The organism is Pseudomonas sp. FW306-02-D09B (genome assembly GCF_058782685.1).
In genome coordinates, this window is sequence record NZ_JBYSXY010000011.1 from 1 (window position 1) to 56,599 (window position 56,599).

The 56,599-nt window shown below is 58.0% G+C and carries 53 protein-coding genes and 1 tRNA gene (1 of these 54 cut by a window edge); 31 read left to right on the plus strand and 23 right to left on the minus strand.

What is annotated here, in order from left to right; translation table 11 throughout:
- Together AC3WK5_RS18435 and mrdA are read left to right on the plus strand one after the other, a co-directional pair.
- A partial coding sequence (locus tag AC3WK5_RS18435; RefSeq protein ID WP_492574154.1) for a hypothetical protein occupies positions 1–197 on the plus strand: 197 nt, incomplete at its 5' end.
- A 50-nt stretch (positions 198–247) separates the two neighbouring features.
- Positions 248–2,140: a penicillin-binding protein 2 gene (gene mrdA / locus AC3WK5_RS18440; RefSeq protein WP_054596418.1), complete on the plus strand. Its 1,893-nt coding sequence runs from the start codon at positions 248–250 to the stop codon at positions 2,138–2,140.
- An 11-nt stretch (positions 2,141–2,151) separates the two neighbouring features.
- On the opposite strand, the gene AC3WK5_RS18445 is transcribed toward mrdA, so the two are convergent.
- The gene (locus AC3WK5_RS18445; RefSeq protein WP_103315421.1) at positions 2,152–3,108 is read right to left on the minus strand and encodes a LysR family transcriptional regulator; all 957 of its coding nucleotides are present in this window, start codon (positions 3,106–3,108) and stop codon (positions 2,152–2,154) included.
- A 174-nt stretch (positions 3,109–3,282) separates the two neighbouring features.
- On the opposite strand from AC3WK5_RS18445, the gene AC3WK5_RS18450 reads away from it, so the two are divergent.
- The 5 genes from AC3WK5_RS18450 (at position 3,283) to qhpG (ending at position 9,868) form a co-directional block, all read left to right on the plus strand.
- On the plus strand, positions 3,283–4,038 hold the full coding sequence (locus AC3WK5_RS18450) for a class II aldolase/adducin family protein (protein ID WP_103315420.1): 756 nt from the start codon (positions 3,283–3,285) through the stop codon (positions 4,036–4,038).
- A 239-nt stretch (positions 4,039–4,277) separates the two neighbouring features.
- Positions 4,278–6,182 (plus strand): sigma-54-dependent Fis family transcriptional regulator, encoded by a 1,905-nt coding sequence (locus AC3WK5_RS18455; protein WP_103322137.1) that lies wholly within the window; start codon positions 4,278–4,280, stop codon positions 6,180–6,182.
- A complete protein-coding gene (locus tag AC3WK5_RS18460) occupies positions 6,182–7,900 on the plus strand; it encodes an ABC transporter ATP-binding protein (protein WP_103315418.1) in 1,719 nt (572 codons plus the stop codon). Before AC3WK5_RS18455 ends, AC3WK5_RS18460 begins: the two co-directional genes overlap by 1 nt.
- Entirely contained in the window at positions 7,890–8,567 is a 678-nt protein-coding gene (qhpE, locus tag AC3WK5_RS18465; protein ID WP_103315417.1) for a subtilisin-like serine protease QhpE, read from the plus strand. The genes AC3WK5_RS18460 and qhpE overlap by 11 nt, the downstream gene beginning before the upstream one ends.
- Positions 8,564–9,868, plus strand: a complete 1,305-nt coding sequence (gene qhpG / locus AC3WK5_RS18470) for a flavin-dependent monooxygenase QhpG (protein WP_103315416.1) — start codon at positions 8,564–8,566, stop codon at positions 9,866–9,868. The genes qhpE and qhpG overlap by 4 nt, the downstream gene beginning before the upstream one ends.
- Positions 9,869–9,899: 31 nt before the next feature.
- Here qhpG and AC3WK5_RS18475 read toward each other — a convergent pair whose 3' ends face one another.
- Positions 9,900–10,754, minus strand: coding sequence for a c-type cytochrome (locus AC3WK5_RS18475; protein WP_103315415.1), 855 nt, complete (start codon positions 10,752–10,754; stop codon positions 9,900–9,902).
- Positions 10,755–11,312: 558 nt separating this feature from the next.
- On the opposite strand from AC3WK5_RS18475, the gene AC3WK5_RS18480 reads away from it, so the two are divergent.
- The 3 genes from AC3WK5_RS18480 (at position 11,313) to AC3WK5_RS18490 (ending at position 15,524) form a co-directional block, all read left to right on the plus strand.
- Positions 11,313–12,518: an acetyl-CoA C-acetyltransferase gene (locus AC3WK5_RS18480; protein WP_103315414.1), complete on the plus strand. Its 1,206-nt coding sequence runs from the start codon at positions 11,313–11,315 to the stop codon at positions 12,516–12,518.
- A 25-nt stretch (positions 12,519–12,543) separates the two neighbouring features.
- Positions 12,544–14,688: a 3-hydroxyacyl-CoA dehydrogenase NAD-binding domain-containing protein gene (locus tag AC3WK5_RS18485; protein ID WP_103315413.1), complete on the plus strand. Its 2,145-nt coding sequence runs from the start codon at positions 12,544–12,546 to the stop codon at positions 14,686–14,688.
- A 107-nt stretch (positions 14,689–14,795) separates the two neighbouring features.
- Entirely contained in the window at positions 14,796–15,524 is a 729-nt protein-coding gene (locus tag AC3WK5_RS18490; RefSeq protein WP_103315412.1) for an amidotransferase, read from the plus strand.
- Positions 15,525–15,632: 108 nt separating this feature from the next.
- On the opposite strand, the gene AC3WK5_RS18495 is transcribed toward AC3WK5_RS18490, so the two are convergent.
- From AC3WK5_RS18495 to AC3WK5_RS18505, 3 genes are all read right to left on the minus strand, one after another.
- Entirely contained in the window at positions 15,633–16,604 is a 972-nt protein-coding gene (locus AC3WK5_RS18495; RefSeq protein ID WP_103315411.1) for a magnesium and cobalt transport protein CorA, read from the minus strand.
- Between the two features lie 132 nt (positions 16,605–16,736).
- Positions 16,737–17,459 carry a 1-acylglycerol-3-phosphate O-acyltransferase gene (locus tag AC3WK5_RS18500; RefSeq protein WP_103315410.1) on the minus strand — a complete coding sequence of 241 codons (723 nt, stop codon included), beginning with the start codon at positions 17,457–17,459 and terminating at the stop codon, positions 16,737–16,739.
- A 214-nt stretch (positions 17,460–17,673) separates the two neighbouring features.
- Positions 17,674–18,363, minus strand: coding sequence for a crotonase/enoyl-CoA hydratase family protein (locus AC3WK5_RS18505; protein WP_054593306.1), 690 nt, complete (start codon positions 18,361–18,363; stop codon positions 17,674–17,676).
- Positions 18,364–18,671: 308 nt separating this feature from the next.
- On the opposite strand from AC3WK5_RS18505, the gene AC3WK5_RS18510 reads away from it, so the two are divergent.
- Both AC3WK5_RS18510 and AC3WK5_RS18515 read left to right on the plus strand, forming a co-directional pair.
- Positions 18,672–18,761, plus strand: a tRNA-Ser gene (locus AC3WK5_RS18510).
- Positions 18,762–19,052: 291 nt separating this feature from the next.
- Positions 19,053–19,736 carry a hypothetical protein gene (locus tag AC3WK5_RS18515; RefSeq protein ID WP_103315409.1) on the plus strand — a complete coding sequence of 228 codons (684 nt, stop codon included), beginning with the start codon at positions 19,053–19,055 and terminating at the stop codon, positions 19,734–19,736.
- 361 nt (positions 19,737–20,097) lie between these two features.
- Here the strand turns inward: AC3WK5_RS18515 and AC3WK5_RS18520 are convergent, their stop codons facing one another.
- Complete coding sequence (locus AC3WK5_RS18520) at positions 20,098–21,546, minus strand: aminotransferase-like domain-containing protein (RefSeq protein ID WP_103315407.1); 1,449 nt, start codon at positions 21,544–21,546, stop codon at positions 20,098–20,100.
- A 305-nt stretch (positions 21,547–21,851) separates the two neighbouring features.
- On the opposite strand from AC3WK5_RS18520, the gene AC3WK5_RS18525 reads away from it, so the two are divergent.
- From AC3WK5_RS18525 to AC3WK5_RS18560, 8 genes are all read left to right on the plus strand, one after another.
- Positions 21,852–22,856, plus strand: coding sequence for an SGNH/GDSL hydrolase family protein (locus AC3WK5_RS18525; protein WP_103315406.1), 1,005 nt, complete (start codon positions 21,852–21,854; stop codon positions 22,854–22,856).
- A gap of 178 nt (positions 22,857–23,034) precedes the next feature.
- Positions 23,035–25,227, plus strand: coding sequence for an iron-containing redox enzyme family protein (locus tag AC3WK5_RS18530; protein WP_103315405.1), 2,193 nt, complete (start codon positions 23,035–23,037; stop codon positions 25,225–25,227).
- A gap of 33 nt (positions 25,228–25,260) precedes the next feature.
- A complete protein-coding gene (locus AC3WK5_RS18535) occupies positions 25,261–25,647 on the plus strand; it encodes a hypothetical protein (RefSeq protein ID WP_256585138.1) in 387 nt (128 codons plus the stop codon).
- A 102-nt stretch (positions 25,648–25,749) separates the two neighbouring features.
- Entirely contained in the window at positions 25,750–26,373 is a 624-nt protein-coding gene (locus AC3WK5_RS18540) for a LysE family translocator (protein ID WP_103315404.1), read from the plus strand.
- Positions 26,374–26,471: 98 nt separating this feature from the next.
- The gene (locus AC3WK5_RS18545; RefSeq protein WP_103315403.1) at positions 26,472–28,313 is read left to right on the plus strand and encodes a carbamoyltransferase family protein; all 1,842 of its coding nucleotides are present in this window, start codon (positions 26,472–26,474) and stop codon (positions 28,311–28,313) included.
- A gap of 201 nt (positions 28,314–28,514) precedes the next feature.
- A complete protein-coding gene (locus AC3WK5_RS18550; RefSeq protein WP_103315402.1) occupies positions 28,515–29,834 on the plus strand; it encodes an aspartate aminotransferase family protein in 1,320 nt (439 codons plus the stop codon).
- Positions 29,835–29,929: 95 nt separating this feature from the next.
- Positions 29,930–30,532: a formyltransferase family protein gene (locus tag AC3WK5_RS18555; protein ID WP_103315401.1), complete on the plus strand. Its 603-nt coding sequence runs from the start codon at positions 29,930–29,932 to the stop codon at positions 30,530–30,532.
- 86 nt (positions 30,533–30,618) lie between these two features.
- Positions 30,619–31,248, plus strand: coding sequence for a LysE family translocator (locus AC3WK5_RS18560; RefSeq protein WP_054593296.1), 630 nt, complete (start codon positions 30,619–30,621; stop codon positions 31,246–31,248).
- Positions 31,249–31,469: 221 nt separating this feature from the next.
- Here the strand turns inward: AC3WK5_RS18560 and AC3WK5_RS18565 are convergent, their stop codons facing one another.
- The 4 genes from AC3WK5_RS18565 to phbB form a co-directional block, all read right to left on the minus strand.
- Complete coding sequence (locus AC3WK5_RS18565) at positions 31,470–31,736, minus strand: hypothetical protein (protein WP_103315400.1); 267 nt, start codon at positions 31,734–31,736, stop codon at positions 31,470–31,472.
- Between the two features lie 61 nt (positions 31,737–31,797).
- Positions 31,798–33,501 (minus strand): class I poly(R)-hydroxyalkanoic acid synthase, encoded by a 1,704-nt coding sequence (gene phaC / locus AC3WK5_RS18570; protein ID WP_103315399.1) that lies wholly within the window; start codon positions 33,499–33,501, stop codon positions 31,798–31,800.
- A gap of 167 nt (positions 33,502–33,668) precedes the next feature.
- Positions 33,669–34,847, minus strand: a complete 1,179-nt coding sequence (locus tag AC3WK5_RS18575; RefSeq protein WP_103315398.1) for an acetyl-CoA C-acetyltransferase — start codon at positions 34,845–34,847, stop codon at positions 33,669–33,671.
- Positions 34,848–34,911: 64 nt separating this feature from the next.
- Positions 34,912–35,658, minus strand: a complete 747-nt coding sequence (phbB, locus tag AC3WK5_RS18580; protein WP_103315397.1) for an acetoacetyl-CoA reductase — start codon at positions 35,656–35,658, stop codon at positions 34,912–34,914.
- 271 nt (positions 35,659–35,929) lie between these two features.
- Between phbB and AC3WK5_RS18585 the strand changes: the two genes are divergently transcribed.
- On the plus strand, positions 35,930–37,069 hold the full coding sequence (locus tag AC3WK5_RS18585) for an AraC family transcriptional regulator (protein WP_103315396.1): 1,140 nt from the start codon (positions 35,930–35,932) through the stop codon (positions 37,067–37,069).
- Between the two features lie 13 nt (positions 37,070–37,082).
- On the opposite strand, the gene AC3WK5_RS18590 is transcribed toward AC3WK5_RS18585, so the two are convergent.
- Positions 37,083–39,401, minus strand: coding sequence for a DUF3141 domain-containing protein (locus AC3WK5_RS18590; protein WP_103315395.1), 2,319 nt, complete (start codon positions 39,399–39,401; stop codon positions 37,083–37,085).
- 252 nt (positions 39,402–39,653) lie between these two features.
- Here AC3WK5_RS18590 and phaP point away from each other — a divergent pair, with 252 nt between their 5' ends.
- Complete coding sequence (gene phaP / locus AC3WK5_RS18595; protein ID WP_103315394.1) at positions 39,654–40,217, plus strand: TIGR01841 family phasin; 564 nt, start codon at positions 39,654–39,656, stop codon at positions 40,215–40,217.
- A 35-nt stretch (positions 40,218–40,252) separates the two neighbouring features.
- Here the strand turns inward: phaP and phaR are convergent, their stop codons facing one another.
- The gene (gene phaR, locus AC3WK5_RS18600; protein ID WP_103315393.1) at positions 40,253–40,786 is read right to left on the minus strand and encodes a polyhydroxyalkanoate synthesis repressor PhaR; all 534 of its coding nucleotides are present in this window, start codon (positions 40,784–40,786) and stop codon (positions 40,253–40,255) included.
- A gap of 539 nt (positions 40,787–41,325) precedes the next feature.
- Here phaR and AC3WK5_RS18605 point away from each other — a divergent pair.
- Positions 41,326–42,891 carry a methyl-accepting chemotaxis protein gene (locus tag AC3WK5_RS18605; protein ID WP_103315392.1) on the plus strand — a complete coding sequence of 522 codons (1,566 nt, stop codon included), beginning with the start codon at positions 41,326–41,328 and terminating at the stop codon, positions 42,889–42,891.
- 354 nt (positions 42,892–43,245) lie between these two features.
- On the opposite strand, the gene AC3WK5_RS18610 is transcribed toward AC3WK5_RS18605, so the two are convergent.
- Together AC3WK5_RS18610 and osmE are read right to left on the minus strand one after the other, a co-directional pair.
- Complete coding sequence (locus tag AC3WK5_RS18610; RefSeq protein WP_158248911.1) at positions 43,246–43,632, minus strand: hypothetical protein; 387 nt, start codon at positions 43,630–43,632, stop codon at positions 43,246–43,248.
- A 230-nt stretch (positions 43,633–43,862) separates the two neighbouring features.
- Complete coding sequence (gene osmE, locus AC3WK5_RS18615; RefSeq protein WP_103315390.1) at positions 43,863–44,228, minus strand: osmotically-inducible lipoprotein OsmE; 366 nt, start codon at positions 44,226–44,228, stop codon at positions 43,863–43,865.
- Between the two features lie 309 nt (positions 44,229–44,537).
- Here osmE and AC3WK5_RS18620 point away from each other — a divergent pair, with 309 nt between their 5' ends.
- Positions 44,538–44,873: a hypothetical protein gene (locus tag AC3WK5_RS18620; RefSeq protein ID WP_103315425.1), complete on the plus strand. Its 336-nt coding sequence runs from the start codon at positions 44,538–44,540 to the stop codon at positions 44,871–44,873.
- A 150-nt stretch (positions 44,874–45,023) separates the two neighbouring features.
- On the opposite strand, the gene AC3WK5_RS18625 is transcribed toward AC3WK5_RS18620, so the two are convergent.
- Together AC3WK5_RS18625 and AC3WK5_RS18630 are read right to left on the minus strand one after the other, a co-directional pair.
- Positions 45,024–45,602 (minus strand): DUF4337 domain-containing protein, encoded by a 579-nt coding sequence (locus tag AC3WK5_RS18625; RefSeq protein WP_054593280.1) that lies wholly within the window; start codon positions 45,600–45,602, stop codon positions 45,024–45,026.
- Between the two features lie 66 nt (positions 45,603–45,668).
- Positions 45,669–46,574 carry a LysR family transcriptional regulator gene (locus AC3WK5_RS18630; protein ID WP_103315389.1) on the minus strand — a complete coding sequence of 302 codons (906 nt, stop codon included), beginning with the start codon at positions 46,572–46,574 and terminating at the stop codon, positions 45,669–45,671.
- A gap of 94 nt (positions 46,575–46,668) precedes the next feature.
- Here AC3WK5_RS18630 and AC3WK5_RS18635 point away from each other — a divergent pair, with 94 nt between their 5' ends.
- Positions 46,669–47,658 (plus strand): SDR family oxidoreductase, encoded by a 990-nt coding sequence (locus AC3WK5_RS18635; protein WP_103315388.1) that lies wholly within the window; start codon positions 46,669–46,671, stop codon positions 47,656–47,658.
- Positions 47,659–47,691: 33 nt separating this feature from the next.
- On the opposite strand, the gene AC3WK5_RS18640 is transcribed toward AC3WK5_RS18635, so the two are convergent.
- Complete coding sequence (locus AC3WK5_RS18640; RefSeq protein ID WP_054593277.1) at positions 47,692–47,886, minus strand: hypothetical protein; 195 nt, start codon at positions 47,884–47,886, stop codon at positions 47,692–47,694.
- A gap of 116 nt (positions 47,887–48,002) precedes the next feature.
- Between AC3WK5_RS18640 and AC3WK5_RS18645 the strand changes: the two genes are divergently transcribed.
- The 3 genes from AC3WK5_RS18645 to AC3WK5_RS18655 all read left to right on the plus strand — a co-directional run bounded on the left by AC3WK5_RS18645 (position 48,003) and on the right by AC3WK5_RS18655 (position 49,414).
- Complete coding sequence (locus AC3WK5_RS18645; RefSeq protein ID WP_054593276.1) at positions 48,003–48,323, plus strand: YbjQ family protein; 321 nt, start codon at positions 48,003–48,005, stop codon at positions 48,321–48,323.
- A gap of 189 nt (positions 48,324–48,512) precedes the next feature.
- Positions 48,513–48,704, plus strand: coding sequence for a hypothetical protein (locus tag AC3WK5_RS18650; protein WP_054593275.1), 192 nt, complete (start codon positions 48,513–48,515; stop codon positions 48,702–48,704).
- Between the two features lie 365 nt (positions 48,705–49,069).
- Positions 49,070–49,414 (plus strand): hypothetical protein, encoded by a 345-nt coding sequence (locus AC3WK5_RS18655; protein ID WP_054593274.1) that lies wholly within the window; start codon positions 49,070–49,072, stop codon positions 49,412–49,414.
- A 131-nt stretch (positions 49,415–49,545) separates the two neighbouring features.
- Here AC3WK5_RS18655 and AC3WK5_RS18660 read toward each other — a convergent pair whose 3' ends face one another.
- The gene (locus tag AC3WK5_RS18660) at positions 49,546–49,872 is read right to left on the minus strand and encodes a helix-turn-helix domain-containing protein (RefSeq protein ID WP_019689429.1); all 327 of its coding nucleotides are present in this window, start codon (positions 49,870–49,872) and stop codon (positions 49,546–49,548) included.
- Positions 49,853–50,107: a type II toxin-antitoxin system RelE family toxin gene (locus AC3WK5_RS18665; protein ID WP_103315387.1), complete on the minus strand. Its 255-nt coding sequence runs from the start codon at positions 50,105–50,107 to the stop codon at positions 49,853–49,855. Before AC3WK5_RS18665 ends, AC3WK5_RS18660 begins: the two co-directional genes overlap by 20 nt.
- Positions 50,108–50,363: 256 nt before the next feature.
- Between AC3WK5_RS18665 and AC3WK5_RS18670 the strand changes: the two genes are divergently transcribed.
- Positions 50,364–51,056, plus strand: a complete 693-nt coding sequence (locus AC3WK5_RS18670) for an HAD-IA family hydrolase (RefSeq protein WP_103315386.1) — start codon at positions 50,364–50,366, stop codon at positions 51,054–51,056.
- An 81-nt stretch (positions 51,057–51,137) separates the two neighbouring features.
- Here AC3WK5_RS18670 and AC3WK5_RS18675 read toward each other — a convergent pair whose 3' ends face one another.
- Complete coding sequence (locus AC3WK5_RS18675) at positions 51,138–51,884, minus strand: 3-oxoacyl-ACP reductase family protein (protein ID WP_054593270.1); 747 nt, start codon at positions 51,882–51,884, stop codon at positions 51,138–51,140.
- A gap of 125 nt (positions 51,885–52,009) precedes the next feature.
- On the opposite strand from AC3WK5_RS18675, the gene AC3WK5_RS18680 reads away from it, so the two are divergent.
- Positions 52,010–52,933, plus strand: a complete 924-nt coding sequence (locus tag AC3WK5_RS18680) for a LysR family transcriptional regulator (RefSeq protein ID WP_103315385.1) — start codon at positions 52,010–52,012, stop codon at positions 52,931–52,933.
- Positions 52,934–53,073: 140 nt separating this feature from the next.
- Here the strand turns inward: AC3WK5_RS18680 and AC3WK5_RS18685 are convergent, their stop codons facing one another.
- Positions 53,074–53,808 (minus strand): phosphoadenylyl-sulfate reductase, encoded by a 735-nt coding sequence (locus AC3WK5_RS18685; protein WP_103315384.1) that lies wholly within the window; start codon positions 53,806–53,808, stop codon positions 53,074–53,076.
- A 174-nt stretch (positions 53,809–53,982) separates the two neighbouring features.
- On the opposite strand from AC3WK5_RS18685, the gene thrH reads away from it, so the two are divergent.
- Positions 53,983–54,600 (plus strand): bifunctional phosphoserine phosphatase/homoserine phosphotransferase ThrH, encoded by a 618-nt coding sequence (gene thrH, locus AC3WK5_RS18690; protein ID WP_054593267.1) that lies wholly within the window; start codon positions 53,983–53,985, stop codon positions 54,598–54,600.
- A 179-nt stretch (positions 54,601–54,779) separates the two neighbouring features.
- Here the strand turns inward: thrH and pabB are convergent, their stop codons facing one another.
- Complete coding sequence (gene pabB / locus AC3WK5_RS18695; RefSeq protein ID WP_103315383.1) at positions 54,780–56,123, minus strand: aminodeoxychorismate synthase component I; 1,344 nt, start codon at positions 56,121–56,123, stop codon at positions 54,780–54,782.
- A gap of 146 nt (positions 56,124–56,269) precedes the next feature.
- Positions 56,270–56,599 carry the 3' end of an alpha-L-glutamate ligase-like protein gene (locus AC3WK5_RS18700; RefSeq protein WP_103315382.1) on the minus strand. Its footprint extends 657 nt past the window's final position, so the window shows 330 of its 987 coding nt (coding positions 658–987); its start codon lies off the right edge, out of view; the stop codon is at positions 56,270–56,272.

Below are 56,599 nucleotides of genomic sequence, written 5' to 3' on the forward strand. Positions count from 1 at the left end.
AGGTCATCGTCAAGATTAAATTCCGAAACCCCAATTGCGAAAGCAGTTGGGGTTTTGTTTTGCCTGCGAGAAAGTGCTCATCGGCTGTACCAATGTCCGACCGTCGTTTTGGCCGTCAAGGACAGCCACTTGGGAAATTACCCCTAAAGTGGCCGCGCAGTTTTTGGTATGGTGCAGCTCGTTTTTTAATGGACTGATGTCACGCGCAGGGAATGGCGTTTAACCCGGTCAAAGAGTTGCTGTAGAAATGCCCGAACCGATTCCGATCAAGGACCACGAAAAAGAAACGCGCCTGGTCAACAAACGGCTGTTGGCCTGCGCGCTGTTCGTGGTTGCAATTACCTGCGCGCTGGTTGTGCGCATGTACGTCCTGCAAGTGGTCGAGTTTGACTATCACTCGACGATCTCTGAAAACAACCGGGTACATGTCCTGCCCATTACCCCGACTCGCGGCCTGATCTATGACCGCAACGGCGTACTGCTGGCCGATAATCGGCCAAGCTACAACCTGATCATCACCCGCGAACGCGCAACCGATGTGAAAGGCGAGCTGGACTCGGTGGTCAATCTGTTGCACTTGCCTGCTGAAGACCGCGCACTGTTTGATAAGGCGATGAAGCAGGCGCGCCATCCCTTTGTTCCGGTCACCTTGTTTTACGAACTGACCGAAGAGCAGATTGCGACACTGGCGGTGAACGAGTTCCGCCTCCCAGGAATCGACGTTGAGCCGCAGTTCGTGCGTAACTACCCGCTGGGTGCGCATTTCGCCCACTCGATCGGTTATGTCGGGCGTATCAACGAGAAAGAATCCAAGGCACTGGATACCGTCGAGTACCGCGGTACCCAGTCGATCGGCAAGACCGGCATCGAAAAATTCTACGAGTCCGAGCTGCATGGCCATGTCGGCTATGAAGAGGTCGAAACCAATGCCCAGGGCCGGGTGCTGCGAGTGCTCAAGCACACTGATCCGATCCCTGGAAAAAACATCGTGCTCAGCCTCGATGTAAAGCTTCAGGAAGCGGCAGAAGACGCGCTGGGCGACCGCCGTGGTTCAGTGGTTGCTCTCGATCCGGCCACCGGTGAAGTGCTGGCAATGGTCAGCAAACCGAGCTTTGACCCGAACCTGTTCGTCACCGGCATCAGCTTCAAGGAATACGCGGCGCTGCATGACTCCATTGACCGCCCACTGTTCAACCGGGTCTTGCGCGGGTTGTATGCGCCGGGTTCGACGATCAAGCCGGAAGTGGCGATTGCCGGGCTCGACACCGGCGTGGTCACGGCGTCCACCAGAGTCTTCGATCCGGGTTACTACCAACTGCCGGACTTCGACCATAAATACCGTAACTGGAATCACAGCGGCGATGGTTGGGTCGACATGGACGCAGCGATCATGCGCTCCAACGACACCTATTTTTACGACCTGGCACACAAACTCGGCATTGATCGCCTGCACGATTACATGGCGATGTTCGGCCTTGGCGAAAAAGTCTCGCTGGACATGTTCGAAGAGTCCCCCGGGCTGATGCCGTCCCAGGCATGGAAGCGCGCTACTCGCCGTCAGCCGTGGTTCCCCGGTGAAACGGTGATCCTGGGGATTGGCCAGGGTTATATGCAAGTGACACCGCTACAACTGGCTCAGGCGACGGCACTGATCGCCAACAAAGGCGTGTGGAACCGACCGCATTTGGCCAAGACGATCGATGGCGTGGCGCCGGTGGATGAGCATCCGATGCCGAACATCCTGCTGAAGAATCCGCACGACTGGGAGCAGGTCAACCACGGCATGCAGATGGTTATGCACGATCCGCGCGGTATCGCCCGTGCGGCGGCCGTGGGGGCGCAATACCGGATTGCAGGCAAGAGCGGCACTGCACAAGTGGTGGCAATCAAACAGGGCGAGCGTTACGACCGATTGAAGACCCGTGAGCGTAACCGCGACAACGCCTTGTTCGTCGGTTTCGCCCCGGCCGAACATCCGCAGATCGTGATCTCGGTGATGATCGAGAACGGCGAGGCCGGCGGTCGCGTTGCCGGCCCTGTGGTGCGGCAGATCATGGATGCGTGGCTGCTGGACAAGGACGGCCATCTGAAGCCGCAATACGCGAGCCCGAGCAAACCACCCAGCGATCCTCACGTTTGACGCGCTGAAAGCTACAGCGCCTGCTCATGCCTGTTGAGCAGGTGCTGGAAGCTTTCCAGGAACACTGTTTCGGCCTGAGTCATTTTCTGCTCACGATTCCAGAGCAGCCGAATATCCAGATCCACCACACCCTCCTCAGGCGGCAAACGCCATAGCAACCCCTGCTCGACATCTCGCTGCACCAGGTGAACGGGTAAACAGCCGATCCCAAACCCTGCGCAGATCAGCCGGTGAATCTCTTCAAAGCTGGTCGATGATGCGACGATCTTGCCGGTAAAGCCTTGCTGGTCGCGAAACAGCGTCAGCGGCGAAAGATTGCCGCCCAACTGGTCGCTGGTGAAGCTGACGAAGTGCTCGGTGGCAAGTTGTTCCAGTCTCAGATTCGTCTGCCCGAATAAACGGTGGCGTTGGCCGCAGAAGTACCCATATCGCTCGCGAAACAGCACCCGTTGCTCCAGCCGCGGTTGCGGCAGTCGGGATAAACCGATGCCGACCGTCGCAGTCTTTTGCAGCAGGGCACTGATGATGTTCGAACTGCCCATCACCTCGACTTCCAGTTCGACATTCGGATGGCTCTTATGGAAGTCCGCGAGGAACTCATCGTAGTGCGGGGACTGGATACCGCTGATGGTCAGGATCCGCACCTTGCCCACCACGTCATCGTGAGGACTCTCGATCACCGGCCCCAGGCGCGAAATATCACCATAGACATCGGCCGCGATACGCAGCACTTCTTCACCGGTTTCGGTGAGGTCGAAACGCCGGCCGCTACGGACAATCAGCACGCAGTCGAGTTGCTCTTCAAGACGCTTGAGCGCCTGGCTCACCGCCGATTGTGTGATGTGCAGGCGTGCAGCAGCGTGGCTCATGCTGCCTTCCTGGGCGATCACCAGATAGGTGCGCAACAGGTTCCAGTCGAGCCGGTCATTGAGAAAGCGTCGGCTGGATTGGGGGAGGGGTGAGGGCATAAGGAATCCTGCTATTAGTCAGGCTAATAGTTAGGTTAAGAATTTGAAATTTGACTAATCCTAGCCCGGCCGCGATAAAGCTCACAAGCACACCGTGCTGTTGATACCCGGCGTCTGCGCTTTGCCCGTCCAAGGGCAACCCGCTCGCCATCACACACAAAAAGAGGTGATTTGGTGAATAAGCCCGAGCACATGAACACCATTGAATGGCAGGCCCGCTGCGAGTTGGCGGCCCTGTATCGGTTGGTTGCGCACTTTCGCATGACCGACCTGATCGACACCCACATCACATTACGGATTCCAGGACCCGAACATCACTTCCTGATCAATCGCTACGGGGTGATCTTTGATCGCATGCGCGCCTCGGATCTGGTGCGCATCGACCAACAGGGCCGAATTGTCGATCCGGCGTATGCGGATCATCGGGTCAACACGGCGGGCTTCGTGATCCATTCGGCGATCCACATGGCGCGTTCCGATCTGAACTGCGTGATCCACACCCACACGGCGGCGGGCATGGCGGTGGCTGCGCAGAAGCGGGGCCTGCTACCGATCACTCAACACGCACTGAAGTTCTACGGCAAGCTGGCTTATCACACCTATGAAGGTATCGCTTTGTCGCTGGACGAGCGCGAGCGGTTGATTGCCGACCTGGGACCGCACAAGGCGATGATCCTGCGCAATCACGGACTGTTGGTGGGCGGCGCCAGTGTGGCTCACGCGTTCCAGGAAATTTACTTTCTGGAGCGTGCCTGCCAGGCGCAGGTACAGGCGTTGGCGGGCGGGTGTGAGCTGAACTTTCCGTCGCCGGAGGTTTGTGTTCACACGGCTGAACAGTTCGAACAGGACGATGCCGAACACATCATCGAGCTGGCCTGGTCGGCGGCATTGACCCTGATCGAATCGCAACGCGAGTCCTATTGCTCATGAACACCGGGGCAGGTGCTCTACGGCACTTGCCAGTCTCTTGACGTTAACGTAAAGATAAGCGCTGGCGCCGAATTCCCATGGCGCAGGTTTTGCGTGAGGGAAGGGCTGTCCGAGGTCTCGGGCAAACTTCCCTTTACTGCCACCTGAACCGGGTAGATATTTCCCCATGACGTGCGTGCTTCGTTGCATGTCTGGAAGTGAACCGGCCAGAGACTGGGCGGACCAATCCGGAGCGCTTGATGACTCTTATAAAAACAATAACGCCACAACCGCAACATGAAGCCCGGCTGGCCCGGGAGAAACTTCACCTTGAAGGCGAAGTCCCGAACGGGGTGTTGCGCGCTGAAATCGATGCCTCATGGCGGCGCAGCTTAAGCCATGGCGTGCACTTCAATGGCAAGCATGAGTTGGCGCTGGAATCGAGCGCGAGTCTTGAGGTGTTGCTGGCGAGCAATCGCTTGCTGATCGACGCCGCGATGCCGGCCATCGATTACCTGGCCGAGCGTCAGGGCAAGGAAGGGCTGATCATCCTCGCCAATTCCGAGGCGACCATTCTCGCGGTCGAAGGCCGCGCCGACCGCCTCAAGGGCAGCGGCCTGCAAGACATCACCCTGGGCGCCTGCTGGAGCGAAGCTGCTCGTGGCACCAACGCCCTCGGCACTGCGCTGGTGGAAGCCCGGCCGACGCTGATCGACTGCGGTGAACATTACCTCGATCGTCTCAGCGATTTTTCCTGCAGTTCGGTGCCGATTCACTGCCCTCAAGGCGACATCCTTGGCGTGCTCGATCTGACCCGCGAAGGCCCGTTGGGCCGGGCGCATGACAGCACCGCGTTGTTGGCAATGGCGGTCAGTCAGATTGAAAGCCGGGTGTTCAACGCAAGCTTTCCCGAGCAGATCGTGCTGGCCTTTCATAGCCGTCGACAGTACCTCGAATCGCCCTGGCAAGGGCTGTTGGCGGTGAGCCTCGGCGGGCAAATTCTGGCGGTCAGCGCCCAGGCCTGCCAGTTGCTCAATGCCGAGCGTTCAGCCTTGGTTGGTCACCGCTGCGAAGAGTTTCTCGGGGTTGATGGCCTGCAATTGCTGGCGCGTCTGCAGCAAGGCGGGATCGGCAGTCTGCAAACCGCCAAAGGCGAATTTTTCTACAAAACCCTGCGTGCGCCGCAACGCTCGATCAATGTCACCGGCACACCGCGCAGTGTCGTCAAAAATCCAAAACCTCAACCCGATCTCGAATCCCTGGCCGGTAGCAATGCGCGGTATGCGCGTGCGTTACGGATGGCCCGGCAAGGCCTGGCCAATGAGTTGCCGGTGTTGCTGCTGGGGGAAACCGGTACTGGCAAGGAAGTCATCGCCCGGGCGCTGCACATGGCCGGCAGTCGTTGCGACAAACCCTTTGTCGCGGTCAATTGTGCAGCGATTCCCGAAGGCCTGATCGAGTCGGAACTGTTCGGTTATCGTGAAGGCGCGTTCACCGGCTCGCGGCGCGGCGGGATGATCGGCCGTTTGCAACAGGCCCATGGTGGCACGTTGTTCCTCGATGAAATCGGCGACATGCCGCTGGCACTGCAAGCACGCCTGTTGCGGGTGTTGCAGGATCGCAAGGTCGCACCGCTGGGTGCCGGTGAAGAGCAAGACATCGACGTCGCGCTGATCTGCGCGACTCACCGCGACCTCAAGCGTCTGGTCGAGGAAAAACACTTTCGCGAAGACCTGTTCTACCGGGTCAATGGCATCAGCGTGATGCTGCCGGCGCTGCGTGAGCGCGATGATTTCAGTGAGTTGGTGACCCGTCTGCTCGGCAAACTGGACGCCCCGACGGTCAAGCTCAAGGGCGACCTGAGCAACTTGCTTGCCGGATACCACTGGCCAGGCAACATCCGTCAGCTGGAGATGGTGCTGCGTACCGCGCTGGCGATGCGCGAACCCGGTGAAACCGTGCTGAGCCTGGAGCATTTGCCCGACAGCATGCTCGACGAGTTGAATGCCTGCGAGCGTTCGACCTGCGGCAGTATCCGCGAGAACGAACTGGAGCTGATCCGCCAGTCCCTCGACAATCATCACGGCAACGTTTCGGCGACGGCCGATGCGCTGGGCATCAGTCGAGCGACGCTGTATCGCAAGCTCAAACAGTTGCGCAGCTGATGCGGCGCTTGATCGTCAGGCTGGTCGACAGTCACAACCCCCAGGCACTGGACGCCGCCTTACAGTGGCTGTACGGCTTCGTGCGCCCGCATCGGCTGGCGATTGCCGGGCTGCTCGGGTTGTCGGTGTGCGCCTCGTTGCTGGTGCTGGTGCAGCCCTGGCTGACCAAATTGCTGATTGACGATGGGCTATTGGCGCATAACTTTTCCATGCTGGTGCTGATCGCCGGTTTGATGATCGTCGCCGGATTGCTTGGCACCGCGTTGTCGGGGATCAATCGCTACCTGCACACACGGTTGTCAGGGCGCATTCTGTTTGCCCTGCGCGACGACCTCTATCGGCATTTGCAGACCTTGTCGCCAAGCTTCTACGGGCAACGGCGGATCGGCGACCTGATGTCGCGCCTCGACGGTGATGTCGCAGAGATCCAGCGCTTTGCCGTCGACTCGCTGTTCTCGGCGGTTTCCAGCGTCATCGGTCTGGTCTGCGCGGTGGCGATGTTGCTGACCCTGTCGTGGAAACTCTCGTTGCTGGCGCTGGTGTTGATCCCGCTGGATGTGCTCTGGCTGCGCTGGATGCGGCGCAAGGTCGAGCGTGATGTGCGGCAGTTGCGTGAGCGTTCGGCGGACATGTCCTCGTTCATGGTCGAAACCTTGCCAGTGATGAAATTCATCCAGTCCGCCGGCCAGCAACAGCGCGAAGCACGGCGCCTCGAAACATTGGGGCAGGGCTACATGAGCCAGTTACTGCGCCTGCAAGTCACTGAGTTTTTCACCCAGGCGGTGCCCGGCACACTGACTTCGTTGTCGCGGGCTTGTGCGTTTTTGATTGGCGGTTACTGGGTGGTGCAGGGTACGTGGCAGCTCGGCGCGTTGATCGCGTTTTCGACGTATCTGGGGATGGCGGTCGGGCCGGTGCAGAGCTTGCTCGGGTTGTACGTGGCGATTCAACGGATGACCGTCAGCCTCGGTCGGGTGATGGACCTGCGGGGTGAACAGCCGAGCGTCGTCACACCGGTCGCACCGCAGCCAATGCCGAGCTCTGGCGAACTGTGTTTTGAGGCGGTGCACTTCAGCCATCCCGGGCGGCCGACGACCTTACGCGGAATCGAAGCGCGTATTCCCTACGGTTTGAAAGTTGCCCTGAGCGGCGGCTCCGGGGTTGGCAAGTCGACGCTGATCGACCTGCTGCAGCGGCATCACGACCCGCAGTCTGGTCGGGTGCTGCTGGACGGGATCGACCTGCGCGAGCTTGCATTGTTCGAGTTGCGTCGACGGATCGCCGTGGTCAGCCAGGACATCGTGCTGTTTCGCGGAAGCCTGGCGGATAACCTCGCCTATGCGGTGCCGGACGCCAGTCGTGAGGCGGTGGCCGAAGTGGCTCGGCTGGCGCAGCTCGACAGCCTGATCGCGTCCCTGCCCGAAGGCCTCGACAGTCCGTTGGGCGAGCGCGGTCAGCAGTTGTCCGGCGGGCAGAAACAGCGGATTGCCATCGCCCGTGCGCTGTTGCAGGATCCGCTGATTCTGGTGCTCGATGAAGCCACCTCGGCGGTCGATGAGGCCACTGAGCGGGACGTTATCGAGGCCATCGATCGACTGTTTGCCGGACGTACACGAATCCTGATCAGCCATCGCCCCTCAACCCTGGCCGATGCGGATCTGCGCTTTGAGTTGTTCGACGGCGTGCTAACGCAGGTTAAGGTGCTGCATGAAGCTTGAGCTAAGGATTGGCGTGGTCGACAGCGGACATTCCGTGGCACAACGCGGACAAGTGAGCGTCGGGCGACGGTTTTACCTGGTCGAAGACGGACTCGCCGAAGACGAACTGCGTGACGATCCGCTCGGCCACGGCAGCGCAGTCGTCGAGGCGATCAGCCGGCGTGCAGCCTCGGCACGGTTTTGCGTCGCGCAAGTGTTCGACCAGCGTGGGGTCACCAGCGCCTTGCAGATTGCCACGGCGATCGATTGGCTGGTGACGCAGGACGTGCGAGTGATCAACCTCAGCCTGGGCTTGCGTCAGGACCGCAATCTGTTGCGTGAAGCCTGTTCGGCGGCATTGGCCCGTGGTGTTTTGCTGTGTGCGTCGAGCCCGGCGCAAGGCGAGGGCGTGTACCCGGCGAGTTACCCACAGGTGTTGCGGGTGACCGGCGATGCCCGTTGCGGCGAGCACGAATGGTCGTGGCTCAACAGCCAGCAGGCCGACTTTGCCGCCTGTGTTCAGGGCATGTACCCAGGGCAATCCGGTGCCAGTCTCGGTTGCGCGGCGTTGACCGGGCATATCGCCAACTTCCTTGCCGGGCACCTCGACGCGAGCAATGCGCAGGTCCTTGAATGGCTACGAGACAACGCCCGTTATCGCGGACCTGAGCGGCGAGTCTGGGAATGAGCGCCATCCTGATTCTCGGCGCCGGGCCTGCGGGCGCGGCGGTGGCGTTGGGTCTGCGCCGGCTGGGTTATGCGGTGACGCTGGTCAGTGACTGGCGTCGTTTTGCGGCGCTTGAAGGTGTTTCGCAGCGGGTGCTCGAAGCCCTGCGCGGTGCAGGATTGAATCAGGCGTTGGCGGGGGCCGCGTTGCCGTCGCAGCGACAGGTGTCGTGGAACGGCCAGCAGCATGCGCAAAACATCGAGTTTCTGCTGGATCGGCCGAGCTTTGATCGCGGCCTGCGTGAGGATTTGCGCCTGGCCGGCGTCGAGTTGATCGAAGGCCGGGTGTTGGCGGTTCACTCCCAGGCGTCGGGCCATCGGGTTGAGGTCGAAGGTCATGCTGAGCTCAACAGCGAGTTTCTGGTGGAGGCTCGCGGTCGTCAGGCGCCAGCGCTTGGCAAAGGGCAACGTGGACCGGAGACAGTCAGCCTGCTCAATCGTTGGCAGGGCGCGTCGGGCAGCACCGCCAGCGCGGTGGAAAGTTTGCCGGACGGTTGGGCCTGGATGGCACGGCGGGCCGACGGTCAATGTTATTGGCAGTTGACCGTGGATGTGGCCAGCGCCGAATTGCCGGGCAAAGCGCAGTTGCTCGACTACTGTCGCCAGCGCCGGCAGGACTCGCCGTTGGCCATCGATTTTTTCGGATCGCAGCCTGAAATCGACCTGCAACTGCACGCCCGCAGCAGCACGGCGATTCTCAATCCGCAGGTGTGCGGCGATAACTGGGTTCGGGTTGGCGATGCGGCCATGGCGGTTGATCCACTGTCAGGCAACGGCATCTTTCAATCCCTGTCCTCAGCCTTGCAGGCGCCGGTGGTGATCAACACCTTGCTGGCTAAACCTGAGCGGGCTGCCTTGGCCCAGCGCTTCCATCAACAACGGGTCGAGCAACTGTTCTTGCGCTTTGCGCGCATTGGTCGGGACTTTTATGCCGACGAACTGCGCTGGTCGGAGCAACCGTTCTGGCGTGCACGTCGACAGTGGCCAGACACGGAGCTGGCTCATGCACCCGCAGATTTTGCGTCTCTGAGCATTGAGCGGGCGCCGGTGCTACACGATGGATTTGTCGATGAGGCCGAGGTGGTGATCACGGCGGATCAGCCGTTGGGGATCTGGCATGTGCAAGGGGTTGAGTTGGCACCTTTGCTGCGGCGATTGCAAACCGAGCCGGCTGACCAGGCGCTGGAAGGTTTGACGGTGGAGCAGGGGCGGGTGGTGCGCGGGTGGCTATTGTCCCAAGGCTTCAAACCCCAACCGAATTGATCGTTCCCACGCGTGGGAACCGATCGTAGGCTCAGGGCTGCTGTTTACGCCCCGCCATATGCTTCAAATACCCCACCAGCAACGTCAGCTCCTCATCCGACAATACCTGTGTCGAGAACCCCGGCATTTTTGCCTGTGGCCATTGGCGCAAGCTTTGCGGGTCGCGGATATAGCGCTTGAGGAATTCAGCGCCAAAGTATTCGGTAGGGCTGAAGGGAATGTTCAGGTCCGGACCAAACTGCGCATCGCCCGCGCCGTTCAGGCGGTGGCACGCCAGGCAGTTTTTCTGGAACAACGCATAGCCCAGATTCACCGGGTCATTGGCGGCGAGCGCCGGGTCTGGAAGCAGGGCAGGGAAGCGTACGCCGACCGCCGCCAGGCGTTTGATACTGGCGACCTGGAATGGCCATTGCTCAGGGCTGATATGGCCAGCCTGAGGGTTGGTCCACACCAGATAAAACGGTCCGGCACTGGGTTTGCCTTCCGCCAGCGCTGGCCAAGGGTTGGCCGGGTCTTCAATGGCCAGCCACGCCTGCGCACCCACCGTGTTGAGCAACGGTGCGGCAGCCAGTTCGGCAGCAAAACCGTCCAGGGCCACGGCTTGCAAGTGGTCGTCAGCCTTGATGCCAGTCAACAATGCCGCCAGCGGCACCGCGCGATAACTCATGTTCCTTTTGTAGGAAACATCGTCGGTGATCTGAATCGTCTGAACCTGAGGATGCTTGAGCAGCTCCTCGGTTTTCCAGGTTCGGCTGCCGGTACCCAGGTCGAGCACCAGCTGTGCGGCATACGAGGGCGTGCTGAGCAGCAAGGCCCCAAGCAAAAGTAGAGCTTTCAAGTGATCGCCATCCTGTCGAAGGTATGCCGTAAAGGTTGGCACACACATGCAGGCCCGGAAAGCGAGCGAGTCAGTTTTTTAGTGAGGCGTCGTCAACAACCACGCTTGATTATCCGATCACCTTGGTAAGGTTCGGCAAAATCAGTAGCAGCGTAGTGGCGAACAAAATGAGCCCGGCTTGACGCACTTTCGAATGTTTGAACATGGCTGTTTGCCTTTTTTTGTTATTTCCTGAGCGTCGAATGCTTGCCTGCATTTCTCCATGACGGCAAAGCGCTGTAATTCCTTTCTCACGAGCGCCTCGGCAAAACCCGACGACAACTTCGTAAGGTTTACCTTAGGGGCCCCGCAGGCTGTGCTTTAGATCCATTTAGTATCAACTAAGAGCAAACTGCTTCTAAAAAGCTATGAGGCATACTGCCAGCTGCTTTACCGGCCTTTTGCTAGACCGTTCCGTGACCTGCATCGATTAATCCGATAGCTGACTACCGTTCGTCTGAGCGTGACCGTCAAGGCCGTTGAGCGCTTCGGTCATTGAATCCGCCGCTGCTGAGCCTAAGGTGAGAACTCGCTAATTATTCACCTGCCCAGCGGTACGAGGACGTCATGACCCAAGCTTTGATTTTCGACGCGTTACGTACGCCCCGTGGCCGTGGCAAGGCTGACGGCGCCTTGCACAGCGTCAAACCGGTGAACCTGCTGGCAGGCTTGCTCGGTGCGCTGCAACAGCGGACGCAACTCGACACCCGCGAGGTTGATGACATCGTGATTGGCTGTGTCACGCCGATTGGCGATCAGGGCGCCGATATCGCCAAAACCGCGGCGCTGGTGGCCGACTGGGACGTTAGCGTCGCGGGTGTGCAAATCAACCGCTTCTGCGCATCCGGGCTGGAAGCGGTGAATCTTGGGGCGATGAAAGTCCGTTCCGGCTTTGAGGACCTGGTGGTGGTCGGCGGCGTCGAGTCCATGTCGCGGGTGCCGATGGGCAGCGACGGTGGTGCCTGGGCGCTGGATCCGCAGACCAACCTGCACAGCCATTTCACCCCGCAAGGCGTGGGCGCCGACCTGATCGCCACGATTGAGGGCTTCAGCCGTCAAGACGTCGATACTTACGCGCTGCACTCTCAACAGAAGGCTGCGCGGGCGCGGGCGGACGGCTCGTTCAAAAAGTCCCTGGTGCCGGTGCAGGATCAGAACGGGATCGTCCTGCTGGATCATGATGAGTTCATTCGCGCCGAGTCGACGCTGGAGGGTTTGGGCAAGCTCAAGCCGAGCTTCGAGATGCTCGGGCAAATGGGCTTCGACGCTACCGCGTTGCGGGTCTACAGCCATGTGGAGCGAATCAGTCACGTTCACACGCCCGGCAACAGCTCGGGGATCGTCGACGGCGCGGCGCTGATGTTGATCGGCTCTGAGGCCAAAGGTCGGGCACTGGGCTTGCAGCCACGGGCGCGAATCGTCGCCACGGCGGTCACCAGCACCGATCCGACCATCATGCTCACCGGTCCGGCGCCGGCCACTCGCAAGGCCTTGGCCAGGGCCGGGCTGCGGGTCGAGGACATCGATCTGTTCGAGGTCAACGAAGCGTTCGCCTCGGTGGTGCTCAAGTTCATCAAGGACATGGCCATCGATCCGGCCAAGGTCAACGTCAACGGCGGCTCTATCGCCATGGGTCACCCGCTGGGCGCCACCGGTTGCGCGATCCTCGGCACCTTGCTCGATGAACTGGAAGTGCGGCAGTTGCGCTACGGCCTGGCGACCCTCTGTGTCGGTGGCGGCATGGGCATTGCCACCATCATCGAACGCCTCTGAGCCCCGACTTCAAGGAAGCACCTTTATGACTGATGCCATTCGTTACGAAAAAGGTCAGGACCAGATTGTCGTCCTGACCATCGACATGCCGGGCCAGAGCGCCAATACCATGAACGCGGTGTACCGCGAGGCGATGGCTGATTGCGTTGCGCGGCTGGTGGCCGACAAGGACTCGATTGCCGGAGTGATCATCACCTCCGCGAAAAAAACTTTCTTTGCCGGTGGCGATCTCAACGAGCTGATCAAGGTCAGCAAGTCTCAAGCCAAAGCCTTCTACGACATGGTGTTGCTGCTCAAGGCTCAGCTTAGGACTCTGGAGACGCTCGGCAAACCGGTGGTCGCGGCAATCAATGGCGCGGCGCTGGGTGGCGGTTGGGAAATCTGTCTGGCCTGCCATCACCGCGTTGCACTGGACAATTCGTCGGTGCAGATCGGTTTGCCGGAAGTCACGTTGGGGCTGTTGCCGGGCGGCGGTGGGGTGGTGCGCATGGTGCGCCTGCTGGGGCTGGAGAAGGCGCTGCCGTATCTGCTCGAAGGCAAGAAAGTCCGGTCGCAACAAGCCCAGCAAGCGGGTTTGGTTGATGAGCTGGCGGCGGATCGAGATGAACTGCTGGCCAAGGCACGCGCCTGGATTGCTGCCAACCCGACGGTCAAGCAGCCTTGGGATATGAGCGGTTACCAGATTCCCGGCGGCACACCGTCGAACCCGAAAGTCGCGCAGATGCTGGCCATCGCGCCGTCGATTTTGCGCAGCAAAACCCAGGGTTGCCTGCCGGCGCCGGAGAAGATCCTCTGCGCCGCGGTTGAGGGCGCTCAGGTCGATTTCGACACGGCGCAGTTGATCGAAACCCGCTACTTCACCGAGCTGACTACCGGCCAGGTAGCGAAGAACATGATCGGCACCTTCTGGTTCCAGCTCAACGAGATCAACGCTGGCGGCTCGCGTCCTGCGGGTTTTGCGCCGCACGTGACGAAAAAACTCGGAGTGCTCGGCGCGGGCATGATGGGCGCCGGGATTGCCTACGTCAGTGCCGTGGCCGGTATCGACGTGGTGCTCAAGGACATCAACCTGGCGGCAGCCGAGAAGGGCAAGGCTCATTCGGCGGCACTGCTGGACAAAAAAGTCGCCCGTGGCCAGCTAAGCGCAGGGCAGCGTGACGCCACCCTGGCGCGGATCAAGACCACCGAGCAGGACGCCGATCTGGCGGGCTGTGACCTGATCATCGAAGCGGTGTTCGAAGACCGCGAGCTGAAAGCCAGGGTCTCGTCGGCCACACAAAAAGTCGTCGGTGCCGATGCGGTCATTGCTTCCAACACCTCGACCTTGCCAATCAGTGGTCTGGCGACCGCCGTGCCGGATCAGTCGAAATTCATCGGCCTGCACTTTTTCAGCCCGGTCGACAAAATGCCGCTGGTGGAAATCATCAAAGGTGCCAATACCAGCGATGAAACCCTGGCCCGTGGTTTCGATTTCGTCCTGCAAATCAAGAAGACCCCGATTGTGGTCAACGACAGCCGTGGCTTCTTCACCTCGCGAGTCTTCGGCACGTTTACCAATGAAGGTATCGCCATGCTCGGTGAGGGTATCTCGGCGCCGATGATCGAGACCGAGGCGCGCAAGGCTGGAATGCCGATAGGTCCGCTGGCGATCTCCGACGAAGTTTCCCTGAGCCTGATGAGCCATATCCGTCAGCAGGCCGCCAAGGACCTGCAAGCCGAAGGCAAACCGCTGCCAGCGCACCCGGCGTTTGCCGTCATCGATCTGCTGCTCAACGAATGCCAGCGTCCCGGCAAGGCCGCAGGTGGTGGTTTCTACGAATACCCGGCCGGTGGACAGAAACATTTGTGGCCAGAGCTGAAAACGCGTTTCGAGAAAGCTGACGGACAGATATCGCCACAGGATGTACGTGATCGCTTGCTGTTTGTGCAAGCCATCGAAACCGTGCGCTGTGTGGAGGAGGGCGTGCTGCTGTCGACGGCCGATGCCAACATCGGTTCGATTTTCGGCATTGGTTTCGCCGCCTGGACGGGCGGGGCGTTGCAGTTCATCAACCAATACGGCGTGAAGGATTTTGTCGCCCGTGCCCAATACCTGGCCGAGCAGTACGGCGAGCGCTTCACACCGCCGGCTTTGTTGCTGGAAAAAGCCGCGAAGGGCGCGTTGTTCTGAGGGTGTCGCTCTGACGGATTGGCGGTGCGCACCGGGCTTGCCTGACCCCGCGTTTCAAGGCAGGCTCTGGGTGTGCACTATCGCCTCTATCGTGTCAGGTATTTTTTATGTCGTTACGCATCTGCATTCTGGAAACCGACATCCTGCGTCCAGAGTTGGTCGATCAATATCAGGGTTACGGGCAGATGTTCCAGCGTCTGTTTTCGCAGCAACCCATCGCTGCCGAATTCACTGTCTACAACGTCATGCAGGGCGAATACCCAAGCGATGACCTGAGTTTCGATGCCTACCTGGTGACCGGCAGCAAGGCTGACTCGTTCGGCACCGACCCGTGGATTCAAACCCTCAAGACTTATCTGTTATCGCGCTATGAGCGCGGCGACAAGCTGCTGGGCGTGTGCTTTGGCCATCAATTGCTGGCGCTGCTGCTGGGTGGCAAAAGCGAGCGCGCGACCCAGGGTTGGGGGGTCGGCACCCACAAGTACAAACTGGCCGCCAAAGCGCCGTGGATGAGCCCGGTGAAGGAAGAGCTGACCCTGCTGATCAGTCACCAGGATCAGGTCACCGCGCTACCGGAAAACGCTACGGTGATCGCGTCCAGTGACTTTTGCCCGTACGCCGCGTATCACATCAATGACCAGGTGCTGTGCTTCCAGGGCCACCCGGAGTTCATTCACGATTACTCGCGGGCGTTGCTGGAAATTCGCCAGCAACACCTTGGCGAACAGGTCTATCAAAAAGGCATTGAAAGCCTGGCAAATGAGCACCACGGCACCACCGTTGCCGAATGGATGATGCGGTTTGTAGCCCACAAACCCGAAACCAAATCGGTTTAAATCCTGAAAGCATCGCGGGCAAGCCACGCTCCCACAGGTACACCTAAACCCTGTGGGAGCGTGGCTTGCCCGCGATCGAGCGCGAAGCGCTCGCCATGCATCCAGCCGTTATAACCACCCCGACCGCTTGAAGCTCGCCCACAACGTGAAACATCCCACGGTCATAAACCCCATCACCACAAAATAGCCGTAGTGCCAGCTCAGCTCCGGCATGTTTTGAAAGTTCATCCCGTAGATCCCGGCCACCGCCGTCGGGAACGCCAGAATCGCTGCCCAGGCCGCAAACTTGCGCTGCACCACGCTTTGTCGGGCCGCTTCCAGCAATACACCGATCTCGATGGTCTGGCTGGCGATGTCGCGTAACGTCGTCAGGTCCTCCATCTGTCGCGTGACGTGGATCTGCACATCACGAAAGTACGGGCGCATGTTCTTGTCGATAAACGGGAAGTTCAGCTTCTGCAGCTCTTCGCTGATCTCCACCATCGGCGCCGCATAACGGCGCAGGCGCAACACGTCGCGTCGCAAACCATGAAGGTTCTGAATGTCCTTTTCGTTGAGCGTGCTGCACAGCACGTTGCGCTCCAGCTCATCGATCTCGCTATGGATCGCTTCGCCCACTGGCTGATAGTTTGCGATGACGAAATCGAGCAGGGCGTAGAGCACGAAATCTTCGCCGTGCTCAAGCAACAGCGGACGCGCCTCACAGCGTTGGCGCACATGCGCATAGGACGCCGAGTGACCGTTACGGCAGGTGATGATGTAACCCTTGCCGGCAAAGATGTGGGTTTCGATGAACTCCAGTTTGCCCTCATGGCGCACCGGCGAGTACGTGACGATAAACAGCGCATCGCCAAAGGTTTCCAGCTTCGATCGGCTGTGTTTATCAAGGGCGTCTTCAATCGCCAGTTCGTGCAGGCCGAACTGGCGTTGCAGGTTGGCCAGCTCCTGGGCGTTCGGCTCTTCGAGGCCGATCCATACAAAGTGGCCTGGTTTTGCAGCCCAGGCGGCGCCCTCATCAAGGGTGATATCGGTGACTCTCTTACCGGCACTGTAGACCGCAGCCGCAACGACTCTACCCATAATTCTTATTCACTTCTTCTTGGCAAATGGCAATGACAGGCAATGACCAGATTATCCTGCTCTTAAGCTTGAGAGTCAGCAAAATCAGCGAAGTTCGCCGGCAAAAAGAAGCCCGCACGAGGCGGGCTTCATTCAGGCTGCTTGCAGCTGTCGATCCATCGATTCAATGCACTCGCGCATCTGTTCACGGCACTGGGCGATCAGCATCGGCATGTCGTCCATGCTCAAGCCGGCAGTAGGAATCGCCGGCAACGAGCGGATCAGGATCTTGCCACTGCGCCAGCGGTTCAGGCGCATATGATTGATGTAGCTGCTGACGCACACCGGCACGATTGGCACCCCGGCAGCGATGGCCATCTGGAACGCGCCTTTCTTGAATGGCAGCAATTCTTCACCCAGGTTGCGCGTGCCTTCCGGGAACACCCAGATCGAGGTGTCCTTGTGCTGCAAGGTGTTGGTGGTGGTGAGCATCGACTGCCGAGCCTTGTGCGCATTGCCACGGTCGATCAGCACATTGCCGGCCAACCAGAACAGCTGCCCGAACAACGGCACCCACTTCAGGCTTTTCTTGCCGATGCACACGGTGCGGTGCGGCACCACATTACCCAGCACGAACAGATCGTAGTTGGACTGATGGTTGGCGATCACCACGCAGCTTTGGGTCTTGTTCGTCAGCCCAGCGACGTCGGCCTTCACCCGCAATCGCAAAATGCACATCGCCGGCCAGGCATAAAGGCGCGCGCACAAACGACTGTTATCCGGATTGAACGGTCGGCACAGGCCAAGCACCACACCGAGCACACCCGCTACAGCAAAATGCAGACCCATCAATAACATGCGAAACAGATACAGCATCTACAGGCCCGCCGGGACAAAAGGTGGCGCAGTGTACGGATGTGCACTGTTTTCGGCAATTGCTGCTATAGAGGTAGGAGATAGGCGATGTTTAAGCGCATGTTTCAGACTGATAGCGTCAGATGCGGAGTAGAGCGGCTGAGGGACTGTAAACAGATCAGCCAAGAAAAAGCCCGACTCGGCGGTCGGGCTTTTCGTTGCTGCGCTTTCGGGATTAAACCAAGTGTTCCTGATCCTGGATGATCGCGTTGTCCAGTGTCTCCAGCAGGGCCTTGCGTACTTTGAGCTTGGTGTTCTTGTGCGCGGTCATGTTGATCTTCTTCAACTGACGCGCCATGGCCAGTGCGGCACCTTGCAGTTCTTCGGCAGAAACGACCTTGTCGAGGAAGCCAGCGTCCACAGCGCCCTGCGGATCGAACATTTCAGCGTTGATCACCGAGCGGTGGAACGCCGACTTGCGCAGACGATCACGGGCCAGCTCAATGCCGGCGTGGTGCATGGTCATGCCGATCTGTACTTCGTTCAGGCCAATGCTGAACGGGCCGTCGACGCCAATCCGGTAATCGGCCGACAACAGAATGAAAGCGCCCTTGGCTACCGCATGCCCTGGGCACGCGACGATCACCGGGAAGGGGTGCGACAACAAACGACGGGCGAGGGTCGAACCGGCAGTCACCAGACTCACGGCTTCTTTAGGGCCGGCCGTCATCACCTTCAAGTCATAACCGCCCGACAGAATGCCTGGCTGACCGGTGATGATCACCACCGCGCGATCCGTCACCGCCTGATCCAGCGCAGCATTAAACGCGGCAATCACGTCCGGCGAGATGGCATTTACCTTGCCATTGCTCAAGGTCAGGGTCGCGATACCGTCTTCGAGGTGGTAGGAAATCAACTCACTCATGACGCTATTCCTTGTATTGAAGTGGGGCAGACGTTACCCACCGTCGTAGGCCAGGTAAAGCGCCATGACTGACCGGCCAGTCAGCCAATTCACGCCCGCCCAGCGTAGCCGGCCATACGTACCGCGCATTGCCCTCTATATAGAAACATTCACCCGGCCGAAGATTGGCAGGTTTGCCATGCCTCCAAACCCGCCCGAACTCGTAAATCGCTTAACCGCATGAAAATTCTGAAAAAAATATTTGCCATCGGAAAAGCTTTCGACTACATTAGCGCGCCTCGACAGACAGAACATGTTTGAAGAGATACGGTGAAGTGTCCGAGTGGCTTAAGGAGCACGCCTGGAAAGTGTGTATACAAGAAATTGTATCGAGAGTTCGAATCTCTCCTTCACCGCCACATTAAGTAAACACAAACCCCTGATTTTCCTAGAGAAAGTCGGGGGTTTGTGGTTTTTGGCGTCTGAAAAAAGGCGATATGGGACCGCTATGGGACTGGCGCTCTATTTCGGTGCGTAAAAAGCAGGCTCTGACGAGAAGGCTTTGGAGTTTCCAATAAACGAGGGTGAAATTCCCGTGCTTCAGCGGTTCCCTTTGGTTATGGTTCTGCGCAATAGTGGCGTTTTGTTATTGCTTTCAGGAAGAGCTACTTACCTGGAAGCTCATCGGCAGTTCAACGCAGGGAAGCGCAGTGAAGACAGTTGTCACGACGGTTCTATTTTTGGGGTTGTGCGGCTGCGGTTCCGACTTTCGTAGCTCTGCGCCGACACTCTGGACAGATGGCATCATGCTGGAGCAGAAGAAGGTCACCGTAGATGATCAACATGCCAAAGTGATCATGCAGGCATCAGGCGATACGGCCAACCCAGTAGATTTTGAAGTGGTCCGAGGTAACGACCCGGATACACGTCCCGATCATCTGGGGACAGTAGTCAAACCGTTTCGCAATAAAGTCGGCGGCTGGTTCAGTCGTCTCAGCAGCGCGGTCTCCAAGCATTTCCCCCAGCTGGAAATACAGGCCGATCCCGGCCAGATTTTGCAGGTGGGCGGGTCATCGACGATTAGTAGTCAGATTCCGGCACCGGGTTATCGGACGCTTTACAACGAAGACTATGTATTCAACTCGTCGAAGAACAAGTTTGAGAAAAAGGTAACCGCCAATCCGACCGTCTCGTCGTATTACGCCTGTGGGCCGATCACAAGTACCTTTATTCCCGAGAAGCAAAAGGTCTATCTGGCGGAGTTTGTCTTCGTAGATAGGGGGGAAGGGTGTGAACTGCAGGTCTATGACATCACACAACCCGAACTACGTGTCCCGGTCGTTGCCATCAAGGGCGCGCAGCCCTCGTCCCGCAGGTCGTACCACTCCCCATAGGCTCTGTAGGAAACTTGCTTGATCGCCGCTCGGCGAGTTTTCGTAACGACCCTAATGAGCTTGAGAGGCACCTTGGTAGAAGGTGTGTTTCTGTTCCCCCGCCCTCTCGCTCAGTCTATTGAGCGTACTGACAAGCCAGCGTTCGAGATCATCCAAACCCAATCTGGATACCAGCGGGCACAAAGGACCAGACTCTCCAAAAACGTCGACTCCATGCCGCAGATGTTCGATCTCTTCGATGATCGTCACCCCTGCATTACCGCCAAAAAAACTCGGTGCCCAACGACCCGATCTCTGCGCTGCGGAAGCCGTTCTGTCGGAGATTCCGCCCCGTCTTCGATGCTATGCGGTCCGTTTAACGCTAAGCGTTGGGTGCCGGAGGCCCGAAACCTGAATCCAGGTGTATCAGTTGGCTGATGGTCTGGCCGACCTTGCTCACGGCCATTTCGATTTTTCGATTAGGTGCGTTGGCGAAGTTGAGCCGAATGCAGTTGCGGTATTTGCCAGCCGCCGAAAAGATGTTGCCGTTGGCGACTTGTACGTCTTGGGCTTCAAGCAGGCGGTTGAGGGAATAGGTGTCGAAATCTTCCGGCAGTTCGACCCACAAGGTAAAGCCGCCCTGCGGCTGGCTGACGCGGGTGCCTGCCGGGAAGTAACGACTGACCCATTCGGTCATCAGGTCGCCGTTGCGTTTGTATTGTTTGCGCATGCGTCGTAGATGCAGCAGGTAGTTACCCTTGGCGATGAATTCGGCGACGGCTAGTTGTGGCTGGGTCGCGGTGGTGCCGGAGCCGATGTATTTCATGTACAGCACTTGTTGCAGGTAGCGCCCCGGTGCAATCCAGCCGACGCGCAGGCCAGGCGCCAGTGTTTTGGAAAATGAACTGCAGAGCAGTACGCGGTTGTCTTCATCAAAGGACTTCAGCGTGCGCGGCCGTGGATAACGATGGGACAGGTCGCCATAGATGTCGTCTTCAATGATCGGCACATCGAAGCGTTGGGCCAGGCGGATCAGGGTGCGCTTGCGGTCGTCGGGCATGATGTAGCCCAGCGGATTGTTGCAGTTGGCGGTCACCTGGATGGCTTTGATCGGCCACTGTTCGAGGGCCATTTCCAGGGCTTCCAGGTTGATTCCGGTCACTGGATCGGTGGGAATCTCCAAGGCCTTCAAACCGGTGGCGTTGAGGATTTGCATCATCCCGTGGTAGCTCGGGGAGGCGATGGCAACGATGTCGCCCGGCACGCAAATCGCACGGATGGCGATTGACAGGGCTTCCTGGCAACCGCTGGTGACGATGATCTCGGCCGGGATCAGGCGGCAGCCGGAGTCGATGGCCAGCCGGGCGATTTGTTCGCGCAGGACCGGCACCCCTTGGAGGTGGTTGTATTGCAGGCTTTGGCTGTCGCTGCGCCGGTTGATGCGCGCCATGGCAGTGAGCAGCGGCTTGAGGGTAGGGGCGGTGACATCCGGCATGCCGCAACCCAACTGCACGACGCTGGCGCTTTGTTCGAAGCGCATCAGCTCCTGCACCATGTCCCACTGGGAAATGTCCACCGGCCGCAAGGTCGGGCGGCCCATCTGCGGCAGTTCCGGCATGCGTCGGTCAGTCGGCACGAAGTAACCGGACTTGGGGCGCGGTATCGCCAGCCCCGAAGATTCAAGTACGCGATAGGCCTGTTGCACGGTGGTCAGGCTGACGCCGTGTTCCTGGCTTAGCGTACGCACAGAGGGCAGGCGCTCGCCTGGCCCATAAAGGCCCTGCTCGATGCGGCTGCTGATGAATTCGGCGAGGTTCAGATAGAGAGTCATGGATTTGACTGTAGCGTGTCATCTGTAGCTTAAGAAGCTACAGATTGGACTTATTTTGAAATATTTTTCGCCAAAAAAAGCCAACTGTATTGAAAAAAATAGCCGGTGCTGTATCTGCAATACACACAGACACCTTGGGATGATAGTTCTTCTGGGGTGCAGGAATGTCCAGTAGAGACGCTAGTCGCAACATTCCAAGGCGGCGCCCCGTGTTTTGGGAAAAATCCTACAAATTCAGACGTCTGGCAGCGGCTTAGAACGCTTCCGGCACATGATCAGCGATTACTGATGAGGATGAAGGCGGTATGACGGCAAGGATGACACTCACTCCGCAGATGGCTGAATACGAGCAAAAGTTTACTGACGGCGGCGAAGTTCGCTGGTTACCGTATTTGATGTATTTCCATCCGGCCAACCACCGCTCGCCGGTGGTCAACACTGACAGTGTGGGCTTTCGCTACTCTGAATCTCTGGGCGTCGAGTATTCGGCGGCTGATTGCGACAAAAGCGGCAGTGTTCGCCTGTTGGCCGGCAGTTCTACAGTATTCGGTATCGGTGCCAGTTCCGACAGTTGCACCTTGTCTTCGCGCCTGTCGGCGAACGATCCGCGCGGTCAACGCTGGCTGAACTTCGGCGGTCGCAGTTTCAACTCAACCCAAGAACTGATGCTCTTCACGCTCAACCGCCACCTGCTGCCAAAGGTGGATGAGATCGTGCTGTTTTCCGGGTTCAACAACCTCGGCTTGGCACGCCAGCCAAAGGAGTACCGCGGCGAGCACGGGGCCTTTTTCAACTGCCATCAGTTCTTCAGTGCATTCGCGCCCGAGCAGCCAACGCACAGCTCGTGGAGCCTCACCAACCTGTTCGGCAAGACCCAGGAGCCAGAGCCACCGGCTCCGCCGTCGATGGGAGAGCAGATCGACTACGCGGCCAACCTGACGCTGCAACAATTGGATATCTGGCGCGCCCTGGCCAAGGATATGGGTGCGAAGCTGACCTTCATTTTGCAACCGCTGGCCGGCTGGATTCGGGCAAAAGGTTGCAGTGAAGAGGAGCAACTGTTTGCCGAACTGGATCAGGCCGGAAATTTCACTGAGATGTATGGCGATATTTTGCAGACCCGTGTACGTGAAGCCTATGCCGCACAGTTGCGCGAAGGGGCGCACAAAATGGGTGTGGGCTTTGTCGATATCACGCCGTTACTGGCCGAAGCGCTGGGCCCGGATGACTGGCAGTTCGTCGACCGGATTCACTTCACCGACAAAGGCAATGACCTCGTTTCAAAGCTCATTCTTGATGCCACTCACTAAAGGGAAACTGTGATGAAATCGATCAAAAAATTTATCCAACGCCTCTTCGGTAAAAAGAAGAAAAAGCCGGACTCCTCCATTTATCCGATGTTCTGACGTTCGCTTATTAACGTCACTTGCACTGAACAGGATGTTGGCAATGGATGGCTCGGTTTCAAATCACGCAAGGGCGGGGGATGTGTGGCGCCAGCTGTATCGCTCGGCGATCAGTCCCGAAAGCTTTTTGGATGATGTGCATCTCAAAAGCCTGATGCAGGCGCGCGCGCCAGCTACCGGTGAAGCCAGTCCTGGCTTGTCGGAACTGGCGCAACAGATCGACTGCTGGCGGGTCGAACAGGGCACGGCCTATAGCGCCGTGGCCGCTGCCGCTGCGCAACACGGGAATGCCAAGACATTTGCCCAGGCGCTGGCTATTTACTCGGCGCCGATGGCGTCGATTCTGGGTTGCTGGCTGCAAGGCATGAGTGCGCCCGGGGTCTTCGAAGATAATGCACAGCTGAAAATCATGCAGCTGTTTGCTCATGACGTCGGCGTGGGCCGCCCCCGGGCCTCACGCGCCGATCACTTCAAGGCGCTACTTGGTCAGCTGGAACTGAAGTCCTATGCGGTAGCGCCTTTCGAACTTTCGATGTTACCCGACTTAAGCGATGAGGCCTTTGAGTTACCCGCGCTGTTGCTGGCCCTCAGCCGTCGCAGCGATGAGTTTGGCGATGTGCTTTGCGGCATTGATTGGGCGCTGCGTACGGTTGGCCTTTGCCCTGGCTGGGCCGTCTTGGGGCAGCTTGAAAGCCTGCCGTTGGACATCCGGCGGCTGGATTTGAACGAGCCGTTCGGGGGGCTGGACGAGACCTCGCCGCTGGCGATCGCGCAGTGGATCAGCAATCAGGTCGCCGCTCAGGGAGAAGCCCGGCATGCCGAGCTGATCCGGGGTGCCACCTGGTTGTTCTCGGCGCTGTGGCGCTGGAATGCCCAGCTCTACAACGCGGCACTGGTAGCCTCGTCACCGCAGTATGCGATGGCGCAACTGATCCAGCGGCTGGCTCGGGTTGGTGCGGTTTATCACCAGAATTACCTGGTGGAAGGACGTAGCCTTTCCGAGTGGCTCAAGGATGCGCAAACCGATCCGCTACCGCTGTTGGACGTCCTGTCGCGCAGCCGCTTGATCGTGCCCGGCAATGCACAGAAAAGTATTTTGGTCACCAGCCTGGTTGCGCCGACCGGGCGTATGTTCCGAATCTTCAGCGACGACGACCTGAGTGTGATTCGTAAATGGATCGACTGGCTGCCCCAAGCAGTACATAGCGAACCCTTACCTCGACAGTCGATCATCAACCCTACCGATGCAAGCGTTATCCGCTCCCTGGCCGAGACCCGCCATACGTCTCTCGGTCACTGGCCGAAAAGCCTGCGCGAGGCCTACTTTGTCTTGCAGGGGCGCGCGCTCGGGCCAACCACCCAAGCCTTTGCCCACGCCTACGTGACGCGTTGGCTGGAGCGCTCAAGCCGTTCGCTGGAGACTTCCGGGCGTCCGCTACCTGAGTACTGGGGCGTGAACGTGTTGCGCTCTTGGTTGCTGGACAAACATGACCAGAACGGCGAGCAGTTCGATGAAAGCGATCCAGAACAACTGCCGACCCGTGAAGAAATTGTCGAGTCGACCCTACAGTTGGCGCCCCTGACGTTAATCGACGGCGCTTGGTTGCAGGGTTTCACTGACTTTGACCTGGCGTCCTCGCCTATTGGCTATGCGCTGTTTCAAACCTATTGGGATGAACTGGGCAACGGCGTTTACGCGTTGAATCATCCAAAGATTTATCGCGACGGTTTGCGTCAGATGGGGCACGAGTTGGCGCCGACCGGCAGTCTTGAGTTTGCCCAAGACCCGCGTCTGGACGAGGACTCGTTCCGCTTGCCGGTGTATTGGCTGTGCCTGGGCAAATTGCCGGTGACGTTTATGCCGGAGACGCTCGGCATGAACCTGGCGATGGAATTATCTGGCGTGGGCGGCAGTTACCGTTTGGCGCGGCGTTTCCTGCGTCATTACGGTTTCAGCACGGCCTTTGTGGACTTGCACAACACCATCGACAACGTCTCCACCGGGCACTCGGCCTGGGCCGCCGATGCGATTGACGCCTACATGCGCAAGATTGCCGCAGGCGGTGCGCAGTCGTTGGCCGAGCATTGGCAGCGGGTGCGGGTGGGCTATGAATCCCTGGCACCGATGCCGGGCAAGTGGACTTCGGTGTTGCGCCGGTTGGGGGTCGGGTCCGCCGGGAGGGTGTTGCCGCGTGCCGGACGCCAGGCCTCTTCGCAACAGCTCTTCCACCATTTGCCGATCACCCGCAAGACATTGGTGGAAGTGGCCGGCTAATAAACGGCTAATAAAAACTACAAGGAGCTACACATGTCTCTGGTCAATGTGCACAACGAGTGGGATCCCCTCGAAGAGATGATTGTTGGCGTCGCCACTGGCGCACGGGTGCCACTGCCTGATAAAGGCTTGTTCGCCCTCGACTATAGCGAGCACCACACCGATCAAGAGGGCATTCTGCCGATCGGCCAGACCCTCATCGAAGCACCGATGGCCTTGTGTAGCCGGTATTTCGAACCCTTCGCCTATCGCAAGCATGTGCAGGACTATTTCGCCAGCGGCGCCAACTGGATCTCGGCACCCAAGCCGCAATTGGCCGATTCCACTTATCGAGTCAACCCGTCACTGGCGGTGATCAATGATCAGCAGGTTCCGTTTATCCGCGCGTTGGAAAACAGGGTGTCGACGTGGCGCCATTGAAGATGCGCCATGCTCGTAGTTTGAGTGGTGGTTTCCATTGTGTGTCGCTCGACATCCGTCGGCGCGGGACGCTGGAAGATTACCGTTGATAAGGGTGTGACGATGCAAACCCTGGATTACTACTCGATCATTTTGTTTGTCATTGCCACCTGCGTCACGCCGGGGCCTAACAACGTCATGTTGATGTCGTCGGGAGCGAACTTTGGCATCGGGCGCACGATGCGCCACGTGGCGGGGATCAACATCGGTTTTCCACTGATGCTGATTGCCGTCGGGGTGGGGGCCGGGGCGATTTTTCAACAATACCCCAGGCTTCACGATGTATTGCAGGTGGTGGGTGCGCTGTACCTGTTGTACCTGGCCTACCAGATCGCCAGCGCGCCGACCGTGGACCTTGACGACAAGTCTGGAAAGCCCTTGGGCTTCACCCATGCGGCATTGTTTCAGTGGATCAACCCCAAGGCCTGGGTGATGGCGGTGGGTGCGGTGCTGACGTATACCTCGCCGGTCGATGCCTACGGTTTTCAGATTTTGCTGATCGCGCTGCTGTTTTTTTTGTTCGGCTCGCCGTGTTCGATGGTTTGGGTGTTTTTTGGGCAATACCTGCGGCGCTTCTTGACTCACCCGCAGCGTTTGAAGGCGTTCAATATCACCATGAGCCTGGTGCTGGTGGCGTCATTGATACCGGTATTGAAAAGCTTGCCGTTCGGCGAGTGGTGGTCTTGAAGGTATTTATAAAAGCAAGAGTTACCGAGAAGCCAGTAGATGCGTCTGGCGAAAGGGATTCCATGTATTGGCATGATGCTAAGAGGATGCACGTTTAAATGGCTATTTATGTATTAGGGATCTCTGCCTTCTATCACGACAGTGCTGCCGCCTTGGTGAAAGATGGCGTCCCGGTTGCAGCTGCCCAGGAAGAGCGTTTCACCCGCGTGCGGCACGACGCGGCATTTCCGGCCCAGGCGATTCAGTATTGCCTGGATGTCGAGGGTATTACCCTGGATGACCTGGAGGCCGTGGTCTATTACGAAGACCCCCAGGAGAAGTTCTCACGGGTCATTTCCTCCTTTGCCAGTGGCGGCATCGGTGGCGCACGAACGTTCATCAACGCGATGCCGGAATGGATTCGTTGGAAGTGGAACGTACTCAAGTTCGTCGATGAAAAACTCGAAGAGCTGGAGCGGGGCAAAGCCCCGCGCACCCAGGCGTCCCAGCACCATCGCTCCCACGCCGCTGCGGCGTTCTACCCGTCGCCGTTCGAGAACGCCGCGGTACTGTGCATTGACGGAATCGGCGAATGGCACTCGACCACTATCTGGCAGGGCGAGGGCTCCAGGCTTGAGCTGAAGAACTCGATTTCGTACCCGCATTCGGTGGGCCTGTTCTATTCGGCGATGACCTATTACTGCGGCTTCAAGGTCGATTCCGGCGAATACAAACTGATGGGCCTGGCGCCTTACGGTCAGCCGATCTACGCCGACAAGATTCGCGATGAGCTGATTAATATCCGTCCTGACGGCTCCTTCACCCTGAACATGAAGTACTTCGAATACCTGCGTGGCGAGCGCATGGTGGGCGAGGCCTTTGAAGAGCTGTTCGGTGGGCCGATCCGTAAACCGGAAAGCCCGATTTCCCAGCGTGAGTGCGACCTCGCGGCTTCGGTCCAAAAAGTCACGGAAGAGGTGGTGCTGGGGTTGGCGACCGCTGCGGTCAAGCAGACCGGTAAACGTAATCTGTGCCTGGCCGGAGGCGTGGCGTTAAATTGCGTGGCCAACGGCGTGCTCAGCCGTTCCGGGCGTTTCGACTCGATCTGGATCCAGCCGGCGGCCGGCGATGCCGGTTGCGCGCTGGGTGCGGCGATGGACTATTCGGTCAAGCGTACCGGGCGTCCACACCTGACCGGGAGAAAAGCTGACGCCATGAGCGGTAGCCTGCTGGGACCAGGATTTGGCGACGAAGAGATCGAAGCGTTCCTGCGCGAAAACAACTACCCCTACACCCGCTACGACGATGCCCAGCTGTATGACCAGGTCGCCAGCCGTCTGGCTGACGGTGCGGTAGTCGGCTGGTTCCAGGGGCGTATGGAATTTGGTCCGCGGGCCTTGGGCGCACGTTCGATTCTCGGCGATGCACGCAACCCCGAGATGCAGCGCACCATGAACCTGAAGATCAAGTACCGCGAATCGTTCCGGCCATTTGCGCCAGCGGTCCTGGCTGAAGACGCCAAGACCTATTTCGATATCTGTGAAAGTAGCCCGTACATGTTGATGGTCGCGCCGGTGACCGACTCCATCAAATCCGCGCATTCGCTGAAAGAAGGTGGTCCCGCGCGTGGGTTGGGCAGCATCAACGATATTCGCTCGCAGTTGCCGGCCGTGACTCACGTCGACTTATCGGCTCGGGTGCAAACCGTGACCGAAGAAAATAACGCACCGTTCACTTATCTGCTGCGCAGTTTCAAAGCGCGTACCGGTTGCTCGGTGTTGGTTAACACTTCGTTCAACGTGCGTGGCGAACCCATCGTGTGCAAGCCGCAAGAAGCTTATGCCTGCTTCATGCGTACGGAAATGGACGTGCTGGTGCTCGGCCGTTTCGTGCTTGAGCGTCCTGGTCAGCCAGCGTTCGTTGAAGAAGTCGACTGGCGCAGCGAAATCCCGCTGGATTGATGTTCACCTTTAACAATAAGGAGATTTTTTCGTGCTCAGGTTCCTCGCGTTTCTTATGTTCATCGTTGTACTGCTGCCCATTGGATTGACCCGCTCGGTCTTTCATTCCTCGCGTTTTGGCCGGAATTTTCACCAGGCCCCGACGGCATGGGATCATCCGGCAAAGGGAAAATAGCCCCAACAGCCCAAGGACTCACGCCCATGTCAAAGGTCATTTACAAAAACCTGAATATCTCACCGATCCTCGCCGTCAAGGGGACCGGTGTCTGGCTCGAAGATGTTTCAGGCAAGCGTTACCTTGATACCTGTGGTGGTGTAGCGGTGTCGAGCCTTGGGCATGCGCATCCGCGTATCGTGGCGGCTTTCGAGCGAGAAGCGAAAAAGCTCGCTTGGGCCCATGCCGGCAGTTTCACCACGGCAGCCGCCGAAGAGCTGGCTGAACAGTTGGTGGACGCTTCCGGTGGCTTGGCGCGGGCGCAGTTTCTGTCGGGCGGTTCGGAGGTCATGGAGTTGGCGATGAAAATCGCCTACCAATATCAATGTGAGCGTGGCTTGCCCTCCAAGTCGACGTTCATTTCGCGGCGCCAGAGCTATCACGGCAGCACCTTGGGCACCCTGAGTATTTCCGGGAATGCCCAACGCCAGTCGGTGTTCGGGCCACTGTTGCCGCCCGCTGAATTTGTTTCGCCGTGTTATGCCTATCGTGAACTGCGTGTAGGCGAGAGCGAAGAGCAGTACGCCACGCGTCTGGCCCAGGAGCTGGACGACAAAATCAACGCGCTGGGCAGCGAAAATGTCGCCGCGTTCTTCGCTGAAACCGTTGTTGGCTCGACCAACGGGGCGGTTCCTCCCGTCCCCGGCTACTTTCGCAAAATCAAGGAGGTCTGCGAGCGTCACGACGTTCTGCTGATCCTCGATGAAGTGATGGCGGGCATGGGCCGCACCGGCCAGATGTACGCCTATGCCGATGACGGGATCGTGCCGGACATGGTGGCCGTGGGCAAAGGGCTTGCGGCCGGTTACATGCCCATTTCAGCGTTGCTGGTTAGCGACCGGGTGCATTCAGTCATGGCCCAGGGTTCCGGGGTGCTGGGCAACGGCCAAACCCATGTCAACCATCCGCTGGCGTGCGCGATTGCTTTGGAAGTACAGAAGGTCATCGCTGAAGAAAACCTGTTGGCAACGGTTCGCACCCGTGGCGAACAATTGCGCAGTTGGCTCAGAGAAAGCCTGGCTGACGTTGATACCGTTGGCGATGTGCGGGGCCGTGGTTTGTTTGTCGGCCTCGAATTCGTCGAAACCCGCACGGGTAAAGAGCCGTTTCGTGGTGGCGGGGCGTATGCAGCCGCCCTCAAGCAGGAAGCCTTGAAGCGCGGTTTGCTGATCTATCCCGGCAGTGGAACCGTCGATGGCACTCACGGCAATCATGTGCTGTTTGCGCCGCCCTTTATTTCCAGCGAGGCCGAAGTCGCCGAGATGGTCGAACGTTTCAGTGCAGTTGTAAGGGCCGTCGGTCAATGACGGTTCGCTCTTTTTGCGCAGGCGCGAGCACGTTCGCGACAGTTGCTCAGCGCTTGCCGGTTTCACCGTTACTACTCGTTGATGGGGAATAGAAGATGCAGATGATTGAGCCATGCAAGGACAAAGTCCTCCTTTCGGTGTGCACCATGGACTGGTGCGATCACGGAGTCGAGTTCGCCAAAACCGTGTTTTCCAACCTTGAAGTGTTCTGCTGGGATCCCGGCGATCCTTATCCCTATCACCTGGATGACTGGGAAGGCGATTGGATAATTTCCTATCGCGGCGACTTTATCTTCCCGGAAAGTATTTATAAGAACGCCCGCAAGGGCGCGATCAACCTGCACCCAGCCCCGCCTAAATACCGTGGGCTGGGCAGCCAGCACTATGCGATTTACTACAACGATGAAACCTACGGTTCGACTTGCCATCACCTGGCGCCTTCGGTCGATAGCGGGGAGATCATCCATGTCGCGCGCTTTAACGTTGCTCCCGCCGAGACGGCGTCTTCGCTCCGTTTGCATGTGGGCGCGTATTGCTTGCAGCAGTTTATTCATCTGCTCACCGATTACATCCTGCAAGGGCGGTCGTTGCCGGTTTCACCGGAGCGCTGGGGCGAGCGGCTGTACAAGCAATCCGAACTGAAACCCTGGATGGAAAAAATTCGCGCCCAGGAGCCCGATCATCGTTGCTTCAAATAAGTGCTTTTTTGGGGGAAGCTTCAGGCCGATAGCGGCCTGAAGGGTGTGCATTGCGCGCGTTGGTGCGACTGATAAGAGACCGTCATATGTTTGATCTTTCGAGCTTCGGAGCCGCGCTGGCGGTCTATGTCATCGGCACCGCCAGCCCCGGTCCGGGTAACCTGGCGATTGCCAATACCTCCCTGAACTTTGGGCGTACGCCTGGGCTGGCGTTGGCGGCGGGGGTCATTTCCGGTTCGCTGTGCTGGGGGGCAATGACTGCGGCTGGGGTATCGGCGTTGCTGCTTTCCTACACGCAGATTCTGGTCTGGCTGAAAGTCCTTGGCGCCTGCTATTTGTTCTTTCTGGCCTACAAGTCGATTCGCGGTGCACTGGCACACAATGCCACCACGGTTGCTCGAGCTCGCACCAAACAGACCAGGAACATTGGGTATTATTTACAAGGACTGGGTATTCACCTCACCAACCCAAAAGCCGCCTTGACCTGGTTCACCGTGACCACGGTCGGGCTTAGCGCGAATGCACCCGCCTGGGCCAGTTTTGTCCTGGTGGCCGGTTGTGCCGTACTCGGGTTCCTGATCTTCAGTACTTACGCGTTGGCGTTTTCAGCCCATTCGGCTGAACCGTTTTTCACTCGAACGCGAAAATCGTTCGGGATGATCTGCGCAGCCTTCTATTCGATCGTCGCGATTGGGTTTATCAGCTCGTTGTTTTAATGCTGATGCAAAAACCAGATGTCACGCCGCATTCTTCACGCCTTCCTGACCCCCGACGCCAAAGGCGATGGTGTCCATCTGAATTTGGACTGCACCCCAAAGGTTAGACATAACCGATGGGGTGTTCCATGGGAAAGCACACGGGGCAGGCGAAGCGTTCAGCGGTGCAGGATTACTGCTCTGGTATCAGGTGGATCAGCGTTGGCGATCCGCGAGAATGCTTAACCTGGCATTGTCCAGGATTGCAGCGTGTAACCCTCCTGGCTCAACTCGGTGCGCACCTCCTCCAGCAGGCGTTCCAGCTGCGTCGGGTCGGAATAGGCACTGCTTGGAATCAGTTTGCGACAAATACGCGTGTTGGCCTGGTCGATGACACTCAGGCTCAGTTCGCCAGTACCGTCTTGCGGAGCCCAGGCGACACACTGAAAAGGTTTGAATGCGTGGCTGGCAATCAAAAGTGCTTCGTTGATACGGAACGGGGTGCTCACGGGTCGTCTCTCCTTAGTACCCAAATAAATGATGTGTCGCGCTCTGGCCCACCGCAGTCTTTCATTGCTTTACATAACTGCCTGGCGCCGGCTCCAGAGGCGGGTATTTGTCATTCCCGGTGTGCGCAACCGCTGGTTGGCGCTCGCCGGAGTGTCCCGCCAGCCAGTTGAACCAATCATTCCACCAGCTACCGGGTTGCTGCTCGGCATTCTTGAACCAGGTCTCCGGGTTTTTCGTGACCCGATTGTTGGTCCAGTAATGGCGCTTCTGCTTGGCGGGTGGATTGATGACACCGGCGATATGCCCGGAAGCGCCCAGTACAAAGCGCTTGGTTCCGGACAGCAGGTTGGTACTGGCGTAGGCGCTTTTCCAGGGCACGATGTGATCGTCATGGGTGGAGAGGATGTAAGCGGGAGCGTCGATTGCACGCAAATCCAGCTTGGCCCCACAGCACTCAAGCTCACCTGATTTCAAATCGTTCTGCAGATAGGTGTGGCGCAGGTACCAGCAGTACATCGGGCCCGGAAGGTTGGTGCTGTCGTTATTCCAGAACAGCAAATCAAGTGGAATCGGCTTCTGACCCTTGAGGTATTTGTCGACGTTGTAGTTCCACCACAAGTCGTTGGGGCGCAGCAGGGAGAAGGTATTGCCCATGTCTTCGCCACGAAACAGGCCGATGGGGCCATTTATGCCGCCGATGGTGCGCTCTCGATAGGCCACCAGTTCTTCGTCGACGAAAATGTCGATGGGACCGGTATCCAGGTAGTCAAGGAACGTGGTCAACAGGCTCACGCTGGCGATCTCTCGATCACCGCGTGCAGCCAGTACGGCCAGCGCAGTGCTCAACAGGGTGCCGCCGATGCAGAAACCCACGCAATTGAGTCGCTGCTCGCCACTGATCTCACGGGTCACTTGCAGGGCGTCGATGACCCCGTGCTCAATCAGGTCATCCCAGGTGGTGCCCGCGTGTTCCTCATCAAAGTTGCGCCAGGACATCAGGAATACGGGATGTCCCTTTTCCAGCAGATGGCGGACCATCGAGTTGTCCGGGCGCAGATCAAGAATGTAGTACTTGTTGATCGACGGCGGTACGACGAATACCGGATGTCGGTACTGGGTCTCGCTTTGCGGGTAGTACTGAATGAGCTGGAAGAGGTGATTTTCGAAGACGATTTCTCCCGGAGTGTTGGCCAGATCGACGCCAACCGTGAAGGCACCGCTATCACACTGGCGCATTTTGCCTTCGTTCATGTCGCTGGCCAGATGCTGCAGACCGGTGATCAGGCTGGCACCTTTTGTCTCAACCGCACGCTGGAGCGCATCAGGGTTACTAACCAGAAAATTGCTTGGCGCACTGGCGGCAATGGCTTGCTCCACCAGATAGCGCAGGCGTTGGCGCGGTTTCTTATCGTCGATCAGCAGCTTGTCGAGCAGTTTCAGGAGAAAGCTGGAGTTGAGCAGGTAAAACGCAGCGAGGGAGCCGAACAGTGGCTCGCTCCAGTTGCCGCTGGCGAAACGTCGATCATCGAAGCTGAAGGATTGGCCGGTCAGCAGTTTTTGGCCGAGTTGGCCCCATTGAACCTGGTAGTCCGCTTGAAGGCTGTCCAGGGTTTCGCGAGGCAACTCGAACCAGGCGCCGTACTCATGTCCGGAAAACCAGGGATTAGTGCTGACCCATAGGCGCAATTGCTGCACTGCCAAGGATGCGATGAACGGAACCTGGCCTGACCAATAGGTCTTGAATGTATGCGCGTTGTTGTCCATTAAAGTTCCTTGCCCATACCGATGAGCCGGGCAGAAAAAAGCCGCGCTTTGCCGGACTCCGGCGCAGCGACGGCAGGAATGCAGGCAGTTTTGTTTGACGCCAGCCTGATGCGCGGAACAAGGTCCCAGGTCCCAGTTCCGCGCATTGGCTACTCAAATGCCGTTGGTTAGCGCTCGATAGCCAGGCCGACGCCTTGTCCGCCACCGATGCACAAAGTGGCCAGACCCTTCTTGCCGTCGCGACGGATCAGTTCGTGCACCAGCGACACCAGAATCCGTGCTCCCGACGCGCCGATCGGATGGCCAAGGGCGATCGCGCCGCCGTTGACGTTGACCTTGCTGGTGTCCCAACCCAACTCTTTGCCAACCGCCAGCGCCTGGGCGGCGAAGGCTTCATTGGCTTCGATCAGGTCCAGGTCCTCGACGTTCCAGCCAGCCTTTTGCAGGGTCAGACGCGTAGCCGGGACCGGGCCGATGCCCATGATCGACGGGTCCACACCGGCGCTGGCATAGGCTTTGATCCGTGCCAGTACCGGAAGGCCCAGCGCTTGTGCTTTAGCGGCGCTGGCCAGCAACAGTACGGCGGCGCCATCGTTGAGGGTCGAAGCATTGCCGGCGGTCACGCTGCCGTCTTTCTGGAATGCCGGTTTGAGTTTGGCCAAGGCTTGCGCAGTACTGTCGATACGCGGCTGTTCGTCGGTGTCGAAGACCAGTGGTTCGCCCTTACGCTGAGGAATCAGGATCGGGGTGATTTCGCTCTGGAATCGCCCGCCCTCAATGGCAGCGGCGGCCTTCTGTTGCGAGGCGGCGGCGAAGGCATCCTGCGCTTCACGAGAGATCTCGTACTTTTGCGCCAGATTCTCAGCGGTGATACCCATGTGGTAGTCGTTGAAGGCATCCCACAGGCCATCCTGGATCATGCTGTCTTGCAGTTGCGCATGACCCATGCGCAGACCCGTGCGTGCCTTGGGCAGAACGTAGGGAGCCAGACTCATGTTTTCCTGACCTCCAGCGATCACCAGTTCTGCGTCGCCGCAACGGATTGCCTGGACGGCGAGATGGACCGCCTTGAGACCCGAGCCGCAGACCTTGTTCAAGGTCAGGGCAGGCGTGGTGTGTGGCAAGCCTGCCTTGATCGCCGTCTGGCGGGCCGGGTTTTGCCCAGCGCCGGCAGTGAGTACCTGGCCGAGGATCACTTCATCAATTTGAGCAGCATCGATACCCGTCTGCTCCAGCAAGCGGCGAATCACTGCGGCACCCAGTTCGGTCGCGGGAATTGCAGACAAAGCACCCTGGAAACTGCCGATGGCGGTACGAGTAGCGGCAACGATTACGACTTCGTTCATGCGTGACCTCATTGAAAAGACAAAATTCGTCGAACACACCAGGGCATTCATGCCCTGGTTGGGCTTACTGCATGTTCATGCCGCCGTTTACCGAGAAGTCGGCACCGGTGCTGTAGGCGGACTCATCGGAGGCCAGCCAGGCCACGATTGAGGCGATTTCTTCGGGTTGGCCAAGGCGACCAACCGGAATGCCGGCAATCATGCCGTCCAGAATGTCCTTGCGGATTGCCGCAGTCATGTCGGTCTGGATGTAGCCTGGGGAGACGGTGTTGACGGTCACGCCCTTGCCGGAAACTTCCCGGGCCAGTGCCATGGTGAAACCATGGATGCCAGCCTTGGCGGCCGAATAGTTGGTCTGACCGAACTGTCCACGCTGGCCGTTGATCGACGAGATGTTGATGATCCGCCCCCAACCCTTGGAGAGCATGCCTTCGATGACTTGCTTGGAGGTGTTGAACAAACTGTTCAGGTTGGTCCCGATCACCGCGTTCCAGTCTTGCGGGGTGAGCTTGCGGAAGGACGCGTCACGAGTGATGCCCGCATTGTTGACCAGTACGTCGATCGGCCCGAAGTGTTCGCGCACCATCTCAAAGGCCTTGCGGGTCGATTCCCAATCGGTGATGTCGGTTTCGACGCATTCGAATTGATAGCCTGCTGCAAGCTGTGTTGCCATCCAGTCATCCTTGCGGCTGGAGTTGGCGCTGCAGCCGACAATGACTTTGAAGCCTTCCTTGTACAGACGTTGGCTGATGGCTGTACCAATGCCGCCCATACCACCTGTTACTACCGCAATACGACTACGCAACTCCATATTTCAACTTCCTTTTTTTTGCGCTGCAGGAGCGAAGATTGTTCGATATCAACGGTTCGTGCGGAAGTGTTGGTAGGTGACGTATTCGTGTCCATCGGTGCCACACAGGCGTTTTAGACGGCTTGCAAAAAATGAGGAGTACCTATACTGGGATCAATACTTGAAACGGAGCGGATAATTAATATTCGTGAAACATGGCTGAAATATGTTCAGCGTAGGTCAATATCGGCTCCGGACAGGATGTTCGGTTCCACAGGTTATTGAGGGCGCTATGTATAGAATGAGTTCAGGTTATGCAGGCATGCTGGCGAATACGCTTTTGGCTCAGGGGCTGGACGTTACCGGTCTGTGCCAGGAGGCGGGACTGGACGTCGAGTTCGTGAATAAACCTGGAGCATACTGCGAGCGAAGCGTTATCTATCGTCTTTGGGATCTGGCTGCTCAGGCCTCGGATGATCCGAACATCGGTTTGAAAGCCTACGGGAGTTTCCACCCCGGCGTTTTTCAGATCGTGGGCTACACGATGATGTCCAGTTCGAATCTGAAGAGGGCGCTCGAACGCCTGGTTCGTTTCAGCCCGTTGATAAGTACCGGATTCAGCCTTTTCTTTGTTCAGGAGCAGCAACATTTCCGTCTGGCCAGCCTCGATCATCAGCAACGTGGCTCGGTCAAACCCCGGCAATATACGGATGCAGGCCTGGCTTCGCTGCTGGGTTTCTGCCGCTGGCTGGCGGGTGGCAAGTCGCCGCAGCCGTTGAGTGTAGAGTTCGCTTATCCCGAGCCTGAAGATACGTCGGAGCATCAGCGGCTTTTTGGCTGCCCGCTGCGTTTCGGGGCGGCTTATGACAGCATCCTGTTCGATGGCGAGGAGCTTCTGAGTCCTTTGAGTATGGCCAACGAGGCGCTCGCCGTACTCCATGACAGTTTTGCCGAGGCTCAACTGGACCAGTTGTCTGGCTGCTCTATTGTTGGCAGGATTCGCGCGCTGATTATCGAGCGCTTGAGCCAGGGGCAGGGCCAAGGGCAATGTGATATGGAATCGATTGCGGCGGCACTGAACGTCAGCAAACGAACGCTTCAGCGAGGTCTTGAGAAGGATGGCACGCAATTCAAGGATGTCCTGAACGATGTGCGCCGGCAGTTGGCCGACTTCTATTTGCGCCATTCTCGTTTCAACATGAAGCATGTGACGTATCTGCTTGGCTTTCATGATCACAGCAGCTTCCATAAGGCATGCACCCGTTGGTTCGGCATGCCCCCCGGTCAGTATCGAACCGATGAGTCGTTGTTTGCGCTCGAGGAAGTCGCGGCCGTGCCGGTGCCGGTCCGAGCCATGAACTCCGTCGGTCTGCGCAGAGACCATAAGATTGCAGGCTTCGCCAGCGCCTACGCCGAACGGATACACCGCTAATCCCTGTGGCGGGTCATTGAGGCTTTGGACCTTTTGTTGCTTTGCGCTTTGGGGCTTTAACGACGATGGTGGGAGCGGGTAGGGGGACTTCGAGCAGCGTGTGCAGTTCACGCCAGAATTTTCCTTCGGTTCCAGCAGTCGAGAGCAGTTCAGGCATTAATTGCCCAACAGCTGTCAGCACCTGTTGGCGTTCCTTGGCTTCGGGTAGCAACAAGGGCAGGCTGCGCAAGCTTTCTTGCGGGTGGGCAAAAACCAGCAGGTTCTGCAATCGGATGGCTTCGCGCAGGGCTGTGGGCTCAGTGCTGTAGTCCTGGACCAGCAAGTGCACCTGCTGGATCAGTTTCTCTATGCTTTCCTTGCCTGCCTTGTCGCTGTCGCGGCCCAGCAAAAACAGAATCCGCACCAACGCTTCCAGGGGGCCGCCATGGGGCAGCGCATCCTGCAGGCGTTCGATCAGGGCCTGGTCCTGCTGGTCGGCGTGTGCCTGGAGATTTCGCACCGGACTGTTGCTGGTGAGGGCACCCAGTGCGCCGTAGATACCGTAAAAACACAGCTCCTGAGTGGCGTCACGCACATCGCGATAAGCATTCAGGGCGTCTTGTATCTGGTTGGAGAACAGCTCCTGCCACGCCAGCAACGGGTTGTCCTGGCGTGCGGGACGACGATCGCTGCTCACTTGGGAGGCGGCCCCGGCTAACCACCACAGCGCCGGATTCAGGCTGCTCCATAGTAATTGCTGCTGATGGAAGGGGTGCGTCCTGCGTATCAGTTCGGCAATGGGCTCGTTGACGACTTGACGCAGCCACGGGCGTATGAACCCGTCGTAAAACTCGCTGTTGATTTTAGAAGCATGCTCCACCAGAGAGAATTCGCGATCGTCATCACGGGCTGGCTCGACGTCATCATGGATATCAGCGATTCGCCTTGATTCGAAACTCACGCTGTATTGCACGTCACCGCTGCCTGAGGGGGCCGGCAGATCGTCGATCAGCATTTCGTATAGCCCTGCCGGCAGCGCATTGATGGCTTCGACTGCACCAAGCAATTCACGGTGTTCACGCCGCGCCACCTTGCCGGAAACAAAGATGCCCAGATGGCCGATGCTGGCGTGTCGCAGGTAGACGATGGTACGCCCTGCATCATGCAAGGCGAGATCGCTGGGATAGACATCGGCGATCCAGTTCAACGCTTGCTGGGGAGGGGTGATGTTGTCTCCGTAGGAGCAGAACACCACCACCGGTACTTCGATCCGTTTCAGGTCGATACCGGAGCTCTTGCGGCCAAGGCCGCCGGACAACTGGTTGCCGATGAAAAGGTCATCGACAATCATCTCGATCTCTTCGCCGTTGAGCAGGGTCGGGCTGCCCCACCAGCGTTCGAAGTCGAGAAAGCGCGCAGCCTCACTGTCGATCTGGCTGAACAACTGGTAGTACTTGCCCCAATAGGTGTTGGCCGGGTCCAGGTTTTCGAAATTGCTGACCAGCCAGGTGCCGTCGAAACGGTTATTGCCCAAGTCGCTGCCCAGGCGAGCCATCCAGCCACCACCCAGCAGGCCACCGGTGTAACGCATCGGATTGCGTCCATTGACACCGGCCCAGTACGACAAGGGGGCACCATTGATAATGATCAATCCCGGCAGTTCCGGCCGTGTTGCCGCCAATCCCATTAAGGCCCAGCCGGCCTGGCAGTTGCCGATAATGATCGGCTTGCTGTTGGCCGGGTGAAGGGTGCTGACGACCTCGATGAACCGGGCCTGGGCTTCGACGATATCGGCCAGGGTTTGCCCAGGCTGTGGTGAGTGGCTGAAAGAGATGAAATAAGTGGGGTGGCCGGCTCTGAGGCTTTCGCCTAATACCGAATCCTGTTTGAAACCGCCGATTCCCGAACCATGGCCGCCGCGCGGGTCAATGATGATCACCGGCTGGCCATTGCCGTCGATTTTTTGCTCGGGACCCAGGAGGATTCGCAGCAGTGAATAGTTGACCGGGCGCGGGAGGTCGGCGCCTGCGATCAGGGTTTCATGATCGAACTTGAGCAGCAGCGGATACCCGGCGCGTTCATGGGCCAGCGTATTGTCGCCGCGCTGGCGCAGGGTGTCCCAGAACAGCAGGCAGCGTTGGCCAAGGTCGGTGACATATTCCTGCCATTCAGCAGGCGTAGGTTGTCTGAGTTGACCCTGCTTCAGCGGCGCGAGGGTTTTTTCCTGGCGCTGGCGCAAAGCATCAAGGATGTTCAGCGTATTGAGGCGCTGCAGATGACTCAGGTGTTCGAACAGGCCGCGTTGAGAGAAGGGTTTTTTATATTGCGATGCAATAATGTCTTCCTGGCCCATGGTGATCTCCTGAGGTTATGCATGCGAAGCAGCGGTCTGCGGCTCATTGATGAATGAGGCCCAGGCTGTCCGCTTGATGTCAGGAGTCTATAGCGAATACCAGCCGTGGTGGAAAAACTTTTGTGCGCTGCACAAAAAAACCATTGCCAAAAAAAATTGTGCGCTGCAATATTAAATCTAGCGCGATGACCGGCAGGATCGCTATCGCGTCCTCAGGCCTATGCCGGCCTTTCAGAATCAGGAGATTCAAGCATGTCTTTTTTCAACTCGGAAAAATTGCAAGACGCTCAGAAAGCCAACCTAGACCTCCTGCAGCAAATCAGCGGCAAAATCTTCTCCAGTGTTGAACAGCTCAGCCAATTGCAGTTCAAGACACTGCAGGCCTCCACCGAGGAGCAGTTCGAAGTCTTTCGCAAGCTGCTGGCAGTCCGTGATCCACAAGGGTTCGCTGAGCTCCAGGCTTCTTTCACCCAGCCAAATGTACAAGCCGAACGCCTGGCTGAGTTCAATCGCCAGGTGCAAGCGTTGATTGTCGGCACTCACTCGGAAATCACCAAGCTGGCCTCGCGTCAGGTCGAGGCGGGCACCCAGCAGGTGCAAGAGTTCGTTGACGTGATCAGCAAGAATGCACCGGCTGGCTCCGAGCCTGTTGTGGCCGCATTCAAGTCGTCGCTGGCGAATGCCGGTACCGTTTTTGAAAGCGCACAGAAAGCCGTAAAACAGGCTGCTGACGTTGCCCAGAGCGGTTTTGAGGCAGCGACCGCAGCAGCCGGCAAAGCCGCTCCAGGTGCCAAGGCTACAAGTGGCAACAAGTAAGTCACATTAGAGCGGTTGAACGGATGGCGATGGGTTTACTCCCCATCGCCATTTTTTTTCGTCCTGCCACCGGCACCCGGCTTGCCTGGTGGCATGCCGCCGAACAGGCCGAAGAGGTTCTGAGTGTTCAGGTAGAGGGCTTTCGACTGGTCTACATACTGGCGCATCAAATCCTGCATGACCGGTGCTTGCTGGTGCATGAACTCACTCCAGGCTTCAGAGGACTGAGCTCCGGTCTGGGACTGGATGTCGATGACCGTCTGGATGCTTTTATCCAGGTAGCTGCCGAGGACACTCTGGTAGGGACCGTAGAACTGGATAATCCCCATGAGCATCTCACTGGAGAATATCGGCTCACCGCCACTTTCGGCTTCCAGAATGACCTGCAGCAAAATACTTCGGGTCAGATCCTCGCCGGTCTTGGCGTCGACCACCTCGAACGGGATTTTATCGACGACCAACTGGCGTATATCCGCAAGGGTCAAATGACTGCTGGTGTGCGTGTCATATAGACGGCGATTCGGGTACTTCTTGATCAGACGGGTGGTGTTCCGACTGTTATCTGTCATGCGGGGCTACTCATGGCGAGCCTGATTTACGGGCATCTTATCCTACTCTGACCACTGCCACTCCAATGCGTCGCCCCACGCGGCACGCACTGGGTGTTCAGAGTAAGGACTTGTTTCATCTTTTGAGTGCGATCCACGCTACGGGTCTTTTGCTTGTGCTTTTTTTTTGCAGGCGTTAACCGAAGAGGCCTACCGCTCGATCGTCTTGCTCCAACGCGCATTCCATTCCGGCCGCCGTTGGTTGACCTGATGCCAATCGATAGAGATGGCCTTCGCAAATATTCGGTGGGCAGGCCTGATATCTCATTCCGCATGTATGGAAATGATGCGAGCTTTCAGGTCGTCCATGAAAGTCTCCAGCCTGTTTGAAACGCTATTTATCCAGGGTATTCAATGATATAGCGGCACGCTTTTGGATCCAATTTAATGGAGTTTGAGTAATGCAACTCATTGTTATTAAAAGAGTTTTTGAAAAATACGGCTAACCTTTTCCTGGTGCCTGCCGATGGCACTTTTACAGGACACAGGGAGCAGTAGGAATGAGAAACAACCAACCCGTTACACAACGTGAAATCGCGCTTGCACCTCAACAAAAACTGATCTCGACAACCGATGCCCGAGGCGTCATCACTTACTGCAATGACGCCTTCGTCGAGATCAGTGGTTTCGACCGGGCCGATCTGATTGGCGCCCCTCAAAACATCGTTCGCCATCCTGATGTGCCACCCGCCGTTTTTGCCCATATGTGGGGCGCTCTCAAGCAAGGCAATCCCTGGATGGGGATCGTCAAGAACCGCTCCAGGAATGGCGATCACTACTGGGTCAACGCTTACGTCACACCGATTTTTGAAGGCAGCCAAGTGGTTGGTTTTGAGTCGGTCCGGGTCAAACCTACCGCCGAACAGATCCGCCGCGCCGAAGCCCTCTACAAGCGCATCAGTCAGGGAAAGCCGGCCATTCCCACTCGAGACAAGTGGCAACCTGTCCTCCAGGATTGCCTGCCGTATCTGGTTATGGGGCTGGTGGGCACTTTGGGGGGGATGTTCCTCGATTCCACGCTGGCTTTTGTCGTCGCGGCAGGCGTCTCGGTTCCATTCGGCCTGATGACGTCCCGCTGGCAAAAGCAAAGCACTTTGCGTCTGTTGCGGATGGCTGAACCGTCCACGTCCGATCAACTCATCGCTCAGATGTACAGCGATGAGCGCGGGCCTCAAGCACGTTTGGAAACGGCTTTTGTTAGTCAGACTGCACGGCTGAAAACCTGCCTGACGCGCCTTCAAGACACTGCTGAGCAACTCAGTGGGCTTGCCGGAAGGTCCAACGTTCTGGCGTCCGATAGCTCACAAGGTCTTGATCGCCAGCGTGTCGAAACCGAGCAAGTGTCCGCGGCGGTCAATCAAATGGCGGCGACTACGCAGGAAGTCGCGAGCCATGTCCAGCGCACCGCTGACGCCACCCAGGAGGCTAACCAGCTGACCGGGCGCGGACGCGATGTGGCCAGAGACACCCGAGAAGCCATCGAGCGTCTTTCCGCGGTGGTCGGTGAAACCGGGCAAACGGTGGCGCAGTTGGCCAAGGACAGCAATGAAATCGGCACAGTCGTCGACGTGATCAAGGGCATTGCCGATCAAACGAACCTGCTGGCCCTGAATGCCGCGATCGAAGCGGCACGTGCTGGCGATATGGGTCGAGGCTTCGCCGTGGTGGCTGACGAGGTTCGTCAGCTGGCGCAGCGCACGTCTGAGTCGACGACACAGATCCACGGCCTGATCACCAAGCTCCAGGCGTCCTCCAATAACGCTGTGCAGACCATGGAAAGTGGTCATCGTCAGGCCGAAGAGGGCGTGGCGTGGGTACTTGAAGCAGACAAGGCGTTGGTGGGTATCAGCGAAGCAGTAGCCAATATCACCGACATGACCACTCAGATTGCGGCCGCTACCGAAGAGCAAACCGCCGTTGCCGAGGAAATCAGCCGCAATATCAGCACCATTGCGCACCTGGCAGATCAGACTTCAGAGCAAGCCCATCACTCGGCAGAGCTCAGCAACGAGCTGACTAAAACGGCGGCCACTCAGTACTCACTGGTCGAGCGGTTCAATCGATAACCTGATTCTCTGCGTATATGGCAACAGTGCCACGCTGATCCTGAAGCAGGTGGGGTTGGCGTGGTACAAGACGCGCAGGGCAGATGCGTTTGGATAGTACAGTTAACAAAAGCAGCCCATTGACCAATGTTGGTCAGTTAATAGATTCAGGGCACGATGCATGACCCGTAGCAGCAGGCTTCGCCAGCTGCTACGGGGGTGATACGGCTTAACTGATGGGGTAGAAAATGAATCAAAACACGGCCGGCAGGATGACCCGTGAAACTTTTTGGTATCCGGTTGCCGTTGCGACTGGCCTGATCGGCACGGTGGCTGCGGTCACTGCGGTGTTGATCAGGCTGCCGTCGGCCATTGTCATCTCTCCTCTTGGTCGAGTCCCGAGATGGGGTGCGAGCATCCCGCTTCCAGATGTCGATAGGTGTCGATATCTGTCAGGCAGAGCATTTTCCTGCCATCCCTGAGCTCAATCCAGAACGTCACGTCTGCATCAGCCCGGGTCATGGCGGTGTCTGTCACGGACCAGGTGGGGGCAATAGCCATCGCAGCGGCCAAGCCCATACCGGCACAGCGTTGTGTCAGTGCGATCGGAGTTTGGTTTATGACGTTAATGTGTTTGATATCGGTAACCGGGACACTGATACCTGGCCACGGATAGAGCGCTGTCTCGATACTGACCACACCGGAGTCGTACGCCCCCACTCCATGAAGAAAATCACCAGCTAGAACATTGATTTTAGCCATGTGGAAATCCTCCCGACATCTGTTGCATCAGGGGCTATTGATGTTTTGTGATGACCGCTGCGGCGGCCCATTTGATGTAGGGCATCGCAACCCGGTTCGCCACCAAACGTCAACAGATCCAGAATATTCCACGCCCCAAAAAGGGGCGCGTCAACGACTCTGCGACGAAATACTGTTGAACTGATGTCGGAGAGGGAGATAGAAGACCGTGAGGGCAGGGCTGTCATAGGCTAATAACCGCCACCACCCATCCCGCCGCCCGTACTGCCAGATGGCTCTCTGGCCTTTTGCTGCATATGACTCCATTCCGCACACGTCATAAAGCTCTTGTGGTCGACTTTGCCTCGACCATCAAAACTGACATTGAACGTGTGCTTTTGGCCGGCTTGCGTGAGCATGTAGTCAAAACAGGTGCCGGGCTCGACGGTGCGATCACTGATTGATAAAGGCTTGCCGCCGATTTGCTGGACTTGATCCTTGCTCATGCCCATTTCTACTTTTGCGACCAGCGGTTGCTCTCGATAGACCGATGTCTCGGAGCTGCATCCAGCCACCGCGGACAGCACGACGACCAGTGCGAATAGACGGGTGTTCATGACTGGGCTCCCGAAAGTGAGTGTTGTGAAGAAACTCTTGGGTGCATCAATAAAAGTAAAGTCGAGTTCGGTGGTGTACGCCAAATATCCTCAAGGCTGAGGCATTGGCGTGCAAGGGAAGGGCAGATAACAGGAAACCCACGCGTGGCGGGGTTTGCGAAAAGAAGCAGAGCGATTTTCAGAAACGCTTGAAGACGTTCCTTTTCGATAGGTTTGTTCTCAATAATGCAACAGTGCGTTCCCTTAATTACGCTGGATGTCTACCCGGCCTCGCGTTACATTTGCCACATTTTATTGCAGAGAATAATTATGCGAATTTTGATAGGTGCGCTTGCTGTTGCAGCGTTGGCGGGGTGCTCTTTGCCGGCCTCCTTGGTTCCGGGAGAACCAAATGTCAGCGAGATCACTGCCAAGGTTCCCAAGGATTACGCCCAGTGCGTTCTGCCGGCCTGGCAGCGCGAGATTCCTAAAACCACCCAGACCTCGATTTCAAACGGCTACCGGATTACTGCGCCGAGCGTTGTGACGGCCGATGAGACGCTGGATATCGTGAAGTACAAGAATGGGAGCCGCGTATCGCTGTATCAAGGCCCGCCGTGGGCCAAATCCCGCGCTCTGATGAAGTCGGTGCACGACTGTTTGTAATTCCTGCCTGATGAATTGACGTTGGAATGATGCCGGATGCGCGCACCACTGCTTTGGCTGTCTGTTCTGGTCACGATTGTTTATTGATTGCCTGCTTGCCAAAAAGCCGGGTCGAAGGGGGATGACCTGATGTCGTCCCCCTCAATAAACTCATAGATGCAACCACGCCAGCGAACCCAGCACGACGCTAATGCCAGCGGCACTGTACGCGACCCGTTTCAGCCACTCCTTACGCGTCAACAAAGTGATCGCTGCCAGCGAAATGGCAATCTGAATCGCCGTCATTGCCTGTGCCCAACGGTGATGCTGGTGCAATACCAATTCTGATTTTTCATCCCACTCGCGAGCTTCTGCTTCGAGGGCTTCCGCTTTCTTGCGCACTTCTTCTTTTTCGGTTTTGTAGCGTTGCGCTTCGGCGGTGTAGTGCGCAGCATCGAGGCCGGGGATGTGTATCGCCAGTTCAGAGAGGTTTTGTCGGCTGGATTTCGCCTGGTAGTAATTCCACTCGTTGGAGGCTTCGGTTTTCTTGATGGCGGCGTTGTTCTTGTCCATGGCCGCTTCGCTTTCCGTGGAGCCCGCCTGATAGCTGAGCATGGCGCCGATGGTTGCCATGATCGCCGTCATCACCGCTATCTTGCTGGCGAAACTGTCCCCACGGGCCTGGGCGTGTTCGGTCGCGTGTTCCAGATGCTTTTCGTGGGGGCTGGGGACTTCGAAGTCTTCAGTCATGGCTGTGAGTCTGCAGGAGTGAATAGGTATCAAATTGTAACTGGAGTGGATGCCTAAGGCGCTATCTCAATCATCCTGCCCATCCGGACTTGCATACTGCTGCAACCCTTCAACCAGCGCGTCGAAGGTCGCGCGGCATCGCGGGCTATTGCGCAAGTCTTCATGCATGGTGACCCAGGTGTCCAGTCCCAGCGAAAACGTCGTCGACAGCACGCGTTGCAATGCTGCATCACGCTTGGCCAGCGGAACCTGGCAGAAGCCGATGCCGGCCCCCGCGCGTATCAATGCCAGCTGCGCCAGATCGCTGTCGCTGCTCAGTGAGAAGAGCTGGCGGTCAATGCCTTTGATGGACTTGGTGATATTGCGGATAAAGGCGTTCGGCTGGTCGTAGCCGATGATCGAATGGCCGGCCAGTTCGTTGAGGTCGCGCGGCATGCCATGTTGGTTCAAGTACTCGGCACGCGCATGTAGCCCAAGTTCGATTTTACCGATCCGACGCGCCACCAGCTGCTCTTGACGGGGGCGCATCATGCGCACGGCGATGTCGGCTTCGAGCTGCAAGAGATCGACCACACGATTAGTCAGTACGAGTTCTACTTTCAACGCCGGGTGTTGTTGGCGAAGCCGGGTGATGATGGGCGGCAATACTTCGACGCCAATCACGTCGCTGGCTGAAATACGGACAATCCCGTGTACAGCCGCGCCTTGACTTGAGGCGGCTCGCTCAATCGAGGCCGCTGTACTTTCCATGGTTTGTGCGTGGGCGCGCAGGGTCAGTGCCACTTCGGTGGGCATCAGCCCTGTTTGTGATCGTGTAAACAAAACGACATCCAGCGCTTTTTCGAGCGCGGCGATGTGCCGGCCGACCGTTGGCTGTGTGATGCCGAGCAAGCGCGCCGCGCCCGACAGCGATCCTTCATTGAGTACGCCCAGGAAGGATCGATAGAGCTCCCAACCAATATTCGATGCCATGCATAAATGTATAGCGTCACGCTGATCTTCTGCAATTTATCTATAGCGTCCATTCGCTCAGGATCAAGCCCTCTATAACCTTGAGGTGTCAGGCATGAACGGCAATAAAGTGCTGGTACTGGGAGCGACAGGAGGGATTGGCGGGGAAGTGGCGCGTCAATTGAAAGACGCCGGTTGGGAGGTGTGCGCGCTAACACGTCATCTCGAAAAAGCTGTCGATCAACAAGCGGACATCACGTGGTTACGCGGTGATGCGCTGAATCGGCAGGAGGTTATCGAGGCCGCGAAAGGCTGCTCGGTGATTGTGCATGCGGTCAATCCGCCGGGCTATCGTCGATGGCCGGAGCTGGTGTTGCCGATGCTCGACAACACCATCGCTGCGGCCGTGATCGAGGGTGCAACCATTGTGCTGCCCGGCACGGTTTATAACTTTGGCCCTGATGCTTTTCCGGTATTGCATGAAAGCTCACCGCAGCAGCCGCTTACCCGAAAAGGCGCTATTCGGGTGGAGATGGAGCAGCGCTTGCGCAAGGCTGCTGACAATGGTGCTCGTGCGTTGATCGTTCGCGCCGGAGATTTTTTCGGGCCGCGAGCCGCTAGCAACTGGTTTTCCCTCGGCTTGATCAAGCCGGGGATACCCGTCAAAGCAGTGAGTTATCCAGGTGAGCAGGGCGTTGCTCACCAGTGGGCCTATCTGCCTGACGTTGCGCGGACCATGGTCGAGTTGCTGGAGCGCCGCACCACTCTCCAAGCCTTCGAAAGATTTCATATGGCTGGTCATCTGGATACCGACGGTACTCGAATGAGCCGTGCTATCCAGCGTGTTGTTTATCGGCACGCAGGCATGGAGCCGCGTGTGACAGCGTTCCCGTGGTGGTTGCTGACACTGGCTTCGCCTTTTGTCGTGACCTTCCGTGAAATGCTGGAAATGCGTTATTTGTGGCGCACGCCAGTGCAAATGGACAATGCGCGATTGATCGAGGTGCTGGGTCGCGAGCCGCATACGCCGTTGGATGAGGCTGTCGAAGCGGCGTTGCTGGGCATGGGGTGTATCCGTCGAGACGGCTTGGCGACTTTTTCCTGATGCAAGAACACTAACAGGTGTCTTCATTGGCGGTCACTGACCGACTTGAGTTTCGCAGACAAAGTAATTGCTCTTTCGATTCTTGGCGGTGAGATCGATCGTCAGCTTTTTGGCTGCTGCCATGCATTGTTTGTAAGCATCAGCGTGTACCCAGTGTTCCACGGGTATCACCTGGCAGTCAGTGCGGGAGGCGTCAGTGCATAGGTACAGCAGCAAAAATACCGTCATACGACCTCCTGTGCACCCAACATCAAAACCGCGGGATGAACTTAGTCCTTAGTATGTATGTCTCTCCAGCTTCAGCCAGCAGCATGGCTGACACTCAGTCAATAAAGGAATGCCACGTGATCATAACCACCACTCAATCCATCGAAGGCCGTCAGATCGCAGCCTACCTGGACATTGTCAGCGCCGAATCCGTGCAGGGCATCAACGTTGTGCGGGATATGTTCGCCGGAATGCGGGATTTCTTCGGCGGGCGTTCCCAGACGTTGGAAAGGGCGTTGAAGGAGGCGCGAGCCCAGGCAACGGATGAGCTCAAGGAGCGTGCGCAGAGTCTTCGGGCTGATGCGGTGGTCGGGGTGGACTTCGAGATCAGTATGCCCTCGGGCAGGGGCAGCATGCTGGTGGTGTTTGTGACCGGAACGGCGGTGACGCTCAAATAGGCTGATTGACGTTTTATCTGTCAGAAACAGGTAGAGGAAGTCAGAGGCTTTTCCTGGCCGTTCGTCGGGTGTTGCGTATTTGAATCATTGGTCTGGGAATGACCGGCTAGTCTCAGAAACCTTGGAGGTCGGTATTTTTTTAGGCAATCAATTGCTTGCCGGTATCGATCTGTCTGGAGGGACTGATAGATGAGCATTCCTTACATTGAAGATGATGGCGCTGAGTATCCGGTCAACAATTGTGTGCAATGTGGCCAGACGGATTATGTGGCGGGGTTTGGTGAAACACCGACCAAACCGGGCAAGGCCAGGCTGCCAGCGGTGACAAAAAACACCGCAAAGCCGTTTATGCCCAAGGTCTCCGTGCCTGTACGCAAGTAATTGAAAATTAGACTGACCCCGCCTTGAGCGGGGTTTTTTTTGAGTGGTGTCTGAGCGTGTGGCGTGGTGCAGGAGGTTAGTGGGAGCTTGTGACGTGTCATGCGCGGTATCAACATTATTGATTTTCGGGCGTTTCTTTCACGCTTCTTTCACAAGCATATCCGTAGGCTCAACTCATCCGTTAAAAAGCAATTCCATTAGCCCGTCTCCCCAGCGGGCTTTTTTTTTGTCTGCGATAAAACTCTTTGCGTATAAACTGTCCAACCCTCGCGCTCATGAGGGTTGGGCCGGTTCATTGACTGAACCGACGGCCCTTTTTAGCATCCGGTTTTTTACTAATCAGTACCCTTTTTGAGGTTCATGTCATGCGTTTAACTTTGCCTGCTCTGGTTCTGGGTCTTCTGGTCGCTCAAGGCGCAATGGCCGGTGATGGCAGCGCAGCGCTCGGCGGCGGCTTGGGTGGTGCGCTGGGTAATGTGGTCGGTCAGAAGCTCGGTGGCAGCACCGGCGCGGCGATCGGTGCAGGTGTTGCAGGCGCTGCAGGCAGTGCTGCCGGCGCGAAAAAGGGCCATCGCGCTAAAGCAGCAATCGGCGGTGGTGTAGGTGCAGCAGGTGGTTCGGTCATCGGCAACTCGCTAGGCGGCAAGACCGGTTCCGCCATTGGTGCTGGCCTTGGTGGCGCAGCCGGCGGCGCGCTCATGGGCAAGTAAGCGCACTGGTTCCAGCGATACGATTTGAAAAAGCCCGGCTGATTGCCGGGCTTTTTCGTTTTGGGTGACTCGACCCCTGGCACCCCATGCAAGTGCGCTACCTGAATCCAGAGCCTGCAATGACCCGGACTTTACAACTCCAGCTGATCAGCCCTGATCCCGAACGCCATGGCGATCTTTTCCCGAGTGGCTCGGCGCGGTTTGTTTACCGCCTCCTGCTGGGCGAACGCAGGTTGTGAAATCCCCATTCGCTTTGCCACTTCTTCCTGCGTCAGGTTCAAGTGTTCGCGCCAGGCGCGGATTGGGGTGGCACCGTCGACAATACGGCTGACCACCTGATGAGGAATCAGCTCGGTGCCGCCGTGTTGAGCGACATACTGCTGGTAGGGGATGACCACAAAGGCCGGCTCACCGTCCGGGCCGTTGATGATTTGTATGTCAGTAGGTGCGTTCGTCACGTTTTTTGACCTCTTGAATGCTGACCACCTGGACCGAGCCGTCCCAGTCAAACAGAACCCGGTAGTTACCGACTCTCAGGCGATACCCGCAATTGTGCAGGGCCAGCGCCTTGACGTTGATTGCGTCGGGCATGCGCTCCAACTGCGTTACGGCATCGCGGATTTGCACCCGGTGCTCCGTGTGTACCCTGAGCAGTTGCTTTACGGCTTTGCGGGTCCAGTAGATTTCGTTCATGAGAGCTTAATAAGTCTTCCATAAGTTTTGCAATGATTTTCTTATATTTCTATAAGTTACCGTGCGGCGCTTTCCCTGCGCTCACTACACACCCTAGGCCGTGATCTGAGGGGGAGGGGCGGCAAACAGTTGCCGCATGTGAGCCGCGCTCGTTATGCTGCTGTGCCCTTTGGTCGATCCTTTTTTCGGTCGACCAAGGCACTGGCCGTACCTGAGCCGCTTCCCGGAATGTTGTGTTGATAACGGATCAGATGCGATGAATGCACCGCTCGACTTCGGCCCGATCAAGGCCGTGATTTTCGATATGGATGGTCTGCTGCTCGATACCGAGGGTATCTACACCGAGGTCACGCAAATCATTGCTGAACGCTACGGCCGAACTTTCGACTGGCACATCAAGCAGAACATCATCGGCCGCGGTGCTGGCGATCTGGCGCGCTATGTCGTCGAGGCGCTGGAGCTGCCGATCAGCGCCGAAGAGTTTCTGCTGATCCGCGAGCCATTGATGCGTGAACGTTTCCCGCGTGCGCTGGCGATGCCGGGGGCGCAGGAGCTGGTTCAGCATTTGAAGGCGAACAATATTCCGATTGCCGTGGGCACCAGCTCTTCGAGTCAGTCATTCGGGCAGAAAACCACCTTGCATGGCGATTGGTTTGCGCTGTTCGACACCATTGTGACCGCTGATGACCCTGAGGTCGGCGCGGCCAAGCCAGCGCCGGATATTTTCCTCATCGCTGCGCAACGTTTGGGTGTGGCGCCGCAAGATTGCCTGGTGTTTGAAGACTCGCCATTTGGCGTCACAGCAGCAAAAGCGGCGGGAATGACCGCGATTGCCGTACCGGATGCGGCCATGGCCGACGAAAAGTACGCGCATGCCGACAGCATTCTGCGTACGTTAAAAGCGTTCCAGCCGCACGCGTATGGCTTACCGGCACTCGAACAGATGTAACGGGCAAACGCTGAACGACAAAACGCCGGGCAACCTGATCAAGGGTTGCCCGGCGTTTTTTTACGCTGCAAAAATGCTGAATCAGGCGCCAAAACCACCGTCGATGCTCAGGCTGGCACCAGTGATGTAGCCGGCCTCCGGGCCGACCAGGTAAGCAACGAAACTGGCGATCTCGGAGGCAGTGCCATAACGACCAACAGCCATCAACGGGATCAGGCTCTCGGCGAACTCACCGTGGGCCGGGTTCATGTCGGTATCGACCGGGCCAGGCTGCACGTTATTGATGGTGATACCGCGTGGGCCCAGGTCGCGGGACAGGCCTTTGGTCAGGCCGACCAGCGCCGCCTTGCTCATGGCGTAAGGGCCGCCACCGGCGAAGGGCATGCGGTCGGCGTTGGTGCTGCCGATGTTGATGATGCGACCGCCTGCGGTCATGTGTTTGGCCGCTTCTTGAGTCGCGATGAACACACTGCGTACGTTGATCGCCAGGGTTTGGTCGAAGTCTTCGAGTTTGAAGTCTTCCAGCGGGGCGACGGCCAGCACACCGGCGTTGTTGACCAGAATATCGAGGCGACCAAAGGTTTCGACGGTGCTGTTGACGGCATTGCGAATGGCGGCCGCATCAGCGCTGTCGGCCTTGATGGCCAAAGCTTTACCGCCGGTAGCAGTGATGCTGTTTTGCAATTCTTCAGCCTTGGCAGCCGAGCTGACGTAAGTGAAGGCAACCGCTGCGCCTTCAGCGGCCAGGCGTTTGACGATGGCGGCGCCGATACCGCGGGAACCGCCCTGGATCAGAGCTACTTTACCGCTGAGGTTCTGAGTGGTCATGTCTATCTCCAAAGTCCCGAGGCGAAATGTCTCGGTTGATGGAGCCTAGTATCGATACTGGATTACCCCCTGTGTAGACGGTCATTGCTATAGTCTGTGTAAACCAGAAGTTTATAGTGGCGGCCATGGAAACCTTCAGCAGTATCGAATGCTTCGTGCGCAGCGCCGAGGTCGGCAGCTTCGCCGAAGCCGCGCGGCGCTTGAGCCTGACCCCCGCAGCGGTAGGCAAAAGTGTCGCCAAACTTGAGGCGCGCCTGGGTGTTCGGCTGTTTCAGCGCAGTACACGCAGCCTGACGTTGACCGAAGCCGGTCAGTTGTTTCTCGGCGAAGTCAGTGCCAGTCTGCACACCATTCAAAATGCCGTGGCCAATCTGGCCAGCGCTGAAGGGCGTCCGGCCGGGACGCTGAAAGTCAGCATGGGCACGGTGTTTGGGCGGCTGTACATCGTGCCGTTGCTGGGTGAGTTTCTGCGGCGTTTTCCGGCGATCAATCCGGATTGGCATTTTGATAACCGCCAGGTCGATTTGATCGGCCAAGGCTTTGACGCGGCAATTGGTGGCGGTTTTGAACTGCCGCCAGGGGTGGTGGCGCGCAAGCTGACGCCGGCTCACCGGGTGTTGGTGGCATCCAGGGATTATCTGGCGCAGCGCGAGGCGATTCGTGTGCCGGATGATTTAAGTGACTGCGACGGGATTCTGATTCGTTCACCGCAGACCGGCCGCGTGCGTTCCTGGCAACTGACCAGCCGTCGTCAGGAACACAGCCCGCTGAGCCTCAAGGCGCGGATGACCATGAGTGACTCCGAAGCGGCTTGCGCTACTGCGGCGCAAGGCTTGGGGATTGCGTTGGTGAGCATGCCGTTTGCGGTCGGCTACCTGAATGCCGGCACTTTGCAGCGCGTGCTTGCGGACTGGTACGTCGATGATGGCAATATCTCGATCTACTATGCCGAACACAAACTGTTGCCGGGGAAAACGCGGGCGTTCGTGGATTTCATTATCGAGCAGTTTGCCGAGCAGCAATTGGCGCAGCGGTTCAGCGCTGTTTGAGCTTGGCGCAGGACCGAGGTGCTGCCATCGCGGGCAAGCCACGCTCCCACATGGGATCTCCATATGATTGCAAATTTTGCATACGACACGGAGCTGATGTGGGAGCGTGGCTCCCACGGGGGGATTTCGCAGGGCGGGGATCAGGCTTTCTGGATGATGTTGCCTGCGTGCAAGCCGCATTCTTTCTGCGTGGCTTCTTCCCACCACCAGCGACCTTCGCGCTCGTGCTGGTTTGGCAGTACCGGGCGGGTGCACGGTTCACAGCCAATGCTGATGAAGCCGCGTTCATGCAGGCTGTTGTACGGCAGCTCCAGCATGCGGATATAGCCCCAGATCTCTTCGCTGGTCATTTGTGCCAGCGGGTTGAACTTGTACAGAGTGCGCTCAGGCGTTGAAAACGCGCTGTCGACTTCCAGTACGGCAACCTGGCTGCGGGTGCCCGGGCTCTGGTCACGGCGCTGGCCGGTGGCCCAGGCGCTGACGGTGGACAGCTTGCGGCGCAGCGGTTCGATCTTGCGGATGCCGCAGCATTCGCCATGGCCATCCTTGTAGAAGCTGAACAGGCCTTTTTCTTTGACGAACGGTTCGAGCTTTGTATGGTCCGGGGAGACCAGTTCAATCTCGATCTTGTAGTGCTCGCGCACCTGATCGATGAAGCGATAGGTTTCCGGATGCAGGCGTCCGGTGTCGAGGCTGAAGACCTTTACGTTCTTGTTGATTTTCCAGGCCATGTCCACCAGCACCACGTCTTCGGCGCCGCTGAAGGAGATCCACAGGTCGTCCCCGAACTCGGCAAAGGCGAGTTTGAGAATCTCCTGGGCGGATTTGGTGGCATAGGTCGCGGCGAGTTCAGTGACGTCGAACGATGGGCTCATCAGGGCGGTTTCCTACAGGTCGGTGGCGCTAAGCGCTCTATATGGTGGCGATGGTAGCAAAATCCCGAGAAGACAGGGGCGCTCCTCTGCGTTGCGTCGGTCGGTATGTCTCGCTAGAGTTCGGCAGTCCTTTTGCTCGCTCAACTCAATAATCAGTACAAATGGGAGTGTCTTGTGGAAATTGCCTGTCTCGATCTGGAAGGTGTGTTGGTCCCGGAGATCTGGATCGCCTTTGCCGAAAAAACCGGGATTGAATCCCTCAAGGCAACCACCCGGGATATTCCCGATTACGACGTGCTGATGCAGCAGCGCCTGCGCATCCTCGACGAGCACGACCTGAAGCTATCCGATATTCAGGAAGTGATCGCCACCTTGAAGCCACTCGACGGTGCCATCGAGTTCGTCAACTGGCTGCGCGAGCGCTTCCAGGTGGTGATTCTTTCTGACACGTTCTACGAGTTTTCCCAGCCGCTGATGCGTCAACTGGGCTTCCCGACCTTGCTCTGCCATCGTCTGATTACGGATGACACCGGTCGAGTGACGGGCTATCAACTGCGTCAGAAAGATCCCAAGCGTCAGTCGGTATTGTCCTTCAAGAGCCTCTATTATCGGGTGATCGCCGCCGGTGATTCGTACAACGACACCAGCATGCTGGGTGAGGCGGACGCCGGAATCCTGTTCCACGCACCAGACAACGTGATCCGCGAGTTCCCGCAGTTCCCGGCGGTGCACAGCTTTGCCGAGCTGAAGCAGGAGTTTCTCAAGGCTTCAAATCGTGAGCTGAGCCTGTAAAGGACGCCGAGGAACTGTGGCGAGGGGGCTTGCCCCCGTCGGCCGGTCCGCGCTCGGGCGCAGCAGTCGTAAATCCTGTGCATGCGGTGTATCTGATAAACACGAATGAAGATTTCTGGGCCGCTGCGCGGCCCAACGGGGGCAAGCCCCCTCGCCACAATGGTTCTGTTCGCGTGTTTTTAAAGGCCTTGCAGGGTTTCGAGCAACACCTTCACCTTGGTGATGGACTCCTGATATTCGGCCTGCCAGTCCGAATCGGCGACGATCCCGCCGCCGCCCCAGCAGCAGACCTGGCCATCCTTGACCAGCAAGCTACGGATGGCGATCGAGCTGTCCATTTCCCCGCGTACGTCCAGATACAGCAACGAACCGCAGTACAAACCACGGCGGGTTGGTTCCAGCTCGTCGATGATTTGCATGGCGCGGATTTTTGGTGCTCCAGTGATCGAGCCACCGGGGAAGCTGCCGGCGATCAGGTCCAGGGCATCTTTGTTGTCAGCCAATTCGCCAGTGACGCTGCTCACCAGGTGATGCACGTTGGGGTAGCTTTCCAGGCTGAACAACTCAGGCACGCGCACCGAGCCAATGCGGCAAGTGCGGCCCAGATCGTTGCGCAACAGGTCGACGATCATCAGGTTTTCCGCGCGATCCTTGGGGCTGGCCAACAGTTCGGCAGCGTTGGCCGCGTCATCGGCAGCGTTCTGGCCGCGCGGACGGGTGCCTTTGATCGGACGGGTTTCTACGTGGCCTTCGCTGACTTTGACGAAACGCTCTGGCGACAGGCTCAGCACCGCGCCGCCGTCGGGCAAGCTCTGGAAGCCAGAGAACGGTGTTGGGCAAGCTGCCCGTAGCGCGCAATACGCGGTCCACGGATCGCCTTGGCATTGTGCGCGAAAGCGTTGTGCGAAGTTGACCTGATAGCAGTCGCCGGCCTGGATGTACTGCTGGATACGCACGAACGCCTGCTGATAGTCGCTGGCGCTGAGGTCGGGGCTCATGGCGCCGCTCAGGGTGAACGGTGCGGTCGCTGCAGTCGCGGGCTGGCTGAACAGTTCGATCAGACGTTGGCGCTCGGATTCGATCAGGTTGGGATGGAACACCAACTGACTGCTGCCGGTCAGGTGATCGCTGATCAACGCCCAGTCATACAGGCCGAAGCGCGCGTCGGGCAGTTGCAGGTCATCGTGAGCCTGGGAGGGCAGGGCCTCCAGGTGACGGCCGAAATCGTAACTGAGGTAGCCGATCAAGCCGCCCGCGAACGGTAATTCGTAGGGGGCCGGGATCGCTGCATTGCCGAGCCGGGCCAGCGTGTCGCGCAGGCGTTGCAGGAATGCGCCGCCACTTTCGTCAGGCGAAACCGCCAGTGTTGCCACTGGCCAGGCGCTGAGCACGTCATAGCGTCCGCGCTCGGCAATCGGTCGGCCACTGTCGAGCAGTACGCTGCCCGGGGCATGGCGAATCGCCGCGAAATACTCGGCGGGGTTGGCGCGATAGGGAAGCGGGTATACGGAGCAGGTCAACATGAGCGGGGCAGATCAGCCATCGAGGCGGGGGTGGCGATTGTAGTCCTCTGCGGGATTTGCTCCTAGAGGGGATGTCGGGAAGAGATACATCATGTGCGACTGCACAAACCCTGTGGCGAGGGTGCAAGCTCCCTCGCCACAAACGCTTAGCCTTCGGCCGAGGGGATATTCCCGAACATGTGCTGAACAAACTCCACGCGCTCTTGCGGTGTTTCGGTAATCCCTCTGGCTTTCAGCTCTTCCAGGCGTGCCTCGACTGCATGAGTGCGCGTGGTCAACCCGCAATCATTGGCGATCTGAATGTTTAGCCCGGGCCGTGCGTTGAGTTCGAGAATCAGCGGACCTTTTTCCTGGTCCAACACCATGTCGACACCGATGTAGCCCAGGCCACACAGCTCATAACAGCTGGCGGCGAGCTTCATGAAGCCGTCCCAGTAGGGCAGTTGCACGCCATCTACCGCGTTGGTGGTGTCCGG

Coding starts and splice junctions, on each gene's coding strand:
- mrdA (WP_054596418.1), top strand. CDS start 248: ATGCCCGAACCGATTCCGATCAAGGACCACGAAAAAGAAACGCGCCTG.
- AC3WK5_RS18445 (WP_103315421.1), bottom strand. CDS start 3,108: ATGCCCTCACCCCTCCCCCAATCCAGCCGACGCTTTCTCAATGACCGG.
- AC3WK5_RS18455 (WP_103322137.1), top strand. CDS start 4,278: ATGACTCTTATAAAAACAATAACGCCACAACCGCAACATGAAGCCCGG.
- AC3WK5_RS18460 (WP_103315418.1), top strand. CDS start 6,182: ATGCGGCGCTTGATCGTCAGGCTGGTCGACAGTCACAACCCCCAGGCA.
- qhpE (WP_103315417.1), top strand. CDS start 7,890: ATGAAGCTTGAGCTAAGGATTGGCGTGGTCGACAGCGGACATTCCGTG.
- qhpG (WP_103315416.1), top strand. CDS start 8,564: ATGAGCGCCATCCTGATTCTCGGCGCCGGGCCTGCGGGCGCGGCGGTG.
- AC3WK5_RS18475 (WP_103315415.1), bottom strand. CDS start 10,754: ATGTGTGTGCCAACCTTTACGGCATACCTTCGACAGGATGGCGATCAC.
- AC3WK5_RS18480 (WP_103315414.1), top strand. CDS start 11,313: ATGACCCAAGCTTTGATTTTCGACGCGTTACGTACGCCCCGTGGCCGT.
- AC3WK5_RS18485 (WP_103315413.1), top strand. CDS start 12,544: ATGACTGATGCCATTCGTTACGAAAAAGGTCAGGACCAGATTGTCGTC.
- AC3WK5_RS18490 (WP_103315412.1), top strand. CDS start 14,796: ATGTCGTTACGCATCTGCATTCTGGAAACCGACATCCTGCGTCCAGAG.
- AC3WK5_RS18495 (WP_103315411.1), bottom strand. CDS start 16,604: ATGGGTAGAGTCGTTGCGGCTGCGGTCTACAGTGCCGGTAAGAGAGTC.
- AC3WK5_RS18500 (WP_103315410.1), bottom strand. CDS start 17,459: ATGCTGTATCTGTTTCGCATGTTATTGATGGGTCTGCATTTTGCTGTA.
- AC3WK5_RS18505 (WP_054593306.1), bottom strand. CDS start 18,363: ATGAGTGAGTTGATTTCCTACCACCTCGAAGACGGTATCGCGACCCTG.
- AC3WK5_RS18520 (WP_103315407.1), bottom strand. CDS start 21,546: ATGACTCTCTATCTGAACCTCGCCGAATTCATCAGCAGCCGCATCGAG.
- AC3WK5_RS18525 (WP_103315406.1), top strand. CDS start 21,852: ATGACGGCAAGGATGACACTCACTCCGCAGATGGCTGAATACGAGCAA.
- AC3WK5_RS18535 (WP_256585138.1), top strand. CDS start 25,261: ATGTCTCTGGTCAATGTGCACAACGAGTGGGATCCCCTCGAAGAGATG.
- AC3WK5_RS18540 (WP_103315404.1), top strand. CDS start 25,750: ATGCAAACCCTGGATTACTACTCGATCATTTTGTTTGTCATTGCCACC.
- AC3WK5_RS18545 (WP_103315403.1), top strand. CDS start 26,472: ATGGCTATTTATGTATTAGGGATCTCTGCCTTCTATCACGACAGTGCT.
- AC3WK5_RS18550 (WP_103315402.1), top strand. CDS start 28,515: ATGTCAAAGGTCATTTACAAAAACCTGAATATCTCACCGATCCTCGCC.
- AC3WK5_RS18555 (WP_103315401.1), top strand. CDS start 29,930: ATGCAGATGATTGAGCCATGCAAGGACAAAGTCCTCCTTTCGGTGTGC.
- AC3WK5_RS18560 (WP_054593296.1), top strand. CDS start 30,619: ATGTTTGATCTTTCGAGCTTCGGAGCCGCGCTGGCGGTCTATGTCATC.
- phaC (WP_103315399.1), bottom strand. CDS start 33,501: ATGGACAACAACGCGCATACATTCAAGACCTATTGGTCAGGCCAGGTT.
- AC3WK5_RS18575 (WP_103315398.1), bottom strand. CDS start 34,847: ATGAACGAAGTCGTAATCGTTGCCGCTACTCGTACCGCCATCGGCAGT.
- phbB (WP_103315397.1), bottom strand. CDS start 35,658: ATGGAGTTGCGTAGTCGTATTGCGGTAGTAACAGGTGGTATGGGCGGC.
- AC3WK5_RS18585 (WP_103315396.1), top strand. CDS start 35,930: ATGTATAGAATGAGTTCAGGTTATGCAGGCATGCTGGCGAATACGCTT.
- AC3WK5_RS18590 (WP_103315395.1), bottom strand. CDS start 39,401: ATGGGCCAGGAAGACATTATTGCATCGCAATATAAAAAACCCTTCTCT.
- phaP (WP_103315394.1), top strand. CDS start 39,654: ATGTCTTTTTTCAACTCGGAAAAATTGCAAGACGCTCAGAAAGCCAAC.
- phaR (WP_103315393.1), bottom strand. CDS start 40,786: ATGACAGATAACAGTCGGAACACCACCCGTCTGATCAAGAAGTACCCG.
- AC3WK5_RS18605 (WP_103315392.1), top strand. CDS start 41,326: ATGAGAAACAACCAACCCGTTACACAACGTGAAATCGCGCTTGCACCT.
- AC3WK5_RS18610 (WP_158248911.1), bottom strand. CDS start 43,632: ATGGCTAAAATCAATGTTCTAGCTGGTGATTTTCTTCATGGAGTGGGG.
- osmE (WP_103315390.1), bottom strand. CDS start 44,228: ATGAACACCCGTCTATTCGCACTGGTCGTCGTGCTGTCCGCGGTGGCT.
- AC3WK5_RS18620 (WP_103315425.1), top strand. CDS start 44,538: ATGCGAATTTTGATAGGTGCGCTTGCTGTTGCAGCGTTGGCGGGGTGC.
- AC3WK5_RS18625 (WP_054593280.1), bottom strand. CDS start 45,602: ATGACTGAAGACTTCGAAGTCCCCAGCCCCCACGAAAAGCATCTGGAA.
- AC3WK5_RS18630 (WP_103315389.1), bottom strand. CDS start 46,574: ATGGCATCGAATATTGGTTGGGAGCTCTATCGATCCTTCCTGGGCGTA.
- AC3WK5_RS18635 (WP_103315388.1), top strand. CDS start 46,669: ATGAACGGCAATAAAGTGCTGGTACTGGGAGCGACAGGAGGGATTGGC.
- AC3WK5_RS18640 (WP_054593277.1), bottom strand. CDS start 47,886: ATGACGGTATTTTTGCTGCTGTACCTATGCACTGACGCCTCCCGCACT.
- AC3WK5_RS18650 (WP_054593275.1), top strand. CDS start 48,513: ATGAGCATTCCTTACATTGAAGATGATGGCGCTGAGTATCCGGTCAAC.
- AC3WK5_RS18655 (WP_054593274.1), top strand. CDS start 49,070: ATGCGTTTAACTTTGCCTGCTCTGGTTCTGGGTCTTCTGGTCGCTCAA.
- AC3WK5_RS18665 (WP_103315387.1), bottom strand. CDS start 50,107: ATGAACGAAATCTACTGGACCCGCAAAGCCGTAAAGCAACTGCTCAGG.
- AC3WK5_RS18670 (WP_103315386.1), top strand. CDS start 50,364: ATGAATGCACCGCTCGACTTCGGCCCGATCAAGGCCGTGATTTTCGAT.
- AC3WK5_RS18675 (WP_054593270.1), bottom strand. CDS start 51,884: ATGACCACTCAGAACCTCAGCGGTAAAGTAGCTCTGATCCAGGGCGGT.
- AC3WK5_RS18680 (WP_103315385.1), top strand. CDS start 52,010: ATGGAAACCTTCAGCAGTATCGAATGCTTCGTGCGCAGCGCCGAGGTC.
- AC3WK5_RS18685 (WP_103315384.1), bottom strand. CDS start 53,808: ATGAGCCCATCGTTCGACGTCACTGAACTCGCCGCGACCTATGCCACC.
- pabB (WP_103315383.1), bottom strand. CDS start 56,123: ATGTTGACCTGCTCCGTATACCCGCTTCCCTATCGCGCCAACCCCGCC.